Origin of the sequence: Streptomyces sp. NPDC058985, assembly GCF_042740985.1 — a bacterium.
Classification (GTDB): Bacteria; Actinomycetota; Actinomycetes; order Streptomycetales; family Streptomycetaceae; genus Streptomyces.
The window spans coordinates 1-54,795 of the sequence record NZ_JBHYJX010000054.1 but is presented as its reverse complement, the minus strand read 5'-3'; the positions used below and the strand labels follow the sequence as shown (position 1 = coordinate 54,795).

Here is a 54,795-nt window from a genome sequence, read left to right as displayed (position 1 = left end):
CGTCCAGGACGTCCCCGCGCACCCCGGGGCACGGCTTACTTCGCCTCGGAACCGCCGTCGGACTTCTTCGCCTGCTCGTCGGCCTTCGCCTCGGCGGGCGCGGCGTCGGCCGTCGGCTCCCCGGCCGGCTCGTCGTCCGCGTCCTTCTTGCCGAGGTCGACGGGCTGGTCGTCGGTGGCGGCGTCGGACTCGGTGAGGGAGGAGGCGTCGTCCGGGACGACGTCGGCGTCCGACTTCAGGTCGTGCTCGATGCCGTGGACGATGCGGTTGTACTCGTCGTCGGTCAGGACGGCACCGATGCTGTTCTTGGCGAAGAGCAGGTCGACGCCCGGACCGGCGTCAAGGAGGACCGTGTCGTCGTTGACCTCCTTGACCGTGGCGTACATGCCCCCGATGGTGCGGACACCGGAACCGGGCTGCATCTGGTTCCGCATGTCGGCGGCCTGCTGCTGCTTCTTCTTCGCCGACCGGGTCATCAGGAACATGGCCCCGATGAGCACGATGAACGGGAGGAGGGTCACGAGACTCACGGGTCGGTACTTCCTTCACACGACCGCGATGGTGAGCGGCCTGATGGTTGGGGGTGTGTACGCCGCCGACAAGGGCGGCATCGGCGGAGTCTAAGCGAGTCCGCGCGCAGGGAACAACGCTCAGCATGGCACTGGGGTTCCTGCTCGGGCGAATGTCCTCGTCGTGACGGGGATGTCACGTCCCGAACAAGTCCTGTTGTCCGTTTCCGGTGGTCTGCGCACCGGGCGGGGTGAGCCCGAGATGCGCCCAGGCCGCCGGCGTCGCGACCCGCCCCCGTGGGGTGCGGGCGAGGAGGCCCTCCCTCACGAGAAAGGGTTCGGCGACCTCTTCCACTGTCTCACGCTCCTCCCCCACGGCGACGGCGAGCGTGGACAGGCCCACCGGACCGCCGCCGAACAGCTTGAGCAAGGCCTCCAGGACACCGCGGTCGAGCCGGTCCAGGCCCCGCTCGTCGACCTCGTAGACCGCCAGGGCGGCCGAAGCGATCTCGCGGGTGATCAGGCCGTCGGCCTTGACCTGCGCGTAGTCGCGCACGCGGCGCAGCAGGCGGTTGGCGATGCGGGGGGTGCCGCGGGAGCGGCCGGCGATCTCGGCGGCGCCCGCGGGGTCGATCTCCACGTCGAGCAGGCCGGCCGAGCGGTGGATCACCCGTTCCAGTTCGGCCGGGCCGTAGAACTCCATGTGGGCGGTGAAGCCGAAGCGGTCGCGCAGCGGCGGCGGGAGCAGTCCCGCGCGTGTGGTGGCGCCGACCAGGGTGAAGGGGGGCAGCTCCAGAGGGATGGCGGTGGCACCGGGCCCCTTGCCGACGATCACGTCGACGCGGAAGTCCTCCATCGCCATGTAGAGCATCTCCTCGGCGGGCCGCGACATGCGGTGGATCTCGTCGAGGAAGAGGACCTCGCCCTCCTGGAGCGAGGAGAGGATCGCGGCGAGGTCGCCGGCGTGCTGGATGGCGGGGCCGGAGGTGATGCGGATGGGGGCGCCCATCTCCGCGGCGATGATCATCGAGAGGGTGGTCTTGCCGAGGCCGGGGGCGCCGGAGAGGAGCACGTGGTCGGCGGTGGCGCCGCGCGCGCGTGCGGCCCGCAGCACGAGGTCGAGCTGTTCGCGGACCTTCTCCTGGCCGATGAACTCGCCCAGGTCCTTGGGGCGCAGGGCGGCCTCCACCGCCTGGTCCTCACCGTCGGCGACGGAGCCCACCAGCCGCTCCTCGGCGGAGCCGACGAGTCCTTCGGGGGCGTCGGACGGGTCGGTCGTGTCGTCCCAGTTCATGTGGTGTGCCTCGGGGGTCGGTGGTGGCGGTTCAGCGGGCGCGGTTCAGGGTCTGCAGGGCCGCCTTCAGCAGTTGCCCGACCTGGGGCGTGCCCCCGGCGGCCTCGGCCTGGGGGGCCACGGCGGTCACGGCCTCGTCGGCCTCGCGGGTCGCGTACCCGAGGCCGATCAGGGCCGCGTGCAGCTGGTCGCGCCAGCCGGTGCTGACGGGGGCTCCGACGGCGGGGGCTCCGATGGGCTCGCCGAGGCGGTCCCTCAGCTCCAGGAGCAGCTTCTGCGCGCCCTTCTTGCCGATGCCCGGGACGGCGGTGAGCGCCTTCTCGTCGCCGGTGGAGACGGCTCTGCGCAGGGCGTCGGGGCTGTGCACGGCGAGCATCGCCTGGGCCAGGCGGGGGCCGACGCCGCTGGCCGTCTGGAGCAGCTCGAAGACCTGGCGCTCGTCGTCGTCGGCGAAGCCGTACAGCGTGAGCGAGTCCTCGCGGACGACGAGGGAGGTGGCGAGTCTGGCGGGCTTGCCGAGGCGGAGGGTGGAGAGGGTGTTCGGCGTGCACTGGACGGCCATGCCGACGCCGCCGACCTCCACCACCGCGGCGTCGGGGGCGAGGGCGGCGACGGTGCCGCTGACGAAGGCGATCATGCCGTGGTGCCTTTCGACGGGTGAGGGGTGTGCGGGCTCCTGGGGCCGGCCGGGCCCCGGGAGGTGTGCAGAGCGACGGCTTGCTGGAGCCGGTTCTGTGCGGGGGCGCGCCAGATGTGGCAGACGGCGAGCGCGAGGGCGTCGGCGGCGTCGGCCGGTTTGGGCGGCGCGGAGAGCCGCAGCAGCCGGGTGACCATGGCGCCGACCTGCGCCTTGTCCGCCCGGCCGCTGCCGGTGACGGCGGCCTTGACCTCGCTGGGGGTGTGCAGGGCGACGGGGATGCCGCGGCGGGAGGCGCAGAGGATCGCTACGGCGCTGGCCTGGGCGGTGCCCATCACGGTGCGCACGTTGTGCTGGCTGAAGACGCGCTCCACGGCGACGTGGTCCGGCCGGTGCTCGTCCAGCCACTGCTCGATGCCCCGCTCGACGGCGACCAGCCGGTGGCCGAGGTCGTCGTCCGCGCGGGTGCGGACGACACCGACGCCGATCATGGTGAGCGGCCGGCCCGCGACGCCCTCCACGACGCCGATCCCGCAGCGGGTCAGCCCCGGGTCCACCCCCAGAACGCGCATGCCCGCCCCCCTCTCCTCGATCACCTGTTTGTGCAGGCTATCGGGTGCCACCGACAGAGCGACGGGCCGACGGGGTGTGTCCCCGCCGGCCCGCTGAGCTGGGGCGCGTTACGCGTCGACCTTCTCCATGACCTCGTCGCTCACGTCGAAGTTGGCGAAGACGTTCTGCACGTCGTCGCTGTCCTCCAGGGCGTCGATGAGCCGGAAGATCTTCCGGGCGCCGTCCTCGTCCAGCTCCACCTGCATGGTGGGGACGAAGTTGGCGTCGGCGGACTCGTAGTCGATGCCGGCGTCCTGGAGGGCGGTGCGGACCGCGACCAGGTCGGTGGCCTCGCTGAGCACCTCGAAGGACTCGCCGAGGTCGTTGACCTCCTCGGCGCCCGCGTCCAGGACAGCGGTGAGGACGTCGTCCTCACCCAGCTCGCCCTTGGGGACGATCACGACCCCCTTGCGGTTGAACAGGTAGGACACGGAGCCCGGGTCGGCCATGGAGCCGCCGTTGCGGGTCATGGCGACGCGGACGTCGGAGGCGGCGCGGTTGCGGTTGTCGGTGAGGCACTCGATGAGCACCGCGACGCCGTTCGGCCCGTAGCCCTCGTACATGATCGTCTCGTAGTCGGCGCCGCCGGCCTCGAGGCCACCGCCGCGCTTGACCGCGGAGTCGATGTTCTTGTTGGGCACCGACTGCTTCTTCGCCTTCTGGATGGCGTCGTACAGGGTCGGGTTGCCCTCGATGTCGACGCCGCCCATGCGGGCCGCGACCTCGATGTTCTTGATCAGCTTCGCGAAGAGCTTGCCGCGCTTGGCGTCGATCACGGCCTTCTTGTGCTTCGTCGTAGCCCATTTAGAGTGGCCGGACATCTGCCTGTCTCCTTCGCGTAACCCGTCTTTGTACGGACTCCCCCAGCGCTTGAGGAGCCTGGGAGGTACCCGGGGAATCCTACAAGGACTCCGCCTCCCGGTTCGCGCGCACCATGTCGGCGAAGAGACGGTGCACCCGGTGGTCGCCGGTCAGCTCCGGGTGGAAGGACGTCGCCAGCGCGCTGCCCTGGCGGACGGCGACGATGTGGCCCTCGTGCTCGGCGAGCACCTCGGCCGCGGCGCCGACGGACTCCACCCAGGGGGCGCGGATGAAGACGCCCTCCACGGGGTCGCCCGGGACGCCCTTGAGGTCGACGGCCGCCTCGAAGGACTCGTTCTGGCGGCCGAAGGCGTTGCGGCGCACGATCATGTCGATGCCGCCCACCGTCTCCTGCCCGGAGCGCGGGTCGAGGATCTTGTCGGCCAGCATGATCATGCCGGCGCAGGTGCCGTAGACGGGCAGACCGTCCCGCACGCGCGCGCGGAGGGGCTCCATCACTCCGAAGAGGACGGCCAGTTTCGAGATGGTGGTGGACTCGCCGCCCGGGATGACCAGGCCGTCCACCTCTGCGAGCTCCTCGGGGCGCCTGACCGGCCTGGCCACGGCGTCGGCCGCGGCCAGGGCCACGAGGTGCTCCCGTACGTCGCCCTGGAGGGCCAGGACGCCGATGACGGGGCTGTCGTTCATGGGATCAGGTGCCTTACCAGCCGCGGTTGGCGTAGCGCTCGGTCTCGGGGAGGGTGTCGCAGTTGATGCCGACCATGGCCTCGCCGAGGTTGCGGGACGCGTCCGCGATGATCTTCGGGTCGTCGTAGAAGGTGGTCGCCTTCACGATGGCTGCGGCGCGCTTGGCCGGGTCGCCGGACTTGAAGATGCCGGAGCCGACGAAGACGCCCTCGGCGCCGAGCTGGCGCATCAGCGCGGCGTCGGCCGGGGTGGCGACGCCGCCCGCGGAGAAGAGCACCACGGGGAGGCGGCCCAGCTCGGAGACCTCCTTGACCAGCTCGTAGGGGGCACGCAGGTCCTTGGCCGCGGCGTACAGCTCGTTGTTGTCGTAGCCGCGCAGGCGGGCGATCTCGTTCTTGATCTGGCGCAGGTGGCGGACGGCCTCGACGACGTTGCCGGTGCCGGCCTCGCCCTTGGAGCGGATCATCGCGGCGCCCTCGGCGATGCGGCGCAGGGCCTCGCCGAGGTTGGTGGCGCCGCAGACGAACGGGGTGGTGAAGGCGAACTTGTCGCTGTGGTTGACCTCGTCGGCCGGGGTGAGGACCTCGGACTCGTCGATGTAGTCGACGCCGAGGGACTGCAGGACCTGGGCCTCGACGAAGTGGCCGATGCGGGACTTCGCCATCACGGGGATGGAGACCGCGCCGATGATGCCCTCGATCATGTCCGGGTCGGACATCCGGGCCACGCCGCCGTCCTTGCGGATGTCGGCCGGGACCCGCTCGAGGGCCATGACCGCGACGGCGCCCGCGTCCTCGGCGATCTTCGCCTGCTCCGGCGTGACGACGTCCATGATCACGCCGCCCTTGAGCTGCTCGGCCATGCCGCGCTTCACGCGCGCGGTGCCCGTCTCGGGGGCCTGGTTTTCGGAGAGCGTGCTGGACACGGGTACCTCGCTGAGGGGAAGGGGGTTTGTGCAGCAACGAGGAAACGCGAGGGGACCAGGCCACAGCAAGGGCCAATGGGAAGCCGGTGGATCGTTTTGGCGCGGGCGGCGGCGGGGGCGGGAAAGCGGCGCCGGCTCAGGCGGCCCGGTCCACCAGGGCCGCCGGCGGCTCGTCGTCCATCTCGAAGGCCAGCGGGAAGGGGGCGTGGCCCGCGAGGCGGAACCAGCGGACCTTGCGGTGCTCACGCAGCCGGCGGGCCGCGCCCACCGCGTCGTTGTGGAAGCGCCGCGCCATCGGGACCCGTCGTACGGCCTCGGCCAGCTCGTGGGCCGCCTCCTCTCCCCCGGGTGCCTCGCGCAACGCGTCGACCTGCGGCGGATCGGCGAGGACGGCCCGCAGAGCCTGGCTCAGCTCGCTCTCGGCCACCTCCCGCAGCTCCTCCTCGGCCTGCCGGGCGGCGTGCGTGGCCTCGTACAGCACCATGGAGGCGGCCGGGTCGAGCACGCCCGAGGTGGCGAGTTCCTGGGCGACGGAGGCTCTGCGCAGCAACTGCGCGTCGAGGGCGGCCCGGGCGGCGTCGATCCGGGCGTGCAGCCGGTCGAGCCGTCCCGCCGTCCAGCTGAGATACAGGCCGACGGCGACGAGGACGACCAGGATCCAGATCAGGGTTGCGGTCACGGGCCGCAACCCTATCGGTGGGGCCGGCCGGTCAGTCCCGGGCCAGCCCGAAGCGTGCCCTGAGCCCGGTCGCCCGGTCGTCCGCCGCCACCGCCGCCGCGCCCGCCGTCACCGTCTCGTAGACGGAGAGGATGTCCGCGCCGACCGTGGACCAGTCGAAGCGCCGTACGTGGGCGCTGCCCCGCTCCCGCAGCGCGGCGCGGCGCTCCGGGTCGGCGAGCAGCCGCACCGCGGCGTCGGCCAGCGCGTCGGCGTCCTCGTTGGGGAACAGCTCGCCCGCGGCGCCCCGGTCGAGGACCTGGGCGAATGCGTCCAGGTCGGAGGCGAGGACGGGGGCACCGGCCGACATGGCCTCGACGAGGATGATGCCGAAGCTCTCGCCGCCGGTGTTGGGCGCCACGTACAGGTCGACGCTGCGCAGGAAGCGGGCCTTGTCCTCGTCGCTGACCATGCCGAGGAACTCCACCCGGGAGCGCAGTGCCTTCGGCAGGCTCTCCACGGCCTCCTCCTCGTCGCCGCGCCCGGCGACCAGCAGCCGGGTCTGCGGACGGGCGGCGAGGATCTTCGGCAGGGCCCGCATCAGCACCGGCAGCCCCTTGCGGGGTTCGTCGATGCGGCCCATGAAGCCGATCGTCTCCCCCTGCCACTCGGACTTGGGCTCGGCGCCGGCGAAGAAGTCGACGTCGACGCCGTTGGGGATGACGACCGCGTCCCCGCCGAGGTGCTCGACGAGGGTGCGGCGGGCGTACTCGCTCACCGCGATCCGGGCGCTGATCTTCTCCAGGGCAGCCTGGAGGATCGAGTACGCGGCGATCATCGCGCGGGAGCGCGGGTTGGACGTGTGGAAGGTGGCCACGATCGGGCCCTGCGCCGCCCAGCAGGTGAGCAGGCCCAGCGAGGGCGAGGTCGGCTCGTGGATGTGGATGACGTCGAAGGCGCCGTCGTGCAGCCAGCGCCGCACCCGGGCGGCCGAGAGGAAGCCGAAGTTCAGCCGGGCCACCGAGCCGTTGTACGGCACCGGCACGGCGCGCCCGGCGGAGACGACGTACGGGGGCAGGGGCGTGTCGTCGTCCGCGGGGGCGAGGACGGACACCTCGTGGCCCAGGCGGACGAAGTACTCGGCGAGGTCCCGGATGTGGAACTGGACGCCGCCGGGGACGTCCCAGGAGTACGGGCAGACGATGCCGATCCTCACGAGGCGCCCTGTCCGTCGGCCGCCGCGGGTGCCTTGGCGGGGTCGAGGTCCTTCAGCCACAAGCGCTGGAGCATGTGCCAGTCCTCCGGATGGTCGGCGATCCCCGTGGCGAAGGCGTCGGCCAGCGCCTGTGTCATGGCAGACGTCTTCTCGGCCCGGGTGCCTGACTCCGGGACCGCGACCGGCGGGTGCACCCGGCCGCGCATGACCGGTGAGTCGTCGTACCAGAGCGTCACCGGCAGCAGCCGCGCGCCGGTCTGCTGGGCGAGCAGGGCGGGTCCGGCCGGCATGCGGGCCGTCTCGCCGAAGAAGTCGACCTCCACGCCGGAGGCGGACAGGTCGCGGTCGGCGACCAGGCAGACCAGGCCGCCGTCGCGCAGCCGCCTGGCCAGGGTGCCGAAGGCCGTGCCGCCGCTGTGCGGGAGCACCTCCATGCCGAGGGACTCGCGGTAGGCGACGAAACGGTCGTACAGGGTCTCCGGCTTGAGCCGCTCGGCGACCGTGGTGAAGGGGATGCCCAGTTTCGTGGTGACCCAGGCGCCCGCGAGGTCCCAGTTGGCCAGGTGCGGCAGGGCGAGGACCACGCCCTTTCCGGCGTTCATGCCGTCGGTGAGGTGGTGCAGGTCCTCGGGGGTGAAGCCGGTCCCGATCCGTTCGCGGCTCCATGCCGGGAGCCGGAAGGACTCCATCCAGTAGCGCAGGTACGAGCGCATGCCCGCGCGCGAGAGGGCGGCCAGGCGTTCCGGGCTCGCGCCCGGCACCACACGCGCGTAGTTGCTCTCCAGGCGCCGCACGCCCGCGCCACGCTGCTTCCAGGCCAGGTCCGCGACGGTCCGCCCGAGCCGTACGGCGGCCGGTTCGGGCAGCGTCTTCACGGTGCTCCAGCCGGCGCCGTACAGGGCGTCGGTCAGCCGGTCGCGAGCGCTCACTTGGCCGCCTCGGTGCCATGGCTCTCCTGCGCGGCGGCGTCGGCCTCGGCGGCCTCCCGGCGGACCGTGACGACCCGCTGGACGAGCGTGACGAGGCTGCCGACGGCGACGATCCACAGGGCGATCGGCAGGAGGTACTGGATGACGGGGACACCGAACTTGTGCAGGCCCGCGAATCCGGCCGCGACCAGGGAGACGACGAGCCGCTCGGCCCGCTCGACCAGGCCGTTGACGGCGACCGGCAGGCCGATCGACTCGCCGCGCGCCTTGGTGTACGACACCACCTGGCCGCTGGCGAGGCAGAAGATCGACACCGCGCACAGGATGATGTCGTCGCCGCCGCCCGCGTACCAGAGGGCGAATCCGCCGAAGATCGCGCCGTCGGCGACCCGGTCCAGGGTGGAGTCCAGGAACGCGCCCCAGCGGCTGGAGCGGCCGAGCTGGCGGGCCATGTTGCCGTCGACGAGGTCCGAGAAGACGAAGAGCGTGATCACCACCGTTCCCCAGAAGAACTCACCCATGGGGTAGAAGACCAGCGCGCCCGCGACCACACCCGCGGTGCCCAGGAGCGTGACCGTGTCCGGGCTGACCCCCCGGCGGATGAGAAACGCGGCGAACGGTGTGAGGACACGCGTGAAGAATGCACGCGCGTACTTGTTCAGCATGGCCTTCCCGACGGTCGGTGTGGCCGCGGCCCCTGCTGGCCACCGGCTGGCCCATCGTAGTCACGCGCGCGCGTGGGCGTGGGCCGGGCACCCGGACCCCCGTCCCGGCGGCCGGCGGGCGATGGGATCGGGTCCTTCGTATGGACGCGGCGTGAAGTGAGTGGAAAGCTCGAAGGACCGCGGGCGTCGCCGGAGCCGCCAGTGCACGCGGTCCCGCGTGTCCGCGCCCACAGGGACCTCACCGTGCACGGGAGGCAGGACATGGGCGACAAGGCACACCACACCCATCCCGGAGCCGCCGGAAGGGCAACGGCGGCCGACCATCCCGCATCCGTACGGAATGTGGTGCTGGTCGGCCACTCCGGATCGGGCAAGACGACTTTGGTGGAGGCTCTCGCGCTGACCGCGGGAGCGGTGAACCGGGCGGGCCGTGTGGAGGACGGCGGCTGCGTCTCGGACTACGACGAGATGGAGCACCGGCAGCAGCGCTCCGTACAGCTCTCCCTGGTGCCGGTCGAATGGGACGGCATCAAGATCAATCTCCTGGACACTCCCGGGTACGCCGACTTCGTCGGTGAGCTGAGGGCCGGTCTGCGCGCGGCGGACGCGGCCCTCTTCGTCGTCTCGGCCTCCGACGGGGTGGACGGCTCGACCCGCATGGTGTGGGAGGAGTGCGCCGCCGTCGGCATGCCGCGCGCCATCGTGATCACGCACCTGGAGGCCGCCCGCGCGGACTTCGAGGAGATGACGCGGATCTGCGCGGAGGCCTTCGGCGGGGACGATCCCGACGCGGTGCTGCCGCTGTACCTGCCGTTGCGCGGGGCTCCGGCGCCCGACGGGCACGCGCCCGTGACCGGACTCATCGGCCTGCTGTCGCGGAAGCTGTTCGACTACGCGTCGGGCGAGCGCGAGGAGTCCGAGCCGGGCGAGGCGGAGCTGCCGGTGATCGACGAGGCCCGCTCCATGCTGATCGAGGGGATCATCTCGGAGAGCGAGGACGAGACCCTCATGGAGCGCTATCTCGGCGGTGAGCAGGTCGACGTCAAGACGCTCGTCGAGGACCTGGAGCGGGCCGTCGCGCGCGGCGTGTTCTTCCCGGTGCTGGCCGCGGCTCCCGCGGCGGAGGGCGCCCGGCAGGGACTGGGCACCGTCGAGCTGCTGGAGCTGATCACCCGTGGTTTTCCTACACCGCTGGAGCGGGAGGCACCCCGGGTGACCACGCCCGGGGGCGCCGGGCGCGAGCTGCGGATGTGCGATCCCGGGGAGTCACTGGTCGCGGAGGTCGTCAAGACGTCGTCCGACCCGTACGTCGGCCGGATCTCGATGGTCCGGGTGTTCTCCGGCACCCTGCGCGCCGACCAGACGGTGCACGTCTCCGGTCACGGGCTCGCCGACCGCGGCCACGAGGATCACGACGTCGACGAGCGGATCGGCGCCCTGTCGACGCCGTTCGGCAAGCAGCAGCGGCCGGTCTCGCACGTGATCGCGGGCGACCTGGCGTGCGTGGCCAAGCTGAGCCGCGCGGAGACCGGGGACACGCTCTCGGCCAAGGAGGACCCGCTGCTGATGGCTCCCTGGGAGATGCCCGATCCGCTGCTGCCGCTCGCCATCGAGGCGCACAGCAAGCCCGACGAGGACAAACTGTCCCAGGGGCTCGCGCGGCTGGTCGCCGAGGATCCGACGATGCGCCTGGAGCACAACCAGGACACGCACCAGGTGGTCCTGTGGTGCCTGGGCGAGGCGCACGCCGACGTGGCCCTGGAGCGGCTGCGCAGCCGCTACGGCGTCCAGGTCGACGTCGTACCGCACCGGGTGTCCCTGCGGGAGACGTTCGGCGACCGTGCGGGCGGGCGCGGGCGGCACGTGAAGCAGTCCGGCGGGCACGGGCAGTACGCCATCTGCGAGATCGAGGTGGAGCCGCTGCCGAACGGCGCGGGCGTCGAGTTCGTGGACAAGGTGGTCGGCGGCGCCGTGCCCCGGCAGTTCATCCCGTCCGTCGAGAAGGGCGTGCGCGCGCAGGCCGCCAAGGGCGTCGCGGCGGGCCATCCGCTGATCGACGTGCGGGTCACGCTGCTGGACGGCAAGGCGCACTCGGTGGACTCCTCCGACGCCGCCTTCCAGACGGCCGGCGCGCTGGCGCTGCGGGAGGCCGCCGCGCAGGCCAGGATCCATCTGCTGGAGCCGGTGGCCGAGGTGAGCGTCCTGGTCGGCGACGACTACGTGGGCGCGGTGATGAGCGACCTGTCGGGGCGGCGCGGCAAGGTGCTCGGCACCGAGCAGACGACCGGGGGCCGGACCCTGATCCGGGCCGAGGTGCCCGAGATCGAGATCGGCCGATACGCGGTCGACCTGCGCTCCCTCTCGCACGGCACCGCGCGCTTCGACCGCCGCTACGCGCGCCACGAACCGATGCCGCAGCAGGTCGCCGACCGGCTGCCCGAGGAGGTGCGCGCGGCGTCGTAGCGGCGCCCGGCCGCCAGCGCGGGACCGCCCGTGCCGGCGGCGCTCCGCCCCGCGCGCGACGGCGCGCCCGGCGGCTCGACCCGCGCGCGTGGGGGCGCCTTCCGGCGTCCGGTGACGCGTGCCGCCGGCTGCGGATACGCTGATGACCAGATCAACAGGTGTGCGGGGCAGGGAAGTCGGGAAGGCCGCAGGAGCGACAGTGGTGGCGATCGGGGGCGGGAATGGCCGTTGACGGCGGTTACGCGGACTTCTTCGGACCGCAGGTGCCGCGCACGGACGACGGTGGCCAGACGGCCACCTTCGCGCTGGCGTCGGCCGCCTACCGGGACAGCGAGTTGGCGGAGATCAAGAAGGCCGACAACGAATGGCACCAGACGACCCTCAACGCGGGCCGGTCCTGGGCCACGCTCTTCCGGCCCAACCTCGGCGAGGCCTTCTCCCGCGCGGTGGCCGACCGCATGCTGGGCAGCGGCCGCAAGCCGCTCATCCAGTCCTTCGGGGCGGAGCCGCAGGTGGTCGTCGAGCACTGTCTGGCGGCCAACGGCATCCGCAGGGCACGCGACGCCCGGCTCTCCATGGTCATCCTGCTGTGCGGCGTGCTCTTCCTGCCCGGGATGCTGATCTGGCTGCTGGGCTTCCAGATCCGCACCACCGTCGCCAAGTCGGAGAACAAGCAGGCCGGTGCGCTGGGCACCGCGGTGCTGCTCGCGATCGCCGCGCTGGCCGTGCTGTTCCTCCTGAAGATGCCCTTCACCGGCTTCTGGGCCTGGTACGCCCGCGCGGCGGTCGTCCTGCCGGTCGTGGGCTGGTTCTGGGCCAAGCGGATCTGCGAGGGCACCGCGAGGGACCTCCGCGAGCGCTGGGACGGGCTCCTGTCGGGCAGCGGCGTCGGCGCCAAGGTGCCCGAGGCGGTCCCCAGCAACCCGAACGAGACCTCGGCCGAACAGCTGCGCCAGTCCCTGGCCAAGCTCGGCGCCGAGCAGCAGTCCAACTCCGTGTTCTACGCCGGGCCCAAGGGCATACTCGGCATGGGCACGCGCTGGGGCGGCTGGCACCTCGCCGAGGACCTGGCACCGGCCGACCCGGCGCGCGAGATCCACCCCTTCCGCAGCTGGGACGTCGTGAAGTCCATCCACGACCAGCTGCGCATGCTGGAACGCGGTCCGCTGAACACCGGCGGTTTCACCAAGCCGTCCATACGGCACTGGGTGGTCACGCCGATCGGCGAGAACGCGAAGGCGGTGTCCCGTCCGGAGGGCACGGACGTCGAGGCGTACCAGGTCAAGACGCACGCGATCCAGGAGATCTGCAACAAGCAGCAGTTCGGTGCCGGTGACCGGCACTACCTGGGTGTGCAGTGGACGCTGTGGGACGGCCAGTTGGTCATCACCATGCTGATCACGGTGACCGTGCTGCACGAGACGCTGCGCATCGAGGTCACCGGCCACGCGCTCGGTCCGGTGAACCCGCTGTTCACCGCCAAGCCCGAGGCGCCCTCCAAGGAGGTCGCCAAGTCGTTCAAGCCGTGGGAGACGCGCAAGGTGATGCTCCCGCTGGTCACCGCGGGCGAGGTGGTCCGCCTCGCCGTCCGCGCTCCGCTCACCTGGTATCCGCCGCTGCTGAACTGGCTCGGCGGCACGATCGGGCTGCCGGAGCCGTTCGGTCTGCGGCACGCGTGGGCGGATCAGCCGTGGCGGCACCGCTTCATGGCCGACGACGCGTTGCGCGCGGCGGCGCCGGTGCTGCGGGTGGTGCACGCGGCGTCGATCAAGGTGCTGGAGGAGAACGGCGTGGACACGGAGAAGTTCGGCGCGCGGTCGGCGTTCCTGAGCACGGCCGTGCAGGACGCGGCGCCCGGGAAGGCCGACCTCTACAACGCGTAGGTCCCGCCGGCGGGTGCTAGGCGGAGGGCCAGGCCTCCGCCAGCATCTTGCGGGTGTCGCCCAGGAGCTGGGGCAGCACCTTCGTGTGGCCGACCACCGGCATGAAGTTGGTGTCGCCACCCCAGCGGGGCACGATGTGCTGGTGGAGGTGGGCGGCGATGCCCGCGCCGGCCACCGTGCCCTGGTTCATCCCGATGTTGAATCCGTGGGCGCCGGACGCGGTGCGCAGCGCGGTCATCGCCTGCTTGGTCAGCGCGGCGAGCTCCGCGGTCTCCACGTCGGTCAGGTCGGTGTAGTCGGCGACATGGCGGTACGGCACGGTCATCAGGTGGCCGCCGTTGTACGGGTACAGGTTGAGCACCGCGTACACGTGCTCACCGCGGCGGACGACCAGCCCGTCCTCGTCGGATGTGGCCGGGATCGAGCAGAAGGGGCAGCCGTCGTCGGCACCCGGGCCGCTCGGCTTGTTCTCGCCCTGGATGTAGGCCATCCGGTGGGGCGTCCACAGGCGCTGGAACGCGTCCTGCGTCCCCACTCCCAACTGCTGCTCCGGCTCACTCGTCATGCGTGCAGCATATGGCGTCGTGTACGGCGACAGGGAAAGGCCCCCGGGAGATCCCGGGGGCCCCGCAAGCCCGCGATCAGACCTGCACCCGCTCCTCGACCACCTTCGCGATCTTCGCGATGGCCTCGTCGACGGGGATGCCGTTCTCCTGGGAACCGTCGCGGTAGCGGAAGGAGACCGCGCCGTTCGCCATGTCCTCGTCGCCCGCGATGACCATGAAGGGCACCTTCTGCTTCTGGGCGTTGCGGATCTTCTTCTGCATCCGGTCGGAGGAGGTGTCGACCTCGACGCGCAGGCCTGCGGCGCGGGCCTTCTCGGCGAACTCGTGCAGGTACGGCACGTGGGCGTCGCCGATCGGGATGCCGAGCGCCTGGACCGGGGCCAGCCAGGCCGGGAAGGCCCCGGCGTAGTGCTCCAGCAGGACCCCGAAGAACCGCTCGATGGAGCCGAACAGCGCCCGGTGGATCATGACGGGCTGCTGGCGCGAGCCGTCTGCGGCGGTGTACTCGAGGCCGAACCGCTTGGGCTGGTTGAAGTCGACCTGGATGGTCGACATCTGCCAGGACCGTCCGATCGCGTCCTTGGCCTGGACCGAGATCTTCGGGCCGTAGTACGCGGCGCCACCCGGGTCCGGAACCAGCGGCAGGTTCTGCTTCTCGGCGGCCTGGCGCAGCGCCTCGGTGGCCTCCGCCCAGTCCTCCTCGGAGCCGATGAACTTGTCGGAGTCGTCGCGGGTGGACAGCTCCAGCTCGAACTCGTTCAGTCCGTAGTCGCGCAGCAGGTCGAGGACGAAGGTCAGGAGCGTGTCCAGCTCCTGGGGCATCTGCTCCTTGGTGCAGTAGATGTGCGAGTCGTCCTGGGTGAAGCCGCGCGAGCGGGTCAGGCCGTGCACGACACCCGACTTCTCGTAGCGGTACACGGTCCCGAATTCGAAGAGCCGCAGCGGCAGCTCGCGGTAGGAGCGGCCGCGGGACTTGAAGATCAGGTTGTGCATCGGGCAGTTCATCGCCTTGAGGCGGTAGTTCTGCTCGTCGAACTGGATGGGCGGGAACATGCCCTCCGCGTAGTGCGGCAGGTGCCCGGAGATCTCGAAGAGGTGTTCCTTCGAGATGTGCGGGGTGTTCACGAACTCGTAGCCGGAGACCTCGTGCCGGCGGCGCGAGTAGTCCTCCATGACCTTGCGGATCACCCCGCCCTTGGGGTGGAACACCGCGAGGCCGGGGCCCAGCTCGTCGGGGAAGGAGAACAGATCCAGTTCGGTCCCGAGCTTGCGGTGGTCGCGCTTCTCGGCCTCGGCCAGGAACTCCAGGTACGCCTTCAGCTCGTCCTTGGTCGGCCACGCGGTGCCGTAGATACGCTGGAGCTGCGGGTTCTTCTCACTGCCGCGCCAGTAGGCGGCGGCCGAGCGCATCAGCTTGAAGGCCGGGATGGCGCGGGTGGTCGGCAGGTGCGGTCCCCGGCACAGGTCCTTCCAGCACAGCTCGCCGGTCTTGGCGTCGAGGTTGTCGTAGATGGTCAGCTCACCACTGCCCACCTCGGCGTCGGCGCCGTCCGCGGCCTGCGCGGCGTTGCCCTTGAGGCCGATCAGCTCCAGCTTGTACGGCTCCTTGGCCAGCTCCTCACGGGCGGCCTCGTCGCTGGTGACGCGGCGCGAGAACCGCTGCCCCCGCTTCTGGATCTCCTGCATCTTCTTCTCGATGGCCTTGAGGTCATCGGGGTGGAAGGGCTTCTCCACGTCGAAGTCGTAGTAGAAGCCGTCCTTGACCGGCGGGCCGATGCCCAGCTTGGCCTCGGGGAACAGCTCCTGCACGGCCTGCGCCATGACGTGCGCGGCGGAGTGGCGCAGGATGTTCAGGCCGTCCTCGGAGGAGATCTCGACGCCCTCGACGGTCTCACCGTCGCCGACCTCGTAGGCGAGGTCCTTGAGCTCACCCGCCACGCGCGCCGCGACGATCGAGCGCTGGCCGGCGAAGAGCTCGGCGGCCGTAGTGCCCGTCGTCACCACGCGTTCTTCCCGCTCGGAATCGCGTTGGATGATCACACGGACGTCTGACACCGGTCTCTCCTGACTGAAGGTGGGGCCGCGGCGCCATACCGGAGCGCACGCATGAGGGCGATCGTACCGACCCGGACCCGTGCACCGCGAAATCATTCCCGGCGGCGGCCCTCACCCCCCGTCGTCGTCCTCGCCGTCACCGCCGCAGGTCTCCTCGAAGAAGGCCGCCACCTCCACGTGCTCCTGGACCGCCTTGAGCAGCCGGTCCCGCTCCGCGTCGTCGACCTGCACCGGGGCGATCTCGCAGGCCCCGGTGAGCCGGCGGAAGCCGCCCCGGCTCTCCAGCCGCCCGAGCACCCGCACCGGCAGTCCGACGAGGTGGGCGTGGCCGGCGATCCGGTAGGCCTCCTCGTCCAGGGTGATCCGCACGTGCGGCACCTCGGCACCGGCCAGCACCCGCAGCCGTACGGTGCCCGTGCCGCGCGGTCCGGAACGGCGCATGCGGACGACGGTGCCGGTGATCCGCACCGGCACGGAGGGCTCCGCGCGCAGATAGCGGGCGGCGGCCTCGCGCAGGGCGGGCAGGTCGCCGGGCGAGAACTCGACGGGTTCGGCGAGGGCGCCGCAGCCCTCGGGGACGCCTGCGGCGGGCGCCCAGGCGATGGCGATCCTGGCTCCCTGGGTGCCACGGACCAGGGTGACCAGCGCCTCGGTCAGCTCGTGGCTGACGCCGGCCCCGACGGCGGCGTCGAAGGCATCCATGCCGCCGGTGGCCCGCCGGTAGTCGACGGCCTCGCGCGCGGCGTACAGGGCCTGGTGGAGGCGTACGGCGAGCGGGCGGCCGGTGGTGACCGGCACGAACGCCGTCAGCCGGCGACCGTCGGGGGCCGTGCCGACCAGGACGTTCTCCAGGGCGGTGGCGGCGGTGCGCCGGTGCCGGGCGCCGAAGTAGCCCGCACGCGCGCGCGTGGCGAGCGCTCCGGCGAGCAGCATCCGGCGGGCGGCGGCGCGCAGCTGTTCCTCGGCGGTCCAGGAGGCGGTGGAGCCGGGTCCGGCCGGCACGTCGCGTGCCCAGCGGATCTCGTCGCTGGGGACGGCGAGTGAGACGAGGATCTCGCGGGCGGCGGGGGTACCGCTGCGGGACAGGGCGAGCAGCGCCTCGCCGAGCAGGTCCTCGCTGTCGGGGAAGGCGCGGCTGACGGGCACCAGCAGGCTGGTGGCGCCGGCCGCCGGGCCGGGCGGTGTCCAGCGGCCGTAGCGGCCGGGGGCGCCGCCGCGCCGCTGCCAGCCGTGCCGGTGGAGCAGCGCGGTCAGGACGGCCGGGTCGACGGCGGCGGACTCGGGCGGGCGGCCGTCGTCCCAGTCGGTGTCGTCGCCGGCGGGGTGCGGCCGTACGGCGCGCAGGGGTTCGCCGGTCGGGCGGTGCGTCATGGTTTCCCTCCCGTACCGACCCGCGTCATGATCTCGCACAGCGCCCGGTCGTCGAAGACCCGCGCGGTCGGTATCCGCACGGTGGTGCGCCGCCGGCCGGTGACCGGGTGTCCGGCGAGGTTGGTCCAGTAGCAGCAGTGCCTGAGGTCGAGCCGGTCGTGGCCGGCCCGCAGCCACTGGTCCCTGGACCGGGGGACGATCATCACGACCAGGATCTTGTGCACGGAGACCGGGGTGCGGGCGAGCTTCGCCAGGTGGTCGTTGTCGAGCGTGAAGGAGAAGAAGCGGCCGGGCGGCTGCGGGGGGATCTGGTACGTCGCCTTGAGCTGCACCTTGATGGTGACCTCGTCGTCGACCGTGTGCCCGGGGGCGCTGTGGCTGACGTGCCAGTCGATGCCGTTGTCCGGGAACGGCTGGGAGAGCGAGCAGCCCGCGGCGGCGGCGACCGCGTGGAGGTAGCCGACCTGCAGGGTCTCCATGCAGGCGGTGGTGGCGAGGGAGCCGCGGGTGGGCGCGGTGCGCTCCGGCAGCAGCCCGCCCCGTTCGGGCTGCGCGATGGCCATGACCAACAGCCTTCCAGAACTGGTGGGTCCGTGTCGCGGGTCGCTGAACTGCGAGGACCCGTAATCCTGTTGTGTCCTTCCGGCGTACGCCGCAAACAGCCCGGGTATCACCGAACCGGGACAGAGGACGGCGCGTCAGCCGGTGTGTGTGGACGAGGAGTTGAGTGCCCTATGGCGAGCTGGTTCGAGGGGCCGCTGGCCGCCTTCGACACGGAGACGACGGGTGTGGACGTCGAGACCGACCGGATAGTGTCGGCGGCGCTCGTCGTCCAGGACGCGCCCGGGCTCCGGCCGCGCGTCACCCGGTGGCTGGTGAACCCGGGCGTGCCGGTGCCGGAGTCGGCGACGGCGGTGCACGGGCTGACCGACGAGCATCTGCAGCGCCACGGCCGCTGGCCGGCGCCGGTGATGTACGAGATGGCGGAGGCGCTGGCCGAGCAGGCCCGCGCCGGGCGTCCGCTGGTGGTGATGAACGCGCCGTTCGATCTCACGCTGCTGGACCGCGAGTTGCGCCGCCACCGCGCCTCGTCCCTGGCCCGCTGGCTGGAGCGGACGTCGCTGCACGTGCTGGACCCGAGGGTGCTCGACAAGCACCTGGACCGGTACCGCAAGGGCCGCCGCACCCTGACCGACCTGTGCGCGCACTACGGCGTCGAGCTGGCGGAGGCGCATGACGCGGCGGCCGACGCGCAGGCCTCGCTGGAGGTGGTGCGGGCGGTGGGGCGGCGCTTCCCGGGCCGGCTGGAGCGCCTGTCCCCCGCCGAGCTGCACACGCTCCAGGCGGTGTGGCACGCGGGGCAGGCGCGGGGACTGCAGGCGTGGTTCGCGCTCAACGGCACCGAGGAGCCGGTGGACCCGGCCTGGCCACTGCGGCCGGACCTGCCCGCGGCGGCGTGAGCGCGGACGCGCACGCGTCGGCATATGAAGAAGCCGGTCCGTCGTGTGACGGACCGGCTCTTCCCGGGTGGGCGATACTGGGTTCGAACCAGTGACCTCTTCGGTGTGAACGAAGCGCTCTCCCACTGAGCTAATCGCCCGGGAACGCACCGAACAATACAGGGCCCGGCGCGCTTCCATCAAACCGCTTGCCGACCGCCTTCCAGGTACGCGGCGAGGCCGCGCCGCCCCGCCCGCATCATCAGCCGGTGATTGGCCCGGAACAGGGGCCGTCCCGGCACGGCGAGCCGGCGCAGCAGCGGCTTGCGCACCTCGACCTCCTGGTCGTAGCGGGCGAGGGTGCCGGATCCGCGCGGGGTGACCGTCCAGCGCGCCCACCCCTCCATGTCGCCGCGCATCGCGACCTCCAGGACCCCGGCCGCCGGATCGCGGTGCCCCTCGTACAGGGTCGCGGTGAGGTCGTACGGCAGCAGGGAGCGGAAGCGGAGGAGGCCGCTGGTGTCGTCGAGACGGGTGACCTCGCGCACCTGCGGCCACCATTGGGGGTAGTCCTCGATCCGTTCCAGCGCGCGGTAGACGTCCGGGGCGGGCGCGGGCAGGGCCCACAGGCTGCGGAATCGGTACTGGTTCCAGTCCACCTGTGGAGTGTGCCCGTACCCGCCTCCGTCACGTGCCGTCTAGGGCATCCGGTCGCCGAGGAGCGCCAGGTTCTCGATGGCGGCGAGGCCGTAGAGGGCGGTGTCGTTGGTGGACACCCAGCTCGCCTCGCTGCCCGGCACCAGGGCGACGGGGCCGGTCAGCTTCTCCGTCGTCCAGGGCGCCGACTCCTTGTAGCCGTCGGAGTCGTAGAACTTGGCCCACGCGCGCGTGGCGAGCTGCTCGTCGCCGGTCCGCACGGCCGCGTAGGCGTCGAGGCGCGAGTGGCCCTGGAAGAGGATGAGGCTGCCGAAGTCCTTGCCGTACCGGGCCGCTTGTTCGGCCTTGGAGGCGTTGAAGTAGCGGCAGTAGTCGTAGTAGGCCTCGTGGAACGCGGGCATGTCGACGAGGTCGATCAGCTCGGCGCACAGTTCGTTCAGTCCGAAGACGGCCGACAGGTGGGAGACCTCGACCTTCGGCGTGTCGGCGACGGCGAACCTCCCGGTGTCCAGGTCGTACAGGCCGCTGCCCTGGACGAAGCCGTTGGGCTGGGCGGCGATGGTCTCCATGGTGGACAGGACGCGGTCCCGGGCCTTCTCCCACTTGGGGCCCCTGCGTTCCCACTCGGTCAGCCAGGCCGACACCAGGCCGCTCCAGTCGGTGCCGAAGCCGATCGACAGGGCGTGCCGGTCGGGTGTGTACGGCTCGGTGCGGATCTTTCGCAGCGGGTCGAGGGCGAGGAAGGTCTCGTCGGAGTCGACGTTCGCGTGCATGAGGTCGCCGACGCGTTCGTCGGCGGTGAGGAAGTAGTAGAAGCGGCGGTAGGTGGTGTTGGCGATGCGTTGCTGCTTGGCGCTGTCCGCGTAGTGCTGGACGCCGTGCCGGGTGCCGAGGCCGGCCCATTCGCCCAGGTGGTAGACGTCGACCTCGCCGGTGTGCCGGGTCATGGCCTCGGCGAAGCGGAAGATGTCGGCCCGGCCGGAGCGCAGGTAGGCGTACCAGAGCCACAGGTCCGGGGAGAGTTCGGAGTTGTCCCAGGCGTAGCCGCCCACGTCGTAGCGCCACTGGTGGCGGGCGGTGTCGTAGGAGTGCATGACGTCGCCGTGGTCCCAGAAGCCGTACCAGCGTCGCTGCTCCACCTGGTCCTTGTAGTAGGTGAAGAGGAAGTCGAGGTGGTCCTCGATCCTGGCCTTGGCGGGCGTGGAACGGTCGGGTTCGGAGTAGAGGCCGGGACCGAAGACCCTGGACCTGATGAGCTGTGCGGGCGGGGCGGCGAGCTGCGGCGGTGTCCGCACGGCCCGGACCTGTTCGGCGAGCGTCTCCGCGCTCGGGGTGGCGGCGTTGGCCCAGAACATCAGCTCGCTGGTGCGGGCGATGCCGTACGGGGTGCCGAAGCCGGGTTCGTAGTCCTCGTAGGTGATGTTGAGCCCTTCGAGCTGTTCGGCGTAGCTGTCCTGGCCCATGCCGTCGTGGTAGAAGCGCAGGTCCATGGGCTGGGCCTCGGGTGACCAGAGCCAGAGGGTGACCTCGGCCGCGTCGGTCCGGGCGTCGCGGATGTCGAGCTGGGCGGGGTGCTTCTCCCAGAAGTCGCGCAGGCCGAAGGAGAGGCCGCCGCTCACGCCGCCGACGTAGCCGAAGCCGGAGGCGCGCCGTCCGCCGCCGGCGCCGATCCAGCCGTGGCCCTTCTTGGTGCGCTTGCGGACGGTGAAGCCGTCGGCGGACAGCTGGGAGAGGGTGTGGTCGCCCCACTCGGGGATGTACTGGAGCCGGGTGGTGACGCGCTGGTCCCAGGTGGCGGGGTCGGGCAGCTTCTCACCGGCGAACTGCGCCGCCTGTACGGCCGCCCCGGGGTCGCGGCGCAGTCCGGTGATGCCCTTGACGGCCTCGCGCAGCAGGCCGGTGCCCTCGCCGCCGAGGCGGATGTGGCGGTCGTAGGACTCGTCGCGCATCGGGACGGTGAAGCGGACGCCGAGGCCCCGGACGAAGTCACCGTTCGCCTTCCCGGGCTCCTGCTTGCCGTCGAACGTGACGGTGTGCACCATGCGGAAGGAGTCGGCGCCCGCGTAGAAGTAGAGGCGGACGGAGAAGGGCAGCAGGCCGCGGCGCCCCTTGCGGTGCTCGCCGTCGACACGGACCACGGCGCGGACGGGGCCGTCCTGTTCCACCCTCACCTCGTGGATCGCGCCGTCGAAGCGTTCGGACCTGACGGTGCCCTGCTCGTCGTCCTCGATCTCGGGCCGGCGCAGCACGACGAGGCGGCCGTTCCTGGCGATCTCGGTGGAGCCGCGGACGACCGACCTGACGAGCGTCGATCCCGACGTCCCGATCCTCGTGGTGATGACACCGGTCGATATGTCGATGGTGGAGCCGCGCCGGTCGACGGTGATCCTCCGGGTGGGTGCGGCGGGTGTACCGGCGGCCAGGGTGAGCCTGCCGGTGCCCGAACCGACGGCGTGCGCGGTCCACTTCAGGGAGCCGTCCGGCCACTGGGCGAGCGGCCAGGACTGCACGGGTACGTCCTTGCCGTCGGCGTCCGTGACCGCGAAGGACTGGTCCGCCGGGAAGGTGCCCCGGGGCCAGGGAACGCCGACGGTGGAGCCGGGTGCGGCGCCGAGGCCGCCGTCCTCCAGCCAGTTCAGGTTGACGGGGCTGTCGTCGGCCACCGCGGCCTGTGCGTTCTTCGTACCCAGCGCCCAGCTGAACTGGGCGGCGGCGCCGGCGACGGCGGCCGCCTTGAGGAGGGACCTGCGGGGGAAGCGGGACATGGCCTTCCTTTCTTGTGGCAGCGCTCTTGTGGCAGCGCTCTTGTGGCAGGGCATGACTGGCAGGTGTGGCAGGGCGCGATTGGCAGGGGCATGACAGACCGACTCCTGCGGGCAGGGGCACGGCGGTCGGAACGGCCCGTCAACGGCGCCGGTGGCGCTCCTCCACGGCGACGGCAGCCGCCGCCACCGCGCCCAGGACGGCGACCGCCAGCGGTGCGCTGAACCAGGCGGAGCAGACCACGAGGGCCAGACCGCCGACGAGGAGGAAGGAACCGGCGGGGTCGAGCACGGTATGCCGGGCGGCCCCGGCGAGCAGCGACCGCCAGGAGGCACCCGGGTGCCAGGCCGCCGCCGCGCGCAGTCCCGCGACGGCCACGCCGATGAGGGCCAGGACGCCGACGGCACCCGCGAATGCGCCGCCCGGCAGTCCGTCCCGTACGGCCCGTACGTCCACCCACACCACCGCCAGGGCCGCCCACCCGGCGACCCCGACGAGCCACCCGCGGCGCACCGCGGCCCGGAAGTCGGCCGCGAACTCCCGCAGGCCGCCGCGCTCGTGGGCGACCCGGCGCCCGAGGTGGCGCGCGCCGGCCGCGAACGCGGCGGGGTAGGTGACCAGCGGCAGCGCGGCCACCGCGATCCACACGCCGGTGAGCAGGCACTCGGCGAACAGGGCGAAGCCCTCGGCCAACCGCGACTCGCCCCGCTCCCCCGCCCGCTCCGTACGGGCCTTCGCACGCGCCTGGGTCATGATCGGCTCCCCTCAGCCCTTCAGGCCGGACGTCGCCATGCCGTCGATCAGATAGCGCTGGAAGGCCAGGAAGAAGGCGAGCACGGGCAGCAGCGCGACGAGGGACATGGCGATCATGCCGCCGTAGTTCGCCAGCCCTTCCTGGTCCACGAACATCTTCAGACCGAGCGAGACGGTGTACTTGCCGGGCTCGTTGAGGTAGATCAGCGGGCCCATGAAGTCGTTCCAGGAGTTGATGAAGGTGAAGATCGCGCTGGTGATCAGGGCCGGCCGGCACAGCGGGAGCACGATCGACCAGTAGATCCGGAAGTGCCCGCAGCCGTCGAGGCGGGCCGCCTCGTCCAGTTCCCTGGGCAGATTGCGCATGAACTGGACCATCAGGAAGACGAAGAACGCCTCGGTGGCCAGGTACTTCCCCAGCAGCAGCGGGGTGTACGTGTTGATCATGTCCAGGTTGCGGAAGAGCACGTACTGCGGGATCAGCAGCACGTGGTACGGCAGCAGCAGCGTGCCGATCATCAGTGTGAACAGCAGATTGCGCCCGGCGAACCTGATCTTCGCGAAGGCGTACGCCGTGAGCGAGCAGGACACCACGATCCCGATCACGGAACCGACGGCCAGGAACAGCGAGTTGAGGAAGAAGGTGGAGATCGAGATGTCCGCGATGCCGTCGGCGAGGCTCGTGTAGTTGGAGACGATCGGGTCGCCCGGGAAAAGGTCCAGGCTGCCGACGATGTCACCGCTCTCCTTGAAGGAGCCGCCGACGACCCAGAGCACCGGGTAGAGGATCACCGCGAGGATCGCCAGCGACCCCAGGTGCCAGGCGAGCGAACCCGGCAGCCGGCGCCGCACGGCCCCCTTCGTGGCGGCGGTCGGCGTGACGTCCGTGGCCCGCGCGCTCATCGGCCGCCCTCCTCGTAGTGCACCCAGCGTTTCTGCGACCAAAACAGCACCGCGGTGACCAGGGCGACCGCGACCAGCAGCATCCACGCCATGGCGGAGGCCAGGCCCATGCGGCTGTTCTCGAAGCCCTGGACGTACAGGTAGCAGGTGTAGACCATCGTGCCGTCCGCGGGTCCGCAGGCGTTGCCCCCGGCGCCGCCGCCGACGATGTAGGCGGAGCTGAAGATCTGGAACGAGTGGATCGTCTCCAGCAGGACGTTGAAGAAGAGCACCGGGGAGATCATTGGCAGGGTGATGTTCCAGAACTGGCGCAGCTTGCCCGCCCCGTCGACGTCGGCCGCCTCGTACAGCTCGCGCGGCACCTGCTTGAGGCCGGCCAGGAAGATGACCATGGGGGCGCCGAACTGCCAGACGGTGAGCGCCACCAGGCTGTAGATGATCAGCTCCGGGTCGCCGGTCCAGCCTCCGGCGCCGATCCCGAAGAACTGCTGAGTACGGTCGACGACCGCGTCGTCCGAGAAGATCGCCTTCCACACGATGGCGATGGAGACGCTCGCGCCGATCAGCGAGGGCGCGTAGAAGGCGGCCCGGTAGAAGGCCTGCCCGCGCCGCTTCTGCGCCAGCAGCAGCGCGACGCCGAGCGCCGCGAGCAGCTTGATCGGCGTACCGACGACGACGTACCACAGGGTGATCCGCACCGAGTGGCGCCAGCGGGGGTCGCCGAACATCTCGGAGAAGTTGTCCAGGCCGATCCACCTGGGCGGGTCGAACAGGTTGTAGTCGGTGAACGCGAAGTAGAGCGAGGCGACCATCGGTCCCGCCGTCAGCAGCAGGAATCCGGCGATCCAGGGGGACATGAAGAGGTAGCCGGCCAGGTTCTCCCGGCGGCCCCGCCGCTTCTGCGCGGCGGAGCGCGCGGGCTTCCGTGGGGCGGGCCGCGGCCGGGAGTCCCGGGCCGGTCCCGCCATCGCGGGGGCGTGTGTCACGGTGCTTCCCCTCAGCCGGCGAGGGCCGTCTTCGACTCGGTGAAGAACTGCTCGACGGCTTCCCCGACGGACCGCGAGCCGAGCGCCATCTCCTCGGCGATGCGCAGGAAGGCGGCCTCGCAGATGTCCGCGCCGTTCGGGTGCGGGGTGATCTGCTCCAGCACGCCCGCCTCGACCAGCGACTCCTCGTAGGCGGCGATGGCCTTGTTCACCGGGTCGGTCGGCCGGTAGGCGTCGTACTGGGTCTGGGTCGTGGGAACACCGCGGTCATAGCCCATGATCTTGGCGACCTCGGGGTCGTGCACCATGAAGTCGATGAACTGGGCGACCTCCTTGGGGTGCTGGGTGCGCTTGTAGGCGCTGAGCATCAGCGAGCCGAGGTACTGGCCGGTCCTCTTGCCGTCCGTGGTGGGGATCGGCGCGAGTCCGTACTCGCTCTTGCCCTCCGACGTGTAGCGGACGGTGAAGTTGTCCCAGGTGAACTCGGAGCCGGCCAGTTCGGCGGAGAGCGCCGACTTGGGCTTGATCTGGGCGACCTTCTTGGGGTCGGCGAAGAGGCCGGACCGCACGGCCTTGTCCGCCTTGGTCCACCACGCCGTCAGATCGGCCTCGGTGAAGCCGAGTCCGTCCTCGGTGAAGAAGGCCTTGCCGTTCTGCCGCAGGTACAGGTCGTAGAGGTACATGACTCCGTACATGCCGCTGTCGCCGGCGCGGCCCGTGCGGTCCCGGACCCTTGTCATCGCCTCGTCGAAGTCGTCCCACGTCCAGCCCTGTTCGGGCTTGACGCCGGCCCGGGTGTAGACGGGCTTGTCGATGACCAGGGCCATGGAGTTCGAACCGACGGGCACGCCCAGGAGTTTGCCGTCGATCTCGCCGAACTTCTCCAGGCCCGCGCGGAATCCGTCCATGGAGAGGTTTCCGGCGTCGACCTGGCTTCCGAGGTCGAGCAGGACATTCTTCGCGTCGTATTTGCGAAGAAATCCGACGGCATTCTGGAAGACGTCCGGCGGATTCCCCCCGGAAGCCTGCGTGTTGAACTTCTTCCAGAAGTCGGTGTACGGCTGAAAGTCCGTCTTGACCTTGATCTTCGGGTACTTCTTCTCGAAGAGCGCGATGGTCTTGTTGATGCGCTCGGCCCGGTCCTCGGCACCCCACCAGGAGTAACGGATCGTCACCGAACCGTCCCCCGAACCGCTCCCGCCACCGCACGCGGTGGCCGTGGCCCCCAGTCCCGTGACGGCCAGCGAAGCCCCCGCCGCCCTGAGGACCGTGCGCCTCCCGACCTGCCTCCCCACATTCCCGCCCTGCTGCATACGAGCCTCCCCGCGACGCGGTCTTCGCCTCATGAATCGTTTCAAGTAAGCGCTTGCTGGCACAAGCTACGGAGGGCCCGGAAGCGCGTCAACGATTCGGACAGGAATTTACGGGCGCACGGTGCGACGAGCCGGAGGCGCCGTTTCGCGGGCGGCGGCGGAGGCGCCGGAGAACGGCCAGGTGGGCGCCGCGCGGCCGACTGACCGAACACCGGGGAGCCCGCCGGCGCGCGGGACGCGGAAGGTCACGGTTGGATGACGGCGCACGGAAGCGGAACCGTCGCGCGAGCGCTCGGGCGGACACCGGGAGCAACCGACGCACTCGCCGCCGCCCCGCCGAGGGCGGACACGTAGGCACCAGGTGACGGGCACGTCCGCACCGGGCGGCGGACGCCGACGCACGCACGCACACACCGGATGGCAGACACGACAGAGCGGCCCGGCTCATGATCGTGAGCCGGGCCGCCTGATGATCCGGTGGGCGATACTGGGTTCGAACCAGTGACCTCTTCGGTGTGAACGAAGCGCTCTCCCACTGAGCTAATCGCCCGGACGCAGGAAGAACATTACCCCATGTCAGAGGCGCTCGTGACCAGCCGGTACCGGGACGCCGCGGCCGTCGCGGGCGGTCACTGGTCCTTGATCTTCCAGGGCATCTCGAGGCCGAACTTCCACAGGTAGATCCCGGCGAGCACGGCGAAGACCACCAGCCCGACCGAGGTCAGGATGATGTTCCTGCGCCGCACCCTGGGGTCGAGGGCGCGCTGTGCCGCCTCGGTGACCTTGCGCTTGGTCCAGCGCAGCACCAGCTGGGCCCAGACGAACTCGGTCGCCCAGATCGCCATGCCGCCGAAGATCACGACCCAGCCCGGCCCGGGCAGCGGCAGCATGATGATGCCGGCCACCACCACGGCCAGGCCGACGATGAAGACGCCGACCTGCCAGCTCAGGTGCAGGGCACGGCGCGCCTTGACGAAATCCGGTGCCCGCGAGCCGAGCGCGCGCTCGCCCGTGGCGTCGTCCGTCCCCGTACGGTCTTCCGCCACGGCCGCCTCGCCGGGCTTGTTACTCCCCGTGTTCATACGGCCAAACACTACCCGAGCGAAACCTGTCACCGGAATGGGCGCAGGACTCGAACGATCACTCGGCCAGAAGAGTTACGTAAACACACGCAAAACACTCAGAGGGGTTTACAACGGCACCGTAGGTGGCATGTCGATTTCGCCGACGTGCGAATCCCCGAGCGCACACTGAGCGAAAGGCCCTGGCGCTTATGAACACCACGGTCAGCTGCGAGCTGCACCTGCGCCTCGTTGTGTCGAGCGAGTCCTCCCTGCCTGTCCCCGCAGGCCTGCGGTACGACACGGCCGACCCCTACGCCGTGCACGCCACCTTCCACACCGGAGCCGAGGAAACCGTCGAGTGGGTGTTCGCCCGCGACCTCCTCGCCGAAGGTCTCCACCGTCCCACCGGGACCGGCGACGTCCGTGTCTGGCCGTCCCGCAGTCACGGCCAGGGCGTCGTGTGCATCGCCCTCAGCTCTCCGGAGGGCGAGGCGCTGCTCGAGGCCCCCGCGAGGGCCCTGGAGTCCTTCCTGAAGCGCACAGACGCCGCCGTGCCCCCCGGCACGGAGCACCGGCACTTCGATCTCGATCAGGAGCTCTCGCACATCCTGGCGGAAAGCTAGGGAGGGGGCCCCGCGTGAAGCCGCCCGTCGCCGTCGACTCGGGGTGACGGCACGGGCCGGGACAACCGCATACGGCACACACGGCGTCGTCGCCGCGGTTCTCCGCGGGGACGGCGCCGACGCGCGTCCCCGCAGGGGAACGAAGCCCGGTCCGGCCGCGTTGTAGGGGCAGCCGGCGGCCGGGGGCGCGATCGCGGCCGGTCCGCCCGCCGCGGATGGCACTACCATCGGCCAGCATCGGCGGGCGCCCGCCCGACCCCAGGCCAGGGAGCTAAGTGTGCTGATCACCCACGACACCCGGTGCGCGCTCGACACCGTGGTCGATCTGGTGAACTCCGTACCGGAGGACGACACCGCTCCGGACGGGCTGCCGGACGTCGCGGCCCTCCAGGAATTCGTGGGAACGCACGAAATCAGCGACGTCGGCGTGCTCTCCGACCTCGACCTCTCGGCGGTCCTCCAGATCCGCGGGAGGTTCGCCGCGGTCTTCGCGGCTCCCGACGCCCGGGCCGCCGCCGGACTCATCAACGACCTGGTCGCGGCCGCCGGCACCACCCCCCGGCTCACCGACCACGACGGCTACGACTGGCACATCCACTACTTCGCGCCCGGCGCCTCCGTCGCGGACCACCTGGCCGCCGACTGCGGGATGGCCCTGGCCTTCTTCGTGGTCGCCGGGGAGCAGGAGCGGCTGCGGCGCTGCGAGGCCCCTGACTGCCGGCGCGCCTTCGTCGATCTCTCCCGCAACCGGTCGCGGCGGTACTGCGACAGCCGGACGTGCGGAAACCGTTTGCACGTGGCGGCCTACCGGGCCCGGCGCAAGGAGGCCGCGGGCTGAGCCGGCGGCGCGGACGGGCGGGTGCGTGGACACGGTGGTGTGTCGCGGCCCCCGGCGGGTGGCGCCGGGGAACGCGGGTACGGCTCACAGCAACAGCAGATCGTGCAACGCAGCCATGAGCAGCAGACACCCGATCACCGCTAGGAAGATCATGAGCGGTGGCTGGGAAAGGGCGAAGAGGCAGCCGCGTGGTTCACTCCGTGTCCGCGCGGTTTCGCTCTGTCTCGTGTCCAGCTGGGGATCCAGCTGAGTGGTGTCCGGCATCTCGCGGCGATGATGACGCAGCGGAGCGGGCGCTCGCGATCAACACGCCCGTAACGACCGGGAGTTCGTTGAATGTCGCAATGTCCGGTCGGATCGTGATCATTACGGAGCACGCGCTGTCGGCCTCGGACCGCTGTGTCGTTTCAGCCCGGGACGACGGAGGTCATATGCCGTGCTTCTTGAGGATGGCCTCGATGTCGCTGAAGTCGTCCTCACCACGGGACGCGTTCGCCGGCTTTGCCGCGGGCTCGGCAGCCGGGCTCGCACCGGCGCCCAGCGAGGGTGCGGAGGCACCGGGCGCCACCGCGTCGCGCTGTGCCGCCGCCCTGGCCTGCTTGCGCTCCTTGCGGGTGCCGCCGCGGCGGCGCTCGACCGTGCGCGTGATCATGAAGAGCGCCCAGGCCACGCCCAGGACTGCGAATCCGGCCCAGGCCACCGGGCTGAAGGCGGTGTCGGCCAGCCACTCCACGACCCCGGTCATCACCAGGCCGATCGGAACCAGCGCGTAGGCGGCGACACGGACGGCGGTGAGGAATCGCCTGCGGTACGCGGTGACCGCCGCGATGCCCAGGCCCGCCGCGGACACCGCGGAGCAGACGGTCTCGGCAATCATCCGGTCCTCCAGAGCTGGGCCAGGTCGGGCATGAGTACTTCGTCCCTTCCATCCTGCACCGACCGCACGCGGTGAGGCCATGCCGTGGCCCGAGATCAGGGAGATCTCCGGGTCGGCTCCTCCCCAGGTGCCGGTGCCGGAGGAGGGCCGCGGTCCCGGCGCCGCCCCGTGGGCTGGGAGGATGGGGGCATGAGTGACTCCTCCCCCGCCGGGCCCGCCGCGCCCGTACTCGACGTCTGGTGCGAGCTCCAGTGCCCGGACTGCCACGCCGCCCTGGACGACCTGCGCGCCCTTCGCGCCCGCTACGGCGACCGGCTGGAGCTGCGGCTGCGGCACTTCCCGCTGGAGAAGCACAAGCACGCCTTCGCCGCCGCGCAGGCCGCCGAGGAGGCCGTCGCCCAGGGCAGCGGGTGGCCGTACGCCGAGGCCGTACTGGGCCGCGTGGCGGAGCTGGACCGCAAGGGCGAGGCGCTGCTGGTGGAGGTGGCGCGCGACCTCGGACTGGACGCGGAGGAGTTCGACACCGCCCTCGTCGACGGCCGGCACATCCTGATCGTCGACGCCGACCAGGCCGAGGGCAAGGCGATCGGCGTGACCGGCACGCCGACCTACGTGATCGGCGGCGAGCGCCTCGACGGCGGCAAGAGCCAGGAGGGGCTGCGCGAGCGGATCGAGGAGATCGCGGACCGGCTGCTGGCGGAACGGCAGGGCTGAGACGCGTCCCGCCGCCCCCGTCTCGCGCCGGTCCCCCGCCGCGCTTACAGCAGAGGTTTGTAGAACAGGGACCGCGTGGTCCGGTAGCCGAGCGACTCGTAGAGGCGCTCGGCCGCGGTGTTCCCCGCGAAGACGTTGAGGCCGATCAGGGGCCGGCCGGCGCCGATCGCCCGGCCCTCGGCCAGCAGCATCAGGGTGCGCCCGTGCCCCCGGCCCCGGTGGGCCTCGTCGGCCTCGACGTCGAAGACGAAGGCCCGGTCCTCCTGCAGTGCCAGCCAGAGGATCCCGACCTTGGTCCCCTCGTGCTCCAACACGTTGAACAGCGTGTTCTCCGTGGCCAGACCCTGCGGCAGGAGCACCTCGTGGTCACGGCGGGCCTTGGCCCGCGCTTCGGCCTCGGGCACCCCGCGCTCCATCCAGGTGCGGGCGTACTGCTCGGACTCGTATGCCTGCCAGGCGTCGAACTCGTCCGGTGCCATCGGCCGGGCACGGCTGCCCTCGGGCAGGGCGGGCGGGGTGTCGCCGAGCTGCTTGGTCATGCCGCGGTTGCGCAGGACGTACCCGAGCGCCTGCGCGAGGCGGGCGCCGGCCTCCGCGTCGGCGGCGACGCCCACCTCGATCTGCCGGCAGCCCCAGCCGCGCGCGATCTCCTCGGCGGCGAGGGCGGCCACCGTGCCCCGGCCCCGCCGCCGGTCCGGTTCGTCGATGCGCAGCCGGTGGATCACGGCCACCGAATCGCCGAGGGAGCGCGAGGTGCCGAGGTGTATGGCACCGACGGGGCGGCTGTTCACGCACACCTGGTAGCGGCGGGAGCGCGTCCCGTCGGCGGTGCGCTGGAGCGGCTCGGTCGGCCGCAGGGTCGTGGTCATCAGGGCAGTTCTACCCACCAATGAGGCCGAACGGCAGTCCGATGTCCGCGCTCAGGGATCCAGGTCGTCCCCGGAGCGCTCCTCGAAGACCCGCATGGCCTTGGCGGTCACCGGTCCGGGAGCGCCCGGAAGTTCGCGGTCGTCGACCCGGTGCACGGCCTGCACGTCCCGCAGCGTGGAGGTCAGGAAGACCTCGTCGGCGCGTTCCAGGACGTCCAGCGGGAGGTCGGTCTCGCGGGCGCCGCTCCACTCGACGGCCAGGGCGCGGGTGATTCCGGCGAGGCAGCCGGAGGCGACCGGCGGGGTGTGGATCTCTCCGTCGAGGACCACGAAGACGTTGGAGCCGGTGCCCTCGCAGAGTTGCCCGACCGTGTTGGCGAACAGCGCCTCCGAGGCGCCCCGTTCCCGGGCGCGGGCCAGGGCGACGACGTTCTCGGCGTAGGAGGTGGTCTTCAGGCCGGTCAGCGCGCCGCGTTCGTTGCGGGTCCACGGCACCGTGACGACGGCCGTGGAGTCGGGGCGGCGGCTCGTCTCCCCGAGGGCGACCACGAGGGTCGGGCCGTGCTCGCCGCGGTCGGAGCCGAGGGGGCCGTGGCCGCCGGTGTAGGTGATGCGGAGCCGTCCCAGCGGCACCGGGTCGGCCGCCAGGACGGCGGCGCAGGCGCGGCGGACCTCGTCGAGGTCGGGGTCGGGCAGGCCCAGGCCGCGGGCCGAGCGGGTCAGCCGGTCCAGGTGACGGGTGAGCGCGAACGGCCGGCCGGCCACCGCCTTCACCGTCTCGAAGATGCCGTCGCCCACGGTGAGCCCGTGGTCGAGGACGGAGACGCGGGCGGATTCCATGTCCTGCAGTCCGCCGTCGAGCCAGATCTTCACGTCGGTAGCGCCTCTCCACTTCCGGTGACCTCGTACGCCCCCGACGCTACCGCGAGCAGCCGGGACGCCTTGAGTTCGGTCTCCCGCCATTCGCCGTCCGGGTCGGACCCCCAGGTGATGCCGGCCCCGGTGCCGAAGCGCAGCAGCCCCTCGGTCCGGTCGGTCCAGAACGTCCGGATGCCGACGGCCAGCTCGCCGGTGCCCCGGTCCGCGTCGACCCAGCCGACGCCTCCGCAGTACGGGCCGCGCGGCGCGGTCTCCAGGGCGTCGATGATCCGCAGGGCGCTCGACTTGGGCGCGCCGGTCACGGAACCGGGCGGGAAGGCCGCGTCGAACAGCTCCGGCCAGCCGGCGTCCGCGCGCAGTTCGCCGCGCACGGTCGACACCAGGTGGACGAGGCCGGGGTGCTTCTCGACGGCGCACAGGTCGGGGACGGTCACACTGCCCGTGGCGCAGACCCGCCCGACGTCGTTGCGGACCAGGTCCACGATCATGACGTTCTCGGCGTAGTCCTTCTCCAGCAGGTCGCCCTCGGTCCGCCCGGTCCCCTTGATCGGCCCGGACTCCACGGTCCGGCCGTCGCGGCGCAGGAAGAGCTCGGGCGAGGCGGTGGCGATCTCGACGCCGTGTCCGGGCAGCCGGATCGTGCCGGCGTACGGCGCCGGGTTGCCCCGGGCCAGCAGGGCGGTGAGGGCGTCCACGTCGGCGCCGGGGGCGAGGGGCGCGGAGAGGACCCGGCAGAGGTTGGCCTGGTAGACCTCGCCGGCCGCTATGTGCTCGCGGATGCGCCGGACCGCCGCCGTGTACGCGGCGCGGTCGAGGGAGGACGTCCAGTCACCGACGGCCGGTCCGTGCCACCGCCCCGGTGCGGGCGACGGCACCGGCTCGGTCCGTACGTCCGCGAAGCGTGCGCAGGTCGTACGGCCCTCGAAGTCCGCGCAGACGGCCCAGAAACCCTCGGACTCCAGGGCGGCGGGATCGCTCGTGACGTCGAGGAGTCCGGTGGCGACGCGGCCGCCGAAGCGGGCGAGAGGAGGGAGGTCATGCACGTGCCCGAGTCTAGGCCGGTGTCCCGGAGGGCACCCGAACGTGTCCTTCCGGGAGCCCTGACCAGGTCCGCGAGCGGACGCACCGCAGCACGCTGCACAAACGCGTTTTTGTACTGGCCCCGGTATCCGCTAGAGTTCATCACGTCGCCGGGCCGCGCAAGCGGACCGAACCGACAGGCGGACGTAGCTCAGTTGGTAGAGCGCAACCTTGCCAAGGTTGAGGTCGCGAGTTCGAGCCTCGTCGTCCGCTCGCAGGAACAGGGGGTCTCCCGGACCTCCTACACTCCTGGTGGAGTGGCCGAGAGGCGAGGCAACGGCCTGCAAAGCCGTCTACACGGGTTCAAATCCCGTCTCCACCTCCAAGGACGATTAGCTCAGCGGGAGAGCGCTTCCCTGACACGGAAGAGGTCACTGGTTCAATCCCAGTATCGTCCACTGGTCCGCAAGGATCACCGATCCGTATGGATCCCCGCGCGATTAGCTCAGCGGGAGAGCGCTTCCCTGACACGGAAGAGGTCACTGGTTCAATCCCAGTATCGCGCACGCAGTACGTCGCACCATCGCATCACTCCCAGGACGATTAGCTCAGCGGGAGAGCGCTTCCCTGACACGGAAGAGGTCACTGGTTCAATCCCAGTATCGTCCACACCCACCGAAGCCCCGGCCGTCTCGTACGGCCGGGGCTTCGTCGTGTGCGGATCAGCCGGGGAGCCGGATCAGCTGGAGAAGAGCATCCGGCCGAAGCCCTTCTGACGGTGGTGACCGTAGTGGCCGTGCCCGTGGCCGTGGCCGCCGTGCGGGGCACCCCAGGCGGGCTGCTGCGCGGCCGGGTACGCCTGCGGGGCGGCGGGCGGGGCCGGCGGCGGAGCGGACTGGGACCACTGGGCCTCCAGGCGGGTCAGCGACTCCAGCTCGCCGTAGTCGAGGAAGATGCCGCGGCAGCCGCTGCACTGCTCGATCTGAACGCCGTTGCGGTTGTAGGTGTGCATCGGTGCGTGGCACTTGGGGCACTGCATGGACGGCTCAACTCCTCGCCGGTCGGTCCTGCTTCGCGTATCGCCAGGACAGACTCTGTCCGGCCGCGGGTCGGTTGCACCCTACTTCGCGGAAATTCGGCTCAACCGCCTGGGGCGGAAGGGCGGATGGCGGCCATGCGGGCGCAGGCGTCGACCAGGGGCAGCTCCACCTCGTCCAGGGGCCGGCCCGCCGCGACCGCCTTGGTGACGGAGCGGGCGGCGGTCTGCACGGTGAGGGCACGGGCCGGGACGTCCAGAGCGGGCCAGGGATCGCCGTCGGACGGGACCGCGGGGCCGCCGGCGGCGCGGTAGGAGGTCAGGAAGCGGTGCCACGCGTCGGGCGGGAGCAGTCCACAGGCGTACCAGGCCGCCGGACGCGCCAGGTCCCAGGCCGGGACGCCGGTGCCGAGGTCGTCGACGTCTATCAGCAGCCAGCGGCCCGCGGGGACGGGGTGGCGGACGAGCTGGCCGAGGTGGAAGTCGCCGTGGACCAGGCCGGCCGCCGTCGGTGGGGCGGCCTCGCCGCGCGCCCAGGCGGGCAGGTGCGCCCAGGCCCGGAGCACGGGGCCGGTGGCGGGGTGGTCCGGGGCGCCGGCCCGGAGCCGGGCGACGGCCTGGGCCGCCTTCGCGGGTCCGCGCATCGCGGGCACGGCGGCGGGCACCGGCGTCCGGTGGAGGCGCGCGAGGAGTACGGCCGCCGCCTCCCAGGGCGCCGCGTCCGGATCCCCGGGGTCCACGGGGGTGCCGTACGGCCAGAAGGTGACGAGCCGCCCGTGCAGCGTCACGGGCGCCGGGGCGAGCGGCGGCAGGAGGACTCCGGGGAGCCGGGCGGCGACCTCGACGCGGAGGGCCAGGGCGGCGGGGTCGGCGTCCGCCGCGTGGGCCTTGGCGACGGCGCCGGCGTGCCGGACGACGGTGGCGTCCGGACGGTCGACCAGGGTGGTGAGGGTGGCCGCGCCGCAGGGGCAGGCCGGGGTGTCGGCGTGGGCCGTCGCCCTGACGCGGGCCGCGAGGGCGGGGAGGAGGGCGTCCGTGGTCACCGGGTGAGGGTACGCACCGCTTCCTCGGACACGGCAATGCCGGCGCAGCTCCCCAGCTGCGCCGGCATTCTTGCCGTCCGCCGCACCCCCGTCCCCACGGGGTTTCATGGATGGATGTCCCCGCCCGGACCGCTCTTCCGGGCCTGGGGCGCCGCTCAGCGCCCCAGCACCACACCCACGGACGACGCTTGTGTGGCCACTGTCTCCCACCCGTCGAAGACGAGAAGGAGCAGGACCGCCAGGGGCAGGGCCATGAGCGTCGCCACCGCGGGGTGGCGGCGGCCCTGACTGCGGGTCTCCCGCGTGCGGACCAGCGTCCGCGGCAGCGTCTGGGCCATGGTCCCTCTCCTGACCGATTCCGTTGTCCTTGGCAGCGGCGGGTGTCTGACCTCGGGGGACGAGTGCTGCCACCCGCCGCTTGACCTCAAATCTAGGTGTCCGGGGGTCGCCGGACGTCATGCCCTCGTACCGATTGCCGGGCCTCCCGGAGGATGAGCCATGCCCAGCCGAGTACTCCCCTGGGTGGAGAACAGGTCCCGGGACTCGGGGTCTTCCCGGACGGGGTGCCCGCCCTGCCCCGGTATCTCCGGGCCGTCCGGTGACTTCTCTCACTTCCGTCACCGCCCCGTACGCCCGCGTCCCCGCCAGCCGTCCGACCCGGGCCGGACCGCACGGCAGGCACCCGGCGTCTTCCCGGCGCCCTCCGCCCGCACCGCCCGGCCCCTCTGTCCGGACCCAATACCCCGCCCGTGACGGGCGGTTGGGATCACCGGCGGGCCGGGACCGGAACGCCCGTCCGGTCCCTGACCGCCCCTCAACTGTCGCACCCGGCACTGACAATCCGTCGTCGCGAGAGGGCGCGGCCTCTGCGCGCGGGCGGCCGTGGAAACGTAAGCTGTGGCTCGTCACAGGGACCGGGCAGCGGGGATGAACATGGCGATGATGCGCCTGAGGCGCGAGGACCCGCGCGTCGTCGGCTCGTTCAGGCTTCACAGGCGGCTCGGCGCGGGTGGAATGGGCGTGGTCTACCTGGGCTCCGACAAGAAGGGGCAGCGGGTCGCGCTGAAGGTCATCCGGCCGGACCTCGCGGAGGATCAGGAGTTCCGGTCGCGCTTCGCGCGCGAGGTCTCGGCTGCCCGGCGGATCCGAGGCGGCTGCACCGCCCGGCTGGTCGCCGCCGACCTGGACGCGGACCGTCCCTGGTTCGCCACGCAGTACGTGCCCGGCCCCTCCCTGCACGACAAGGTCGTCGACGGGGGCCCGCTCGGCGCGGCGGACGTCGCCGCCGTGGGTGCCGCTCTCTCCGAAGGGCTGGTCGCGGTGCACGAGGCCGGGGTGGTGCACCGGGATCTGAAGCCGTCCAACATCCTGCTGTCCCCGAAGGGGCCGCGGATCATCGACTTCGGCATCGCCTGGGCGACGGGCGCCTCCACCCTCACGCATGTGGGCACCGCGGTCGGTTCCCCCGGGTTCCTCGCGCCGGAGCAGGTGCGCGGGGCGGCGGTCACACCGGCCACGGACGTGTTCTCGCTCGGTGCCACGCTGGCGTACGCCTCGATGGGCGACTCGCCCTTCGGGCACGGCAGTTCCGAGGTGATGCTGTACCGCGTGGTGCACGAGGAGGCCCAGCTGCACGGCGTTCCCGACGCGCTGGCCCCGCTGGTGCGGGCGTGCCTGGCCAAGGACCCCGAGGAACGCCCCAGCACGCTGCAACTGTCGCTGCGGCTGAAGGAGATCGCCGCGCGCGAGGCCCAGGGTCTGGCCGACGCCCGGCCGCCGGCGCCGCGCAGCGCGGAGGCCGACCTGCCGACGGGACGGCTCGCGGACACCTATCCCGAGCGCGCGCCACGGCGTGCGCAGGGCACCCCGTCACCGCGGAGCACCCCGGGGTCCCGCGGACCCGCGCCCCGGCGCGCCACTCCGTCGCGTGGGGGTACGCCCCCGCGCGGAGGTACGCCGTCGCGCAACGGCGCTGCGGGTGCACGGTCCGCCTCCCGGTCCACGCCCGCCCCCCGCGACGGCATCGGCCGCGGCAGCGCACGCAACGACGGCGGCCGGCCGGGGCCGCGCAGCGGAACCGGCCGCACCGGGCCCAGAACCACGGGAACCGGCCGGCGCCGCCCCGCGAACCCGCGGCTGCTGCGGCAGCGCTTGTTCGTCTTCGTGGTGGTGACGCTGCTGGTCGCGCTGGGGATCGCCGTCGCGCAGGGCTGCCAGGGGCCGTCGCAGGGGCTCGGCGACGACCGCGGTGTCGTACGGGCGGCGCAGGAGCGGATGCAGATGCCCGGCGGCGGACCCCTCTCCGGGGACCCTGCACCGAGGCGGTAGCCGCGGGCCGGGTCGGGTCCGCAGAGTCCTGTCGTCCGCCCGGAGGGCAAGCCCCGCGGTGTCCGGTGCGTGCTCTGGGGGTGGTCCCCCCGGCCGGAGGCTGGGGGGGGAGGGTCGGGCGCATCGGGCGCACCCCCTCGTACTGGGCGTACTCGGGCTTCGCCCGGTGCGGCGAGAGCCCGTGCCGGGCGTCGCGGGGCTGGGGGCGCCTCCCGGCCGGAGGCCAGAGGGGAGGACTGTGCGGACCTACGCCGTGGGCCGGCCCACCGTCACCGCGTAGAAGGCGACCGCCGCCGCCGCGCCCACGTTCAGGGAGTCGACGCCGTGGGACATCGGGATGCGGACCCAGGTGTCGGACGCGGCCAGCGCCCGGCGGGACAGGCCGTCGCCCTCGGCGCCCAGCATGAGGGCCACCCGGTCCATGCGGTGCGGGGCGACCTCGTCGAGGGGCTCGGCCCGTGCGTCCGGCGTGAGGGCGAGCAACGAGAAGCCCTCCTCGCGGACCGTCTCCAGGCCGGCCGGCCAGGTGGCGAGGCGGGCGTAGGGCACGGAGAAGACCGCGCCCATGGAGACCTTCACGCTGCGCCGGTACAGGGGGTCGGCGCAGTCCGGGGAGAGCAGGACCGCGTCCATCCCGAGGGCGGCGGCGGAGCGGAAGATCGCGCCGATGTTGGTGTGGTCGTTGACCGACTCCATGACCACGACCCGCCGGGCGGTGCGCAGCAGGTCGGCGGTGGCCGGGAGCGGCCGGCGCTGCATGGAGGCGAGGGCTCCGCGGTGGACGTGGTAGCCGGTGACCCGCTCGGCGAGCTCGGGGTCCACGACGTACACCGGGGCCGGGGCCTCTTCGATGACGTCGCGCATGGTGTCGACCCACTTGGCGGACAGCAGCATCGAGCGCATCGCGTAGCCCGCCTCGCCGGCCCGCCGGATGACCTTCTCGCCCTCGGCGATGAACAGGCCCTCGGCGGGTTCGCGGCGACGGCGCAGCTCGACGTCGGTCAGGTTCGTGTAGTCGTGCAGGCGCGGGTCGCCGGGGTCGTCGACGGTGACGATGCCGCCCATGTCAGACCGTCCCGTGCGGGCCCACGCCGACGACCTCGCCGACGACGATGACGGCCGGGGGCCTGACGCCCTCGGAGACGACCCGGTCGGCGACGGTGGCGAGGGTCGCGTCCACCCGGCGCTGGGCGGCCGTCGTGCCCTCCTGGACCAGGGCGACCGGCGTCTCGGGGGACCTGCCGTGCGCGACGAGGGTCTCGGCGATCCGGCCGATCTTGTCGACGCCCATGAGGATCACGAGGGTGCCGGTCAGCTTGGCGAGGGACGCCCAGTCGACCAGGGAGCGCTCGTCGTCGGGGGCGACATGGCCGCTGACCACGGTGAACTCGTGGGCGACGCCGCGGTGGGTGACCGGGATGCCGACCGCGCCGGGCACCGAGATGGAGCTGGAGATGCCGGGGACGACGGTGCACGGGATGCCCGCCTCGGCCAGCGCCTGCGCCTCCTCCATGCCCCGGCCGAAGACGAACGGGTCGCCGCCCTTCAGCCGGACCACGGCCTTGCCCTGCTTGGCGTGCTCGATCAGCGCGTTGTTGATGGCCTCCTGGGCCATGAAACGGCCGTACGGGATCTTCGCGGCGTCGATGACCTCGACGTGCGGCGGCAGCTCGGCGAGCAGGTCGCGCGGGCCGAGCCGGTCGGCGATGACGACGTCGGCCTCGGCGAGCAGGCGGCGCCCCCGGACGGTGATCAGGTCCGGGTCGCCGGGACCGCCGCCGACGAGGGCGACGCCGGTGGCGCGGGTGCGCTGGTGCGGCGCGACGAGCGTCCCGTCGCGCAGGCCCTCCACGACCGCGTCGCGGATGGCGGCGGTGTGGCGGGGGTCCCGGTCGCGCGCGTCGGTGGTGAGCACGGCCACGGTCACCCCCGCGCTGTGGCCGGACGCCGGGGTCCATGCCGTGGCCCGGTCGGCGTCGTCGGCGCGGACACACCAGACGCGGCGCCGCTCGCCCTCCGCGGAGGCGGCGGCGTTGGCCTCGGCGTCGCTGGTGGCGATCAGCGCGTACCAGGCGTCCGTGAGGTCGCCGTCCGCGTACCGGCGTCGCTCCCAGGTGAGTTCGCCCGCGTCCACCATCGCCTCGACCGACGCGGTCGCCGAGGGGGAGACGAGCAGGACGTCGGCGCCCGCCGCGATCAGCGCGGGCAGGCGGCGCTGGGCGACCTGACCGCCGCCGAGGACGACCACGCGACGGCCGGTGAGGCGGAGGCCTACGGGGTAGGCGGGGTGTTCGGCCATCAGGGTGGGCTCCTCGTCCTGACATGCGGTGGGCGCTGCGGCGGTGGAGCGGCCCTGACGTGGGGATACGTGCGGATTGTAAAAGACGTGCACGGGCGGCACGAGGTCGGTCCAGCGTACGGCCGGGCCGGGCAGGTGGCGGGACGGTGGCGACGGATCTCCCGCCGCCCCTTCCCGCCCCGCCCCGTCCGGCGCGTCGCGGTGCTACTTCTCGGTGACCCCGGCCGAGTCGAAGGTCGCCACCTCGTGCATCGCGCGCGCGGTGCTCTGCACCATCGGCAGGGCCAGCAGCGCGCCGGTGCCCTCGCCGAGGCGGAGGTCCAGGTCGACCAGGGGACGCAGGCCGAGCTTGTTGAGCGCGGCGACGTGTCCCGGCTCGGCGCTGCGGTGGCCCGCGATGCAGGCCGCGAGGACCTCGGGGGCGATCGCCCGGGCCACCAGGGCGGCGGCGCCGGCGCTGACCCCGTCCAGGATCACCGGCGTGCGCAGGGAGGCGCCGCCGAGGAGCAGGCCGACGATGGCGGCGTGCTCGAACCCTCCGACGGCGGCGAGGACGCCCAGCGGGTCGGCCGGGTCCGGCTGGTGGAGTTCCAGCGCACGGCGGACGACCTCGGTCTTGCGGGCCAGCGTCTCGTCGTTGATGCCGGTGCCGCGGCCGGTGACCTCGGCGGGGTCGGCGCCGGTGAAGACGGAGATCAGCGCGGCGGACGCGGTGGTGTTGGCGATGCCCATCTCGCCGGTGAGCAGCGCCTTGTTGCCCGCCGCCACCAGGTCGCGGGCGGTCTCGATGCCGACCTCGACGGCCTGCTTGGCCTCCTCGCGGGTCATCGCGGGGCCGGTGGTCATGTCGGACGTGCCGGCCCGGACCTTGCGGGGCAGCAGGCCGGGCGTCGCGGGCAGGTCGGTGGCGACGCCGACGTCCACGACGCAGACCTCGGCGCCGACCTGGGTCGCGAACGCGTTGCAGACCGCTCCCCCGCCGAGGAAGTTGGCCACCATCTGGGCCGTGACCTCCTGCGGCCAGGGGGTGACGCCCTGGGCGTGCACTCCGTGGTCGCCGGCGAAGACGGCGACGGCCGCGGGCTCCGGGATGGGCGGCGGGCACTGCCGGGAGAGTCCGGAGAGCTGGGCGGAGATGATCTCCAGCATGCCGAGCGCTCCGGCCGGCTTGGTCATCCGCTTCTGCCGCTCCCACGCCTCGCCGAGCGCCTTGGCGTCCAGCGGGCGGATCTGCGCGACGGTCTCGGCGAGCAGGTCGTGCGGCGCCTCGCCGGGCAGGGCGCGACGGCCGTACGTCTCCTCGTGCACGACCCAGGACAGCGGGCGGCGCTTGGACCAGCCGGCCTGCATCAGTTCGGGCTCGTCCGGGAACTCGTCGACGTAGCCGACGCACAGGTAGGCGACGACGTCCAGGTGCTCGGGCAGGCCCAGGGCGCGGACCATCTCGCGCTCGTCGAAGAAGCTGACCCAGCCGACGCCGAGGCCCTCGGCACGGGCGGCGAGCCAGAGGTTCTCGACGGCGAGCGCGGAGGAATACGGCGCCATCTGCGGCTGGGTGTGCCGGCCCAGGGTGTGCCGGCCGCCGCGGGTCGGGTCGGCGGTGACGACGATGTTGACCGGGGTGTCGAGGATGGCCTCGATCTTCAGTTCCTTGAACTGCTTGGCCCGGCCCTTGGGGAGGGACTTCGCGTACGCCTCGCGCTGACGCATCGCCAGTTCGTGCATGGCGCGGCGGGTGTCGGCGGAGCGGATGACGACGAAGTCCCAGGGCTGCGAGTGGCCCACGGAGGGCGCGGTGTGGGCGGCCTCCAGGACGCGGAGCAGCACCTCGTGCGGGATGGGGTCGCCGCGGAAGCCGTTGCGGATGTCACGGCGCTCGCGGATGACCTTCAGTACGGCCTCGCGCTCGGCGTCGTCGTAGGCGGGGGCCGCGGGTCCGGCGGACCGGCGTCCGTCCTGGGGCGCCGTCTGTTCCGAGGCGGGCACGGCGGCGTCGGCGAGGTCGTCCTGGTCGGCGGCGTGGGTGTCCAGGTCGTCGGCGTTCTGGGCGAGGCCCGGGTCGGCCTCGCGGGGGGCCGGGACCGCGGGGTCCGTCGCGGGGTCCTCGGTGCCGGGCTCCGCGGCCAGGCCCTCCGGCGGGAGGACGAGTGCCTCCGGCGGGGTGGGGGCGAGGTGCGGGGTGGTGGGCACGGGAGCACCGTCGACCGGCAGGAACTGGCCGACGGAGTCGTCGGGCTGCGGTTCCTGGGCGACGGGCGCCTGTTCGGGCCGGGGCTGCTCGACGGTGGCGGCGACCGGAGTCGCGTCGGTCTCCGAGGTCTCGGGCGGGGCGGGGAACACGGCCACGTCCTGGGGCACGTCTTCCTGCGGGGCGTCCGGGGCCTGTTCGGCGGTGGGGTGGGCTTCGGGGGCGGGCTCGGCGGGCGGTCGCGCGGCGGACACGACGTCCGGGTGCGCGGGTGCCGAATCCTGCGGTACGGCCTGCGGTACGGGGGGTGCCTGCGGCTCGGGCTGCGGCACCTCCTCCTGCTGCACCGGTGCGGGCGGTTCGGTGGCCACCGGAACCTCCGGGGCCGGGGCCGGGGCCGGGGCAGGGGCAGGGTCGGGCTCGGTGACCTCGGGGGCGGGGTCGGCTGCCGGGACGGGCGGCGCGGGCATGTCCGGGACCGGGGCGTCCGGGGCGTCCTGGATCGCGGGAGCCTCGGCCGGCGGGGCCTGGGACGCGGGAGCCTCGGCGGACGGGGGTTCTTCCCACGCCGCCGGTTCCTCGGGAGCCGACGGCTCGGAGACCGCGTCGGCCTCGTCGGCTCCTTCGACCTCTTGGGCCTCTTGGGCCTCTTGGGCCTCTTGGGCCTCTTGGGCCTCGTCAGGTGCCAGGGCCATGGGCTCCGTGGCGACCGGGTCGGGGGCGGACTCCGTGGCGACCGGCTCGGGAGTGGGCTCCGCCACCACCGCATCGGGGGCGGGCTCCGTGGCGACCGGCTCGGGAGTGGGCTCCGCGACGACCGGCTCGGGCGCGGGCTCCTCCGACGGGACGGGTACGTGGCCCACCGGCGCGGAGGACTCCTCGCCGGACTCGCCCTCGGGCGCGCCCGTTCCGGCCGTCGCCGCGACGGCCTCCGTGGCGACGCGCGTGACGAGCGCCTGGGCCGCGCCCACCGGCTCGGATGCCTGCTCCGGTACCGGAATAACCGTTTCCGCATGCCCCGCCGCGGCGCTCACCGGCGCCTGCGCGGTCTGCGGCTCGCCCTGCGCTCCCCAGGGCGCGGCGGCCTGCGGAGGCGTCGCGGCGGCCTGCTGACCGTCGAGGTACTCCGGGCCGGCGGGCGGCGGTCCGGAGTGCCGTACCGGAGCGTCGGCCGGGCCGCGGTCGGCGAGGGAGCGGACCGGGCTGGCCGAGGTGTCGGGAATCGGCGGGCCGAGGTGCAGGGGCCTGCGCGGCTGGACGGGGGCGGTCGCGGGGTCCTGCGCCGGATCGGGCAGGCGGACGCCATTGAGGTCGACCGAGCCGCTGTCACGGCCGGACAGCTCGTGCGGGCCCGGCTGGTGCACGGTCTCGACGACCGGCTCCGGCGCGGGCGGCGCGACCTCGTTGCCCCATGCGCCCTGGGCTCCCGGCAGCAACAACAGGTCCTCGTCCTCGGTTTCGGCCTCGGAGAGGTAGGTGTACGCGCCGGGTGCGGGGACGCCCGGCTGCTCCACCATGCCTGCGTTCTCCGGCAGCCCCTCGCCGGGGATCTGGCCGGTGTCGGTCATGCGTAACCCCTCGCCCATCGGTTAGTGCTTCTACGACCAGCTCACCCGGGGCGGCGCACCGACCGCCCCACAGTGAAGAACGAGCGTGCGTGCCCAGCGGCACGAACGACCCGCAGGAAAAGACGACAAAGCCATTGAGTGGCATTGTCGCGGTCGTTCCCCCGCCACGACAGCTTGATCCGCGACGGCCCGCTGTGGACTGCGCCACGTTGCGCGTCCTCCGGTTCTGCCGTACCACACCCGGCCCGGAAGGTGCGGGTTTTTGCGGACATCGGCCGACGAAGTGCCGGGTGTCCGAGTGCGGTACAACAATCCGCCAGCCTACCCCGCGCGGTATGAACAACCGATCACGGGGCGCGGTCCAGACGGACCCCGCTGAGCAGGAACGCGACGCTCCGCTCCGTCTCCGTCCAGGCCCGGGTGTCCAGTCCGACGGACTGGAGCAGGGCGCACTCGACCCGGTACCCGTGCTCCGTCAGGTCCCTGCCGACGAGTTCGGCCGCGTCACGGGTCGCGGCGTGCGCGACGATGCGCTGCGGGCGCCGGTCGGCGACCGCGGAGACCACGGCCGCTCCCCCGCCGCCGACGCGGACGACGTCGGGTTCGGGCAGGTTCTCCAGGACGTGCGGCGCGGTGCCGTGCACGAGCTGGAGCTGGACGCCGAAGTGGCGTGCGGTGGCCTCGGTGCGGGCGCAGGCGTCGGCATCGCGGTCCACCGCGATGACGGCGGCGCCGCCGCGTGCCGCCTCGATGGCGAAGGCACCGCTGCCGGAGCCGATGTCCCACACCAGATCGCCCGGGCGGGGTCCGAGCCTGGCGAGTTGGGCCGTGCGCAGCAGGTCGGTCTCACCCTCGCCCAGCGGGCCGGCGTACGCCTCGGCGGGCAGGGACCAGCCGCGCGGTCCGGCGGCGGGGTCGCGGCCGGCGATCCAGCCGGCGCCGTCGGGGACCGCGCCCGGTCCGACGCTGCCGCCGGCCACGATGACGACGTTCGGGTCGCGCCAGGTGTGGTCGGCGGCCTTGTCGGAGGTGACGACGGTGACCCGCTCGCGTGTGGTGCCGAGTTCCTCGCAGATGACGAAGGTGCGGTGGACGCCCTCCATCAGCAGGCCGAGTTCGGCGGGCCCGGCGCCCGGGGAGGTGAGGACCGCGACCTTGGTGTGCGCCCGGCATACGTTCACCGCGCGTCGCAGGGTGCGGGGGTGGGCGACGACCACATGGGCGTCGTCCCAGGGCATCCCGGCGCGGGCGAAGGCGGCGGCCACGGAGGAGACGGCGGGGACGACCTCCACCTCCAGGCCGAACTCGGGCGCCCGCAGGGTGCGTACGACGCCGAAGAAGCCGGGGTCGCCGTCGGCGAGGACGACGGTCGTGCCGCGGTGGGCGGCGATGCGCCGGGCGGCGAGGGCCACGCTGCCGAGACGGATGCGCTCGGCGGTGGGCGGTACCTCGGGAAGTGCCAGGTGGTGGGCGGCGCCGGCCACCAGAGTGGCGGCACCCAGTGCGGAGCGTGCCGCGGCGGTCAGCGGTGAACCGTCCCAGCCGATCACCGTGACACGGTCGGCCATCGTCGTCAGTCTCCAGGCGTTTCGCAGGTCGTGGTTGCTGAACCATGCGCGGGCGCGCCCCGTGAGGGTACCCGCTGCGGCCCGGTCGCGAAGCGGCGGCGTCGGCCCCCGGGGGTCAGTTCCAGTCCGTGAAGGCGGTGAAGTCGCCGTCGTCGGTGAGCTGCCCGGACCCGCCCTCCAGGTCCTCCGGCAGCAGGCTCCACACGATGAAGTCGGTGCGTACGTCCGTCCAGAGGCCGTCCTCGGTGCGGACCCGCGCTATACAGGCGTTGCGCAGGACTCCCTCGCTGATGCAGCCGATCTTCTGGGCGACCTGCTGGGAGGCGGTGTTGTCGGCCGCGGTGCGCAGCTCGAGGCGTTCGAACTTCTGGTCGCCGAAGAGCCACTGGGCGGTGGCCAGGGCCGCCTCGGAGGCGTATCCCTCGCCGCGCGCCCAGGGGGCGACGATGTACGACAGTTCGGTGGACCGGACGTGCCAGTTGGTCTTGGTCAGCTGGACGACGCCGACCAGCCGCTGGGTGAGGAACTCGGTGACGGCGAGGTCGAGGCCGCGGCCGGCGGTGCGCTCGGCGGGGGCGTGGTCGCCGATCCAGGTGCGGGCGCCGTCCTCGGTGAAAGGCTGGGGGACGTGGGTCCAGGCGGCGACCTGCTCGTCGTTCATCATGGCGGCGAGGGCGGGGACGTCGTCCTCGTCGAGGGGGCGCAGCACCAACCGCTCCGTGCTGATGGAGATGTTGGGGAAGGTGCTCGTCATGCGCCGCTCCGTAACCTGTGTAACCGTCAGGGCCTGCTCGAACTGCCCAGCATGCAGCATGAAAGCACGCAACCGCACCACCGGGTCCGCTCCGCGCGTGCGGAGCGGACCCGGTGCGGGACGCGCTGTTCGGATCGGGACCGGAGCAGCGACCGATCAGAACGAGGGGAGCACGGACCCGGCGAAGTTGTCCTCGATGTACTTCTCGACCTCGGGCGAGGTGAGGAGCTTCGCGAGCTTCTTGACCCGCGGGTCGTCCTCCTGGCCCTCCTTGACGACGAGGAGGTTGACGTTCGGGTTGTCCTTGGCGGACTCCAGGACGAGGGCGTCCTTGGCCGGCTTGAGGTCGGCTTCGAGGGCGTAGTTGCCGTTGATGACCGCGGCGTCGACGTCGTTCAGGGAGCGCGGGGTCTGGGCCGCCTCCAGCTCCTTGAACTCGAGGTTCTTCGGGTTCTTGGTGATGTCGGCGGTGGTGGCCGAGTTGCCCGCGCCGTCCTTGAGGGTGATCAGGCCCTCCGAGGCGAGCAGCTGCAGCGCGCGGGCCTCGGTGACGGTGTCGTTGGGCAGGGCGATGGTCGCGCCGTTCTTCAGGTCGCCGGCCTTGTCGGCCTTGTGGGAGTACAGGCCGAGCGGCTCCAGGTGCACCGAGGCCACGGACTTCAGGTGCGTGCCGTTCTTCTTGTTGAAGTCCGCGAGGTAGGGCTCGGTCTGGAAGTAGTTGGCGCCCACCGAGCCGTCCTCCGTCGCCGTGTTCGGCATGACGTAGTCGGTGAACTCCTTGACCTCCAGGTCGAGGCCCTCCTTCTGCGCCAGGTTGTCCTTGACGTAGGTGAGGATCTCGGCGTGCGGGAGGGGCGTCGCGGCGACGACCAGCGGGCCGGAGGTGTCGGAGGCGGAGTCCTTGTCCGAGCCGCAGGCGGAGAGGCCGAGGGTGAGGGCTCCGGCGGCGAGGACGGCGGTGGTGATCTTGGCGGTGTTACGCACGAAAAGTGCCTTTCCTGAGGTGGTGCGACCCCGTCACGGGTACAACGGGGAGTCTTTGGGAGGGGCGGGTCAGGCGACCTTGCCGATGTCGGCGGCGGCCGGCTCCTTCGCCTTGAGCAGCCGGAGCCTGGGGGCGGCGCCGCCGCGCCCGCGGCTGTGCAGGGTGCGGGCCGCGTAGTCGCCGGCGAACTGGATGAGGGAGATGACGACGGCGAGGAGCGCGACGGTGATCCACATCAGCCCGGTCTCGAAGCGCTGGTAGCCGTAGCGGACGGCGAGGTCGCCGAGGCCGCCGCCGCCGACGGTGCCGGCCATGGCCGAGTAGCCGATGAGCGCGATGACCGTGGTGGTGGTGCTGGCGATCAGGGACGGGAGCGCCTCGGGGACCAGGACCTTGCGGACGATGGTCCAGGTGTTGCCGCCCATGGACTGGACGGCCTCGACGAGCCCTCCGTCGACCTCGCGCACGGCGGTCTCGACGAGGCGCGCGAAGAACGGGATGCCGCCGATGGCGAGCGGCACGATCGCGGCCTCGCTGCCGATGGTGGTGCCGGTGACCCAGCGGGTGAAGCTCATCAGCGCGACCATCAGGATGATGAACGGCATCGAGCGGCCCACGTTCACGACCTGGCCGACGACCTTGTTGACCACGACGTTCTGGAGGAGTCCGCCCCGGTCGCTGAGGACGAGCAGGACACCGAGCGGGAGTCCGGCGACGACGGCGATCAGGGTGGACCAGCCGACCATGATCAGGGTCTCCCAGGAGGCCTGCTCCAACAGGGGCTGCATCTCGGACCAGGTCACTTGGCACCTTCCTTCACCAGCGCGGACGGCGCCTCGCTCGTCGCGTTCACCACGTCGATCTGGAGGCCCTGCTCGCGCAGGAAGCCGACGGGCACGACGTTGTCCTCGTAGCGGCCGGGCAGTTCGATGCGCATCCGGCCGACCTGGAGGCCGCCGACGGTGTCGATCGCGGCGCCGAGGATCGATATGTCGATGTTGTAGGTGCGGGAGAGCTGGGAGATGACCGGCTGGGTGGCGGCCTCGCCGTGGAAGGTGATGTCGAGGACGGTGCGGTCGTCGGCGGAGGCGTCGCCGCCGACCGGGAAGAGCGCGGCGGCCAGTTCGGAGCCCGGGGTGGCGAGGAGTTCGCCGACGGTGCCGGACTCGACGACGCGGCCGTGTTCCATGAGGGCGGCGGAGTCGCAGATCGTCTTGACGACGTCCATCTCGTGGGTGATGAGCAGGACGGTCAGACCGAGCTGCTGGTTCAGGTCGCGCAGCAGCTGGAGGATGGAGCGGGTGGTCTCCGGGTCGAGGGCGCTGGTGGCCTCGTCGGAGAGCAGCACCTGGGGGTCGCCGGCCAGGGCGCGGGCGATGCCGACGCGCTGCTTCTGGCCGCCGGAGAGCTGGGCGGGGTAGGCACCCGCCTTGTCGGCGAGGCCGACGAGGTCGAGCAGTTCCAGCGCCTTGCGGGAACGTTCCTTCCCGGACTTGCCGAGGATCTCCAGCGGCAGTTCGACGTTGTCCCGCACGGTCCGCGCGGAGAGCAGGTTGAAGTGCTGGAAGACCATGCCGATTCGGCTGCGCGCCTGCCGCAGTTCGCGGCTCGCGCGGGGGCCGCGTCCGGCCAGCGCGGTGAGGTCCTGACCGGCGACGGTGACCGTGCCGGCGGTGGGACGCTCCAGGAGGTTGACGCAGCGGATGAGCGAGGACTTGCCGGCGCCGGACTGGCCGATGACGCCGTACACCTCGCCCTCGCGGACGTGCAGGTCGACGCCGTCCAGGGCGGTGACCTCGCGGCCGCGTGAGCGATAGACCTTCGTGAGGCCCGATGTGGTGATCACGTGGGTTTCCGTCACTGTCGAGTGCGCGGCGCGGTGGTGGGCGCCGGGCACGGGGCGTTGTTCTTCGGGGGCTTGGGGTCCTTCGGAACGCGGCACGTTCTCGCGGTGGCGGTGCGACCCGGCTGACCGGGGAGAAACGTGTGCGCGGGGCGTGGCTCAGCCGCGTGCGCGGGGCGCGGTGGCGGTCATGAGCGGCGCTCGCTTCGGGGCGCGAGGCTCAGGTGGTGCAGGGGCCCTCTAGAAGGCGCACATTCGACACGTGCGAGGAGCGACGCGGCACATACAACGAGCACCGGGCGTCATCGTCGCCTCGGTCGCAGGGGTGCGGTCGCTCGTCGTGCTCATGCGATCAGTAAAGCAGACGTGTGCTCGTGACCGGACGCCGATGTCCGGATGGTGGACACCGGTGGACGGTGGGTGGCCGCGGGCGGGTGGATCAGCCCCGGACGACGATCTCGATGCCCGCGTCGGTGACCAGTGGGGACAAGGCCGACAGGTCGGTGACCACCAGGTCGGCCTCGAGTTCGCCGGGCCGGTGGGTTGTGGCCAACGCCACGGTCCGCATCCCGGCGGCGCGGCCGGCCCGGAGACCGGCGGGGGCGTCCTCGAAGACGACACAGTCGGCCGGGTCGACGCCCAGGACGCGGGCGCCCAGCAGGTAGGGCTCGGGGTCGGGCTTGCCGCGTGTGACGTCGTCGGCGGCGACGAGGTTCTTGGGGAGGATGCCGACGGCCTCCAGCCGGGCCTCGGCGAGCCGCCGGGTCGCGGAGGTGACCACGGCCCAGCGGTCGGCGGGCAGCGCGTCGAGGAAGTCCCGGGTGCCGGGCAGCAGTCGTATGCCGCCGTTCGGCACGTCCTCGACCTCCAGCTGCTCGATTCGCGCGACGGCCTGCGGCACCGCGTGGGCGGGGAGCAGGTCGGCGGCTATCTCGGCGGCGGTCCGGCCGTGCAGCTCGACCCGCGCGAATTCCTCCGCGGTGATCCCGTACTCGCCGGCCCACCGCGTCCAGCAGCGGCCCACGGATTCGAGGGAGGAGACTAGGGTTCCGTCGTTGTCGAACAGCAGGGCCTGTGCGTGGAGCTTCATGCCCCCGACCCTACGGGTCCGCCGCGGGCCGGTGCCGGGTGCGGCGGGCGGGGCCGGGGACGGCGGGCCTTTTGGGCCGTAATAGGCTCGCTGCCATGCTTGACGCCCTGACGCTGGTGACCGCCGTCGCCGCGCTGCTGCTCGCCGCCTGGTGCGGCTGGGCGGCCTACCGTGACCAGCCGACCAAGGACTGGCACTTCATCGGCATGGCCGTGGTCTCGCTGCTGGCGCTGGTCCAGCTCGTGGTCGGGATCGTGCAGCTGGCGCGGGGCGAGGAGCCGGACCAGGGCACGACGATCTTCGTGGCGTACCTGCTGGGCGCCTTCGCCTGCGTCCCGGCGGCGGGGTTCATGTCGCTGGCCGAGCGCACCCGCTGGGGCTCGGTGACGGTGGCCGCGGGCGGCGTCGTCCTCGCCGTCCTGGAGGTGCGGCTGTATGACATCTGGGGAGGCTGACGTGGTGGCCACGGAGGAGAAGCCGGCCGGTGCGCGGCTGATCAGCGGGCCCGGGATCCTGCTGGTGTGGCTGTACGGCGTGATGGTGGTCGGCGCCGTGTCCCGCTCCGCGTACCAGATCGCGACCGAGTTCGACCGGGCGCCGCTGCCCTACACGCTGTCCGCGCTGGCGGGTCTCGTGTACGGGTTCATCACCTACACACTGGTGCGCGGCGGCGAGACGGCCCGCAGGGCGGCGGTGGTGTGCTGCGCCGCCGAGCTGGTGGGCGTGCTGACGGTCGGCACCTGGACGATGGCGGACCCGTCCGCCTTCCACGACGCGACCGTGTGGTCCGACTTCGGGATGGGCTACCTCTTCATTCCCGTGCTGCTGCCGCTGTCCGCCCTCTACTGGCTCCGCCGGGCCCGCACCGCGTAACGCCGTCGCACGGTCCCGGCGGTGCGTCAGGCGGTGGTGGCGTACGCCTGGGCGGGCTTCTCCAGGACGATCATGGGGACGCCGTCGTCACCCTGGGCGGTGCCCACCGTCTCGTAGCCCACCCGCCGGTACAGCCGCAGGCCGCTCTCGCTGCGGTGTCCGGTGTGCAGGCGGAAGCGCTTGGCGCCCCGCTCGTCGGCGAGGGCGGCCTCGGCGGCGCGCAGCAGGCGGGCTCCGATGCCGTGTCCCTGGAGCCGGGGATGGACGCACAGCTTGCCGATGGCGGCGGCGCCCTCCTCGCTCACCCGGCCGCGCACCGAGCCCACGACCTCCTCGCCGAGCCGCGCCACGTAGACGCAGTCGGAGGCGACCTCGGCGCGCACGGAGTCCAGGGTCTGGACGAGCGGGTCGATGCGGTAGTTGCCGTACAGCGCAGCCTCGCTCTGGAAGCAGAGGTACTGCAACCGGAAGATCTGCTCGGCGTCCTTTTCGGTCGCCGCCGAGATGGTCACGCTCATGCCCATGTGCGCATGCCTCCCGCTCACCTGATCACCTGTGGTCCCCCACTCCTATCCCCGTCCTCAGCGGGCCGCAACCTCCGGCGTCAACAATCGCCGCAGACATCCCAGACATCGGGAACGTTCCGGGCCAAGGCTGCCCTGTGAGATACCCAACTCCCCCGCGATCTCCCGGTAGGTGAGGTCTCTCGGCGACAACAGCGCCTCCATCAGCCGGGGGCAGCGGCCGGGCAGCCGGCCCACCGCGTCGCGCAGGGCGCGGTGCCGGGCGGCGGCGAGGGCGAGTTGCTCGGGGTCGTGCTCGGCGTCGGCACCGGCGGGCTCGGTGTCGTACGGCCGCTCGTGCCGGGTCGTCCGGCGGATACGGCGGGCCTCGGTGCGGACGGCGCGGCGCAGCCAGCGGTGCGGGTCGGCGGGCGGGCCGTCGGCCTCCACGCGTTCCAGCAGGCGCAGCCAGACCGTCTGTTCGAGGTCGCCGGGCTCGGCCCCGGACGCAGGTGCCTCGGCCGCGGCCTCGGCGGTGAGCAGGGGGCTCAGGGAGGTGACCAGGTCGTGCGTCATATGCACGTCGACGCGGCCGCCCGGGCGGCGGGTTGCCCGGACGGCCGAAGCTCACCCCAACCGGGGGCGGACGCTCAGTCGTTGACGAAGTCCTCGCGGGCCAGCACGCCGGTGTCCGGGTGGTCGGTGAAGATGCCGTCGATGCCGGTGGCGAAGTACGTGCGGAACGCCCCGAAGACGTCGCCGTAGGCGTCGGGGTCACCGCCCTTGCGGAACTCGGCGGGCAGGAAGGGGTTCTCGTTGCGCATGGTGTAGGGGTGCAGGATCAGGCCCGCTCGGTGCGCGTCGCGGACCAGGGTCGTCGGTTCGGTGAGCCGGCCCGCGGAGTCCTTCGGGATGATCAGGTCGAGCGTGGGGCCGATGCCCTGCGCGTAGGAGGCGATCTCCTTGAGGCCCTTCGGCGTGATCAGGTCGGCGGTGGTGCGCGGGTCGCCGGTCTCGACGAAGTCCCAGGGGCGGCTGTTCGCGCCGGACAGCAGGACGGCGAGGGGGTTGCCGACGAGCCTGTTCATCCGCTGGATGCTGGTGGGTTCGAAGGACTGGATGACGACGGGCGAGTTCTTGCGGTCCTTGCCGTACTTGCGCAGCAGCCGCGCGAGGCGCTCCTCCGTGCCGAGGCCCAGCTTGCGGAAGTAGGTGGGGTGCTTGAGTTCGGGGTAGATCCAGACCTGCCTGCCCCGCCTGCGGGTCTGCTCGTTCTGCCAGCGGAGCACCTCTTCGAAGGTGGGGATCTCCCAGCGGCCGTCGTAGAGGGTGTTGTGCGGGCGGTTGGCCGGGATGCGCTCGGTCGCGCGGAGCGTCTTCAGCTCGGCGAGGGTGAAGTCCTCGGTGAACCAGCCGGTGGTGGAGACGCCGTCGAGCAGCTTGGTGCGCTCGCGGTCGGCGAACTCGGGGTGGTCGGCGACGTCGGTGGTGCCGCCGATCTCGGGCTCGTGGCGGCAGACGAGGTGGCCGTCCCTGGTCGGGACCAGGTCACCGGCCTCGACGATGTCGGCGCCCATGTCGAGGGCCAGTTCGTAGGAGCCGAAGGTGTGCTCGGGGCGGTAGCCGCTGGCGCCGCGGTGGCCGATGACGGTCGGGACGGGCAGGTCCCCCAGGCCGCCGCCGTGTCCCCCGCCGTGCCCGGTGCCGGCGGCTCTCGCCGTGCCGGACAGGCCGAATACGGCTCCGCCCGCGCCGAGCACCGCCGCTCCGAGGAGCGCGCGCCGTCCGGTGCCGCCCGCCTGCTCGTCCGACTCCTGCGTTCCCATCAGGGCCTCCTGCTGTCGACGTCGGTGCGGGCCGATCGTAGGGGCGCGTACATGACGAGTGGGAGACCGTGGCCGGAACACGCGGGTGCGGGGTGATGTCGTACGCGATACGCGCGTGACGCCTCGGGCCCCTGGGAGTGGTGGGCGCGAATGGCTGACGGGCCGTCGGCTTGAGGGCGGTCCGCGAGGGTACTCGATGTCACACGGGTCGGGGGCGTGGCTTCGGCGGCGCGCCTCGTACGGTGCGGGCGGCGCCCGTGCTTCGATCCGGGCCGGGTCGGCACACCGGGACTGGCGGCACACCGGTCTTGGGGCGCGACCTGCCTCACACCGGCGTGAGGCGTTACCGCCGCGCAACACGACGGCACCGCAGGTGAACACGCGTCAACACCGCGTAAGACCCGGGTGACCCGAGGTGCGTGACCCCCTGGGCCGCGAGTAATGTCCTCACCTGCACAGACTCATACCGCATCCCCGACACCGGAGGACCCGTTGTCCCGCTTCGCGCTCATCAAGGCAGTGCTCGGCCCGATCATGCGCCTGATGTTCCGCCCACGGGTGGAGGGCGTGGAGAACATCCCGGGCGACGGACCGGTGATCCTGGCCGGCAACCACCTCACCTTCATCGACTCGATGATCCTTCCGCTGGTCTGCGACCGGCAGGTCTTCTTCATCGGCAAGGACGAGTACGTCACGGGCAAGGGCTTCAAGGGCCGCCTGATGGCCTGGTTCTTCACCGGTGTCGGCATGATCCCGGTCGACCGCGACGGCGGCCGGGGCGGTGTCGCGGCGCTGATGACCGGGCGCCGGGTGCTGGACGAGGGCCGCGTCTTCGGCATCTACCCGGAGGGCACCCGCTCCCCCGACGGCCGCCTCTACCGCGGCCGCACCGGCATCGCGCGGCTGACGCTGATGACCGGCGCGCCCGTGGTCCCGTTCGCCATGATCGGCACCGACAAGCTCCAGCCGGGCGGCGCGGGGCTGCCCCGGCCGGGCAAGGTCACGGTCCGCTTCGGCGAGGCGATGGAGTTCTCCCGCTACGAGGGCATGGACCGCGACCGCTACGTCCTGCGCGCCGTGACCGACTCCGTGATGACCGAGGTCATGCGGCTGTCGGGCCAGGAGTACGTGGACATGTACGCGAGCAAGGCGAAGGCGGCGTAGGCCTCCGGCGGACCGACGGGGAAGACGGCACGCCCTCGGCGGAGCCGTCCTCCACCGGGCGCCGCGGGAGCCCCGCACACCACGCAACGGCGAGCCGCACCCCAGGGTGTGGTTCGCCGTTCCGGGTGTCCGTGCCGGGGCTACGGGTGTTCCGCCCCGTCCTCCAGGCGCTGGCCCCGGAGGAGGAACCAGGAGGCCACCGCGGCGGCCAGGAGGACCGCGGCGCCGACGCCGGCCGCGAGGGTCAGGCCGTCGACGAAGGCCTGGCGGGCGGAGTCCAGGAGCGCCCCGGCCGTGTCGGCGGGGAGACCCGCGGCGGCCTCCACCGCGCCGCCCAGCGACTCGTGTGCCGCCGCCGGAGTGCCCGCCGGACCGGTGAAGTCGCGGTAGACGCCGGTCACGATGGAGCCGAGCACCGCGATGCCGAGCGCGGCGCCGAGTTCGTACGCCGTCTCGGAGACCGCGGAGGCGGCGCCCGCCTGTTCCTTGGGCACGCTGGAGAGGATCACGTCGGCGGTGACGGTGAACGAGAACCCGGCGCCGACGCCGACGACCAGGAGGGCCGCGCCGAGCAGCGGGTAGCCGGTGTTCTGCCCGATGACGGTCAGCGCGGCGAGCGCGAGGCCGACGGCGGCGAGCCCGCCGGCGACGACGGCACGGACCGAGAAGCGCCGGGCCGCGCGGCCCGCCATCAGACCGGCGACCACCGCACCCACGGCGGCCGCCAGTTCGGCCCG

Annotated in this window: 53 protein-coding genes and 7 tRNA genes; 15 read left to right on the top strand and 45 right to left on the bottom strand. The window is 72.3% G+C overall.

Annotated features, from left to right (window positions below; all coding sequences use genetic code 11):
* Window positions 1-35 precede the first annotated feature (35 nt).
* From yajC to pgsA, 11 genes are all read right to left on the bottom strand, one after another.
* A complete protein-coding gene (yajC, locus tag ACFW01_RS33260) occupies window positions 36-530 on the bottom strand; it encodes a preprotein translocase subunit YajC (protein WP_234958299.1) in 495 nt (164 codons plus the stop codon).
* A gap of 175 nt (window positions 531-705) precedes the next feature.
* Entirely contained in the window at window positions 706-1,803 is a 1,098-nt protein-coding gene (gene ruvB / locus ACFW01_RS33255; protein WP_234958300.1) for a Holliday junction branch migration DNA helicase RuvB, read from the bottom strand.
* A 31-nt stretch (window positions 1,804-1,834) separates the two neighbouring features.
* Window positions 1,835-2,440 (bottom strand): Holliday junction branch migration protein RuvA, encoded by a 606-nt coding sequence (gene ruvA / locus ACFW01_RS33250; protein WP_234958301.1) that lies wholly within the window; start codon window positions 2,438-2,440, stop codon window positions 1,835-1,837.
* Complete coding sequence (ruvC, locus tag ACFW01_RS33245; RefSeq protein WP_234958302.1) at window positions 2,437-3,012, bottom strand: crossover junction endodeoxyribonuclease RuvC; 576 nt, start codon at window positions 3,010-3,012, stop codon at window positions 2,437-2,439. Before ruvC ends, ruvA begins: the two co-directional genes overlap by 4 nt.
* Before the next feature lie 108 nt (window positions 3,013-3,120).
* Window positions 3,121-3,873 carry a YebC/PmpR family DNA-binding transcriptional regulator gene (locus tag ACFW01_RS33240; RefSeq protein ID WP_234958303.1) on the bottom strand — a complete coding sequence of 251 codons (753 nt, stop codon included), beginning with the start codon at window positions 3,871-3,873 and terminating at the stop codon, window positions 3,121-3,123.
* A gap of 79 nt (window positions 3,874-3,952) precedes the next feature.
* Window positions 3,953-4,561 carry a pyridoxal 5'-phosphate synthase glutaminase subunit PdxT gene (gene pdxT, locus ACFW01_RS33235; RefSeq protein ID WP_384509850.1) on the bottom strand — a complete coding sequence of 203 codons (609 nt, stop codon included), beginning with the start codon at window positions 4,559-4,561 and terminating at the stop codon, window positions 3,953-3,955.
* Window positions 4,562-4,574: 13 nt separating this feature from the next.
* Complete coding sequence (gene pdxS, locus ACFW01_RS33230; RefSeq protein WP_087810331.1) at window positions 4,575-5,486, bottom strand: pyridoxal 5'-phosphate synthase lyase subunit PdxS; 912 nt, start codon at window positions 5,484-5,486, stop codon at window positions 4,575-4,577.
* Window positions 5,487-5,622: 136 nt separating this feature from the next.
* Window positions 5,623-6,165 carry a hypothetical protein gene (locus tag ACFW01_RS33225; protein WP_234958305.1) on the bottom strand — a complete coding sequence of 181 codons (543 nt, stop codon included), beginning with the start codon at window positions 6,163-6,165 and terminating at the stop codon, window positions 5,623-5,625.
* Between the two features lie 31 nt (window positions 6,166-6,196).
* Window positions 6,197-7,360: a glycosyltransferase family 4 protein gene (locus ACFW01_RS33220; protein ID WP_234958306.1), complete on the bottom strand. Its 1,164-nt coding sequence runs from the start codon at window positions 7,358-7,360 to the stop codon at window positions 6,197-6,199.
* Window positions 7,357-8,289 (bottom strand): phosphatidylinositol mannoside acyltransferase, encoded by a 933-nt coding sequence (locus tag ACFW01_RS33215; protein WP_234958307.1) that lies wholly within the window; start codon window positions 8,287-8,289, stop codon window positions 7,357-7,359. The genes ACFW01_RS33220 and ACFW01_RS33215 overlap by 4 nt, the downstream gene beginning before the upstream one ends.
* Entirely contained in the window at window positions 8,286-8,954 is a 669-nt protein-coding gene (pgsA, locus tag ACFW01_RS33210) for a phosphatidylinositol phosphate synthase (protein ID WP_234958308.1), read from the bottom strand. Before pgsA ends, ACFW01_RS33215 begins: the two co-directional genes overlap by 4 nt.
* A gap of 261 nt (window positions 8,955-9,215) precedes the next feature.
* Between pgsA and ACFW01_RS33205 the strand changes: the two genes are divergently transcribed.
* Together ACFW01_RS33205 and ACFW01_RS33200 are read left to right on the top strand one after the other, a co-directional pair.
* Window positions 9,216-11,417 (top strand): elongation factor G-like protein EF-G2, encoded by a 2,202-nt coding sequence (locus ACFW01_RS33205; RefSeq protein ID WP_234958309.1) that lies wholly within the window; start codon window positions 9,216-9,218, stop codon window positions 11,415-11,417.
* A gap of 221 nt (window positions 11,418-11,638) precedes the next feature.
* Window positions 11,639-13,300, top strand: a complete 1,662-nt coding sequence (locus ACFW01_RS33200; protein ID WP_234958310.1) for a hypothetical protein — start codon at window positions 11,639-11,641, stop codon at window positions 13,298-13,300.
* Window positions 13,301-13,316: 16 nt separating this feature from the next.
* On the opposite strand, the gene ACFW01_RS33195 is transcribed toward ACFW01_RS33200, so the two are convergent.
* From ACFW01_RS33195 to ACFW01_RS33180, 4 genes are all read right to left on the bottom strand, one after another.
* Window positions 13,317-13,865, bottom strand: a complete 549-nt coding sequence (locus ACFW01_RS33195) for an HIT domain-containing protein (protein WP_234958311.1) — start codon at window positions 13,863-13,865, stop codon at window positions 13,317-13,319.
* 76 nt (window positions 13,866-13,941) lie between these two features.
* Window positions 13,942-15,921: a threonine--tRNA ligase gene (gene thrS / locus ACFW01_RS33190; protein WP_234958312.1), complete on the bottom strand. Its 1,980-nt coding sequence runs from the start codon at window positions 15,919-15,921 to the stop codon at window positions 13,942-13,944.
* Window positions 15,922-16,032: 111 nt separating this feature from the next.
* Window positions 16,033-17,292: a hypothetical protein gene (locus ACFW01_RS33185; RefSeq protein ID WP_234958313.1), complete on the bottom strand. Its 1,260-nt coding sequence runs from the start codon at window positions 17,290-17,292 to the stop codon at window positions 16,033-16,035.
* On the bottom strand, window positions 17,289-17,855 hold the full coding sequence (locus ACFW01_RS33180) for a DUF4365 domain-containing protein (protein WP_234958314.1): 567 nt from the start codon (window positions 17,853-17,855) through the stop codon (window positions 17,289-17,291). The genes ACFW01_RS33185 and ACFW01_RS33180 overlap by 4 nt, the downstream gene beginning before the upstream one ends.
* A 171-nt stretch (window positions 17,856-18,026) precedes the next feature.
* Here ACFW01_RS33180 and ACFW01_RS33175 point away from each other — a divergent pair, with 171 nt between their 5' ends.
* Complete coding sequence (locus ACFW01_RS33175) at window positions 18,027-18,752, top strand: 3'-5' exonuclease (protein ID WP_234958315.1); 726 nt, start codon at window positions 18,027-18,029, stop codon at window positions 18,750-18,752.
* Window positions 18,753-18,820: 68 nt separating this feature from the next.
* Here the strand turns inward: ACFW01_RS33175 and ACFW01_RS33170 are convergent.
* The 9 genes from ACFW01_RS33170 to ACFW01_RS33130 form a co-directional block, all read right to left on the bottom strand.
* Window positions 18,821-18,892, bottom strand: a tRNA-Val gene (locus tag ACFW01_RS33170).
* A 39-nt stretch (window positions 18,893-18,931) separates the two neighbouring features.
* Entirely contained in the window at window positions 18,932-19,390 is a 459-nt protein-coding gene (locus ACFW01_RS33165) for an SRPBCC family protein (protein WP_234958316.1), read from the bottom strand.
* A 39-nt stretch (window positions 19,391-19,429) separates the two neighbouring features.
* Entirely contained in the window at window positions 19,430-22,153 is a 2,724-nt protein-coding gene (locus ACFW01_RS33160; protein WP_384509839.1) for a Tat pathway signal sequence domain protein, read from the bottom strand.
* 139 nt (window positions 22,154-22,292) lie between these two features.
* Window positions 22,293-22,904: a hypothetical protein gene (locus ACFW01_RS33155; RefSeq protein WP_234958318.1), complete on the bottom strand. Its 612-nt coding sequence runs from the start codon at window positions 22,902-22,904 to the stop codon at window positions 22,293-22,295.
* 12 nt (window positions 22,905-22,916) lie between these two features.
* Window positions 22,917-23,807: a carbohydrate ABC transporter permease gene (locus tag ACFW01_RS33150; RefSeq protein ID WP_384509836.1), complete on the bottom strand. Its 891-nt coding sequence runs from the start codon at window positions 23,805-23,807 to the stop codon at window positions 22,917-22,919.
* Window positions 23,804-24,775 carry a carbohydrate ABC transporter permease gene (locus ACFW01_RS33145; RefSeq protein ID WP_384509857.1) on the bottom strand — a complete coding sequence of 324 codons (972 nt, stop codon included), beginning with the start codon at window positions 24,773-24,775 and terminating at the stop codon, window positions 23,804-23,806. The genes ACFW01_RS33150 and ACFW01_RS33145 overlap by 4 nt, the downstream gene beginning before the upstream one ends.
* Window positions 24,776-24,804: 29 nt before the next feature.
* The gene (locus tag ACFW01_RS33140) at window positions 24,805-26,106 is read right to left on the bottom strand and encodes an extracellular solute-binding protein (RefSeq protein WP_234958320.1); all 1,302 of its coding nucleotides are present in this window, start codon (window positions 26,104-26,106) and stop codon (window positions 24,805-24,807) included.
* Between the two features lie 478 nt (window positions 26,107-26,584).
* Window positions 26,585-26,656: transfer RNA gene (locus tag ACFW01_RS33135), tRNA-Val, on the bottom strand.
* A gap of 79 nt (window positions 26,657-26,735) precedes the next feature.
* Window positions 26,736-27,188: a TIGR02611 family protein gene (locus ACFW01_RS33130; protein WP_234958321.1), complete on the bottom strand. Its 453-nt coding sequence runs from the start codon at window positions 27,186-27,188 to the stop codon at window positions 26,736-26,738.
* 191 nt (window positions 27,189-27,379) lie between these two features.
* On the opposite strand from ACFW01_RS33130, the gene ACFW01_RS33125 reads away from it, so the two are divergent.
* A complete protein-coding gene (locus ACFW01_RS33125) occupies window positions 27,380-27,793 on the top strand; it encodes an SsgA family sporulation/cell division regulator (protein WP_004002642.1) in 414 nt (137 codons plus the stop codon).
* Between the two features lie 277 nt (window positions 27,794-28,070).
* The gene (locus ACFW01_RS33120; RefSeq protein ID WP_234958322.1) at window positions 28,071-28,631 is read left to right on the top strand and encodes a CGNR zinc finger domain-containing protein; all 561 of its coding nucleotides are present in this window, start codon (window positions 28,071-28,073) and stop codon (window positions 28,629-28,631) included.
* An 84-nt stretch (window positions 28,632-28,715) separates the two neighbouring features.
* Here ACFW01_RS33120 and ACFW01_RS33115 read toward each other — a convergent pair whose 3' ends face one another.
* On the bottom strand, window positions 28,716-28,895 hold the full coding sequence (locus ACFW01_RS33115) for a hypothetical protein (protein WP_122617228.1): 180 nt from the start codon (window positions 28,893-28,895) through the stop codon (window positions 28,716-28,718).
* Window positions 28,896-29,058: 163 nt separating this feature from the next.
* Window positions 29,059-29,508 carry a hypothetical protein gene (locus ACFW01_RS33110; RefSeq protein WP_234958323.1) on the bottom strand — a complete coding sequence of 150 codons (450 nt, stop codon included), beginning with the start codon at window positions 29,506-29,508 and terminating at the stop codon, window positions 29,059-29,061.
* 189 nt (window positions 29,509-29,697) lie between these two features.
* Here ACFW01_RS33110 and ACFW01_RS33105 point away from each other — a divergent pair, with 189 nt between their 5' ends.
* Window positions 29,698-30,222, top strand: a complete 525-nt coding sequence (locus ACFW01_RS33105; RefSeq protein ID WP_234958324.1) for a DsbA family protein — start codon at window positions 29,698-29,700, stop codon at window positions 30,220-30,222.
* 44 nt (window positions 30,223-30,266) lie between these two features.
* Here the strand turns inward: ACFW01_RS33105 and ACFW01_RS33100 are convergent, their stop codons facing one another.
* The 3 genes from ACFW01_RS33100 to ACFW01_RS33090 are packed head-to-tail and all read right to left on the bottom strand — an operon-like array spanning window position 30,267 to window position 33,013.
* Entirely contained in the window at window positions 30,267-31,091 is an 825-nt protein-coding gene (locus ACFW01_RS33100) for a GNAT family N-acetyltransferase (protein ID WP_234958325.1), read from the bottom strand.
* Between the two features lie 51 nt (window positions 31,092-31,142).
* Entirely contained in the window at window positions 31,143-31,964 is an 822-nt protein-coding gene (locus ACFW01_RS33095; protein WP_161332390.1) for an aminotransferase class IV, read from the bottom strand.
* On the bottom strand, window positions 31,961-33,013 hold the full coding sequence (locus tag ACFW01_RS33090; RefSeq protein ID WP_234958326.1) for a chorismate-binding protein: 1,053 nt from the start codon (window positions 33,011-33,013) through the stop codon (window positions 31,961-31,963). Before ACFW01_RS33090 ends, ACFW01_RS33095 begins: the two co-directional genes overlap by 4 nt.
* 177 nt (window positions 33,014-33,190) lie before the next feature.
* On the opposite strand from ACFW01_RS33090, the gene ACFW01_RS33085 reads away from it, so the two are divergent.
* From ACFW01_RS33085 to ACFW01_RS33065, 5 genes are all read left to right on the top strand, one after another.
* A tRNA-Gly gene (locus ACFW01_RS33085) sits at window positions 33,191-33,263 on the top strand.
* A gap of 38 nt (window positions 33,264-33,301) precedes the next feature.
* A tRNA-Cys gene (locus ACFW01_RS33080) sits at window positions 33,302-33,375 on the top strand.
* A gap of 1 nt (window position 33,376) precedes the next feature.
* A tRNA-Val gene (locus ACFW01_RS33075) sits at window positions 33,377-33,448 on the top strand.
* Window positions 33,449-33,484: 36 nt separating this feature from the next.
* Window positions 33,485-33,556 (top strand) — tRNA-Val (locus ACFW01_RS33070).
* A gap of 31 nt (window positions 33,557-33,587) precedes the next feature.
* Window positions 33,588-33,659: transfer RNA gene (locus tag ACFW01_RS33065), tRNA-Val, on the top strand.
* A gap of 70 nt (window positions 33,660-33,729) precedes the next feature.
* Here ACFW01_RS33065 and ACFW01_RS33060 read toward each other — a convergent pair.
* From ACFW01_RS33060 to ACFW01_RS33050, 3 genes are all read right to left on the bottom strand, one after another.
* Entirely contained in the window at window positions 33,730-34,029 is a 300-nt protein-coding gene (locus ACFW01_RS33060) for a zf-TFIIB domain-containing protein (RefSeq protein WP_122617233.1), read from the bottom strand.
* 101 nt (window positions 34,030-34,130) lie between these two features.
* Entirely contained in the window at window positions 34,131-35,069 is a 939-nt protein-coding gene (locus tag ACFW01_RS33055) for a phosphotransferase (protein WP_234958327.1), read from the bottom strand.
* A 155-nt stretch (window positions 35,070-35,224) separates the two neighbouring features.
* Window positions 35,225-35,407 carry a hypothetical protein gene (locus ACFW01_RS33050; protein WP_125490898.1) on the bottom strand — a complete coding sequence of 61 codons (183 nt, stop codon included), beginning with the start codon at window positions 35,405-35,407 and terminating at the stop codon, window positions 35,225-35,227.
* Between the two features lie 589 nt (window positions 35,408-35,996).
* Here ACFW01_RS33050 and ACFW01_RS33045 point away from each other — a divergent pair.
* Entirely contained in the window at window positions 35,997-37,397 is a 1,401-nt protein-coding gene (locus tag ACFW01_RS33045) for a serine/threonine-protein kinase (protein ID WP_234958407.1), read from the top strand.
* Window positions 37,398-37,643: 246 nt separating this feature from the next.
* Here ACFW01_RS33045 and ACFW01_RS33040 read toward each other — a convergent pair whose 3' ends face one another.
* The 9 genes from ACFW01_RS33040 to ACFW01_RS33000 form a co-directional block, all read right to left on the bottom strand.
* A complete protein-coding gene (locus tag ACFW01_RS33040) occupies window positions 37,644-38,462 on the bottom strand; it encodes an RNA methyltransferase (protein WP_234958328.1) in 819 nt (272 codons plus the stop codon).
* A 1-nt stretch (window position 38,463) separates the two neighbouring features.
* Complete coding sequence (cobA, locus tag ACFW01_RS33035) at window positions 38,464-39,696, bottom strand: uroporphyrinogen-III C-methyltransferase (RefSeq protein WP_234958329.1); 1,233 nt, start codon at window positions 39,694-39,696, stop codon at window positions 38,464-38,466.
* Between the two features lie 204 nt (window positions 39,697-39,900).
* Window positions 39,901-43,452, bottom strand: a complete 3,552-nt coding sequence (cobT, locus tag ACFW01_RS33030) for a nicotinate-nucleotide--dimethylbenzimidazole phosphoribosyltransferase (RefSeq protein ID WP_384509823.1) — start codon at window positions 43,450-43,452, stop codon at window positions 39,901-39,903.
* Between the two features lie 347 nt (window positions 43,453-43,799).
* Window positions 43,800-45,020 (bottom strand): precorrin-6y C5,15-methyltransferase (decarboxylating) subunit CbiE, encoded by a 1,221-nt coding sequence (cbiE, locus tag ACFW01_RS33025; protein ID WP_384509820.1) that lies wholly within the window; start codon window positions 45,018-45,020, stop codon window positions 43,800-43,802.
* A gap of 115 nt (window positions 45,021-45,135) precedes the next feature.
* Window positions 45,136-45,774 carry a GNAT family N-acetyltransferase gene (locus ACFW01_RS33020; RefSeq protein ID WP_384509817.1) on the bottom strand — a complete coding sequence of 213 codons (639 nt, stop codon included), beginning with the start codon at window positions 45,772-45,774 and terminating at the stop codon, window positions 45,136-45,138.
* A gap of 156 nt (window positions 45,775-45,930) precedes the next feature.
* Window positions 45,931-46,758 carry a MetQ/NlpA family ABC transporter substrate-binding protein gene (locus ACFW01_RS33015; RefSeq protein ID WP_384509814.1) on the bottom strand — a complete coding sequence of 276 codons (828 nt, stop codon included), beginning with the start codon at window positions 46,756-46,758 and terminating at the stop codon, window positions 45,931-45,933.
* Window positions 46,759-46,827: 69 nt separating this feature from the next.
* Complete coding sequence (locus ACFW01_RS33010; protein WP_161327554.1) at window positions 46,828-47,562, bottom strand: methionine ABC transporter permease; 735 nt, start codon at window positions 47,560-47,562, stop codon at window positions 46,828-46,830.
* A complete protein-coding gene (locus ACFW01_RS33005; RefSeq protein WP_384509810.1) occupies window positions 47,559-48,605 on the bottom strand; it encodes a methionine ABC transporter ATP-binding protein in 1,047 nt (348 codons plus the stop codon). Before ACFW01_RS33005 ends, ACFW01_RS33010 begins: the two co-directional genes overlap by 4 nt.
* A 436-nt stretch (window positions 48,606-49,041) precedes the next feature.
* Entirely contained in the window at window positions 49,042-49,692 is a 651-nt protein-coding gene (locus tag ACFW01_RS33000; RefSeq protein ID WP_384509807.1) for an HAD family hydrolase, read from the bottom strand.
* Window positions 49,693-49,787: 95 nt separating this feature from the next.
* Between ACFW01_RS33000 and ACFW01_RS32995 the strand changes: the two genes are divergently transcribed.
* A complete protein-coding gene (locus ACFW01_RS32995; RefSeq protein WP_161327551.1) occupies window positions 49,788-50,147 on the top strand; it encodes a hypothetical protein in 360 nt (119 codons plus the stop codon).
* A gap of 1 nt (window position 50,148) precedes the next feature.
* The gene (locus ACFW01_RS32990) at window positions 50,149-50,565 is read left to right on the top strand and encodes a hypothetical protein (protein ID WP_234958408.1); all 417 of its coding nucleotides are present in this window, start codon (window positions 50,149-50,151) and stop codon (window positions 50,563-50,565) included.
* 26 nt (window positions 50,566-50,591) lie between these two features.
* Here ACFW01_RS32990 and ACFW01_RS32985 read toward each other — a convergent pair whose 3' ends face one another.
* The 3 genes from ACFW01_RS32985 to ACFW01_RS32975 all read right to left on the bottom strand — a co-directional run bounded on the left by ACFW01_RS32985 (window position 50,592) and on the right by ACFW01_RS32975 (window position 52,894).
* Window positions 50,592-51,089 (bottom strand): GNAT family N-acetyltransferase, encoded by a 498-nt coding sequence (locus tag ACFW01_RS32985; protein ID WP_234958409.1) that lies wholly within the window; start codon window positions 51,087-51,089, stop codon window positions 50,592-50,594.
* A gap of 57 nt (window positions 51,090-51,146) precedes the next feature.
* Window positions 51,147-51,644, bottom strand: a complete 498-nt coding sequence (locus ACFW01_RS32980) for a sigma-70 family RNA polymerase sigma factor (RefSeq protein ID WP_384509804.1) — start codon at window positions 51,642-51,644, stop codon at window positions 51,147-51,149.
* Window positions 51,645-51,718: 74 nt separating this feature from the next.
* A complete protein-coding gene (locus tag ACFW01_RS32975) occupies window positions 51,719-52,894 on the bottom strand; it encodes a glycerophosphodiester phosphodiesterase (RefSeq protein WP_384509801.1) in 1,176 nt (391 codons plus the stop codon).
* 492 nt (window positions 52,895-53,386) lie between these two features.
* Here ACFW01_RS32975 and ACFW01_RS32970 point away from each other — a divergent pair, with 492 nt between their 5' ends.
* Entirely contained in the window at window positions 53,387-54,058 is a 672-nt protein-coding gene (locus ACFW01_RS32970) for a 1-acyl-sn-glycerol-3-phosphate acyltransferase (RefSeq protein ID WP_122617250.1), read from the top strand.
* A 140-nt stretch (window positions 54,059-54,198) separates the two neighbouring features.
* Here the strand turns inward: ACFW01_RS32970 and ACFW01_RS32965 are convergent.
* Window positions 54,199-54,795, bottom strand: a 597-nt coding sequence (locus ACFW01_RS32965) for an MFS transporter (RefSeq protein ID WP_384509798.1), incomplete at its 5' end; no start/stop codon positions are given.

What these genes read in the sequence shown, in the direction of transcription:
- ruvC (WP_234958302.1), bottom strand. Translation starts at nt 3,012, where the DNA reads ATGCGCGTTCTGGGGGTGGACCCGGGGCTGACCCGCTGCGGGATCGGC.
- ACFW01_RS32975 (WP_384509801.1), bottom strand. Translation starts at nt 52,894, where the DNA reads ATGGGAACGCAGGAGTCGGACGAGCAGGCGGGCGGCACCGGACGGCGC.
- cobA (WP_234958329.1), bottom strand. Translation starts at nt 39,696, where the DNA reads ATGGCCGAACACCCCGCCTACCCCGTAGGCCTCCGCCTCACCGGCCGT.
- pgsA (WP_234958308.1), bottom strand. Translation starts at nt 8,954, where the DNA reads ATGCTGAACAAGTACGCGCGTGCATTCTTCACGCGTGTCCTCACACCG.
- ACFW01_RS33060 (WP_122617233.1), bottom strand. Translation starts at nt 34,029, where the DNA reads ATGCAGTGCCCCAAGTGCCACGCACCGATGCACACCTACAACCGCAAC.
- ACFW01_RS33125 (WP_004002642.1), top strand. Translation starts at nt 27,380, where the DNA reads ATGAACACCACGGTCAGCTGCGAGCTGCACCTGCGCCTCGTTGTGTCG.
- ACFW01_RS33140 (WP_234958320.1), bottom strand. Translation starts at nt 26,106, where the DNA reads ATGCAGCAGGGCGGGAATGTGGGGAGGCAGGTCGGGAGGCGCACGGTC.
- ACFW01_RS33100 (WP_234958325.1), bottom strand. Translation starts at nt 31,091, where the DNA reads ATGACCACGACCCTGCGGCCGACCGAGCCGCTCCAGCGCACCGCCGAC.
- ACFW01_RS33205 (WP_234958309.1), top strand. Translation starts at nt 9,216, where the DNA reads ATGGGCGACAAGGCACACCACACCCATCCCGGAGCCGCCGGAAGGGCA.
- pdxT (WP_384509850.1), bottom strand. Translation starts at nt 4,561, where the DNA reads ATGAACGACAGCCCCGTCATCGGCGTCCTGGCCCTCCAGGGCGACGTA.
- ACFW01_RS33240 (WP_234958303.1), bottom strand. Translation starts at nt 3,873, where the DNA reads ATGTCCGGCCACTCTAAATGGGCTACGACGAAGCACAAGAAGGCCGTG.
- cobT (WP_384509823.1), bottom strand. Translation starts at nt 43,452, where the DNA reads ATGACCGACACCGGCCAGATCCCCGGCGAGGGGCTGCCGGAGAACGCA.
- ACFW01_RS33115 (WP_122617228.1), bottom strand. Translation starts at nt 28,895, where the DNA reads ATGCCGGACACCACTCAGCTGGATCCCCAGCTGGACACGAGACAGAGC.
- ACFW01_RS33130 (WP_234958321.1), bottom strand. Translation starts at nt 27,188, where the DNA reads ATGAACACGGGGAGTAACAAGCCCGGCGAGGCGGCCGTGGCGGAAGAC.
- ACFW01_RS33145 (WP_384509857.1), bottom strand. Translation starts at nt 24,775, where the DNA reads ATGGCGGGACCGGCCCGGGACTCCCGGCCGCGGCCCGCCCCACGGAAG.
- ACFW01_RS33050 (WP_125490898.1), bottom strand. Translation starts at nt 35,407, where the DNA reads ATGGCCCAGACGCTGCCGCGGACGCTGGTCCGCACGCGGGAGACCCGC.
- ACFW01_RS33180 (WP_234958314.1), bottom strand. Translation starts at nt 17,855, where the DNA reads ATGGCCATCGCGCAGCCCGAACGGGGCGGGCTGCTGCCGGAGCGCACC.
- ruvB (WP_234958300.1), bottom strand. Translation starts at nt 1,803, where the DNA reads ATGAACTGGGACGACACGACCGACCCGTCCGACGCCCCCGAAGGACTC.
- ACFW01_RS33040 (WP_234958328.1), bottom strand. Translation starts at nt 38,462, where the DNA reads ATGGGCGGCATCGTCACCGTCGACGACCCCGGCGACCCGCGCCTGCAC.
- ACFW01_RS33185 (WP_234958313.1), bottom strand. Translation starts at nt 17,292, where the DNA reads ATGACGCACCGCCCGACCGGCGAACCCCTGCGCGCCGTACGGCCGCAC.
- ACFW01_RS33105 (WP_234958324.1), top strand. Translation starts at nt 29,698, where the DNA reads ATGAGTGACTCCTCCCCCGCCGGGCCCGCCGCGCCCGTACTCGACGTC.
- cbiE (WP_384509820.1), bottom strand. Translation starts at nt 45,020, where the DNA reads ATGGCCGACCGTGTCACGGTGATCGGCTGGGACGGTTCACCGCTGACC.
- ACFW01_RS32995 (WP_161327551.1), top strand. Translation starts at nt 49,788, where the DNA reads ATGCTTGACGCCCTGACGCTGGTGACCGCCGTCGCCGCGCTGCTGCTC.
- ACFW01_RS33000 (WP_384509807.1), bottom strand. Translation starts at nt 49,692, where the DNA reads ATGAAGCTCCACGCACAGGCCCTGCTGTTCGACAACGACGGAACCCTA.
- ACFW01_RS33160 (WP_384509839.1), bottom strand. Translation starts at nt 22,153, where the DNA reads ATGTCCCGCTTCCCCCGCAGGTCCCTCCTCAAGGCGGCCGCCGTCGCC.
- ACFW01_RS33110 (WP_234958323.1), bottom strand. Translation starts at nt 29,508, where the DNA reads ATGATTGCCGAGACCGTCTGCTCCGCGGTGTCCGCGGCGGGCCTGGGC.
- ACFW01_RS33150 (WP_384509836.1), bottom strand. Translation starts at nt 23,807, where the DNA reads ATGAGCGCGCGGGCCACGGACGTCACGCCGACCGCCGCCACGAAGGGG.
- ACFW01_RS33200 (WP_234958310.1), top strand. Translation starts at nt 11,639, where the DNA reads ATGGCCGTTGACGGCGGTTACGCGGACTTCTTCGGACCGCAGGTGCCG.
- ACFW01_RS32980 (WP_384509804.1), bottom strand. Translation starts at nt 51,644, where the DNA reads ATGACGCACGACCTGGTCACCTCCCTGAGCCCCCTGCTCACCGCCGAG.
- ACFW01_RS33020 (WP_384509817.1), bottom strand. Translation starts at nt 45,774, where the DNA reads ATGACGAGCACCTTCCCCAACATCTCCATCAGCACGGAGCGGTTGGTG.
- ACFW01_RS33155 (WP_234958318.1), bottom strand. Translation starts at nt 22,904, where the DNA reads ATGACCCAGGCGCGTGCGAAGGCCCGTACGGAGCGGGCGGGGGAGCGG.
- ACFW01_RS33195 (WP_234958311.1), bottom strand. Translation starts at nt 13,865, where the DNA reads ATGACGAGTGAGCCGGAGCAGCAGTTGGGAGTGGGGACGCAGGACGCG.
- ACFW01_RS32985 (WP_234958409.1), bottom strand. Translation starts at nt 51,089, where the DNA reads ATGGGCATGAGCGTGACCATCTCGGCGGCGACCGAAAAGGACGCCGAG.
- ACFW01_RS33045 (WP_234958407.1), top strand. Translation starts at nt 35,997, where the DNA reads ATGAACATGGCGATGATGCGCCTGAGGCGCGAGGACCCGCGCGTCGTC.
- ruvA (WP_234958301.1), bottom strand. Translation starts at nt 2,440, where the DNA reads ATGATCGCCTTCGTCAGCGGCACCGTCGCCGCCCTCGCCCCCGACGCC.
- ACFW01_RS33175 (WP_234958315.1), top strand. Translation starts at nt 18,027, where the DNA reads ATGGCGAGCTGGTTCGAGGGGCCGCTGGCCGCCTTCGACACGGAGACG.